Below are 55,665 nucleotides of genomic sequence, written 5' to 3' on the forward strand. Positions count from 1 at the left end.
CCTGGACCAAACACGTTACCGATGAAGCCACCCTCGCTGGCCTGACCGACTCGGCCAAGGCCCAGATGGCCGCCGCTGCCCAATCCAAAGATCTGGATGGCTGGCTGATCACCCTGGAATTTCCCAGCTACTACGCGGTGATGACCTACGCCCACGACCGCGCGCTGCGTGAAGAAGTCTACGCGGCCTACTGCACCCGCGCGTCGGACCAAGGCCCGAACGCCGGTCAGAACGATAACGGCCCGGTGATGGAACAGATCCTCGATTTGCGTCAGGAGCTGGCCAAGCTGTTGGGTTATGCCTCGTTCTCCGAATTGAGCCTGGCCACCAAGATGGCCGAGTCCAGCGACCAGGTGCTGAGCTTTCTGCGCGACCTGGCCAAGCGCAGCAAACCGTTTGCCGCCCAGGACCTGCAACAGCTCAAGGCCTATGCCGCCGAACAAGGTTGCGCCGACCTGCAAAGCTGGGACAGCGGCTTCTACGGCGAAAAACTGCGTGAGCAGCGCTACAGCGTGTCCCAGGAAGCCCTGCGCGCCTACTTCCCCATCGACAAGGTGCTGGGCGGCCTGTTCGCCATTGTGCAGCGCCTGTACGGCATCGAAATCGCCGAGCAAAAGGGCTTCGATACCTGGCACCCGGATGTCCGCCTGTTTGAAATCAAGGAAAACGGCCAGCACGTCGGCCGCTTCTTCTTTGACCTGTACGCCCGCGCCAACAAGCGTGGCGGCGCCTGGATGGACGGCGCCCGCGACCGTCGTCGCAAGGTCGACGGCGTATTGCAAAGCCCGGTGGCCAACCTGGTGTGCAACTTCACCCCGGCCGACAGCGGCAAGCCTGCCCTGCTGACCCACGATGAAGTCACCACCCTGTTCCACGAATTCGGCCATGGCCTGCACCACCTGCTGACCCGCGTTGACCACGCTGGCGTCTCCGGCATCAACGGCGTGGCCTGGGATGCGGTGGAGCTGCCGAGCCAGTTCATGGAGAACTGGTGCTGGGAGCCCGAAGGCCTGGCGCTGATTTCCGGCCATTACGAGACCGGCGAACCGCTGCCTCAGGACCTGCTGGAAAAAATGCTCGCGGCGAAGAACTTCCAGTCCGGCCTGATGATGGTGCGTCAGCTGGAGTTCTCGCTGTTTGACTTTGAACTGCACGCCACCCACGGCGATGGCCGCAGCGTGGCCCAGGTGCTCGAAGGCGTTCGCGATGAAGTCTCGGTGATGCGCCCGCCGGCCTACAACCGCTTCCCCAACAGCTTTGCGCACATCTTTGCCGGGGGTTACGCGGCGGGTTACTACAGCTACAAGTGGGCCGAAGTGTTGTCCGCCGATGCCTTCTCCAAGTTCGAAGAAGAAGGCGTGCTCAATGCCGAAACCGGCCGCGCCTTCCGCGAAGCCATCCTGGCCCGTGGCGGTTCCCAGGCACCGATGGTGCTGTTCGTCGACTTCCGCGGCCGTGCGCCGTCGATTGACGCCCTCTTGCGCCACAGCGGCCTGAGTGAGGAAGCGGCAGCATGAGCGAAGGGCCTGTGATCACCAAAAAGCAATTTATCGCCGGGGCGGTCTGCCCGGCGTGCAGCGAGCCGGACAAGTTGAAGATGTGGACCGAGGACAGCGTGCCGCACCGTGAGTGTGTGGCGTGCGGGTATACCGACACATTGAATGACCAGGGTTTGTCGGTGCCCAAGGAATTGGGCACGCGGGTCAATACTTCGGCGCTCAAAGCCCCGGCCGATCCCAAGGTTCAGGCGGTGCAGTTCTTCCCAAACCCCAAGTTGAAAAAAGACTAAAGCCAATACACAAAACCAAATGTGGGAGGGGGCAAGCCCCCTCCCACATTTTTTTGCCCGTGTTTATTCGACTTAGGTCGCTGAAACGATTCCCTTCATCCTTAGCCTGCTATCATTTGTTACTGTTGATTGCCAAGCCGCTCCCCAGAAGCGGCTGGCAAACCCGTGACCCCATGATGAGGTGCCCCATGTCTGATCAAGATCAAGACAACCCGCGGCGTGACTTTTTGCGCAAATCCTTGACCTTGATCCCCGTGGTCACGGTAGCCAGCACCGGCCTTGGCGGCTCAATGCTGATGGCCACACCCGAGCCGGCCCAGGCCGCTCCCACCCAGCCTGCGGCCAGTGACAAAGCCTACGAGCCCACGTATTTCACCGCCGAAGAATGGGCGTTTATCAACGCCGCCGTCGCCCAACTGATCCCCGCCGATGCCCAAGGGCCTGGCGCCTTGGAAGCCGGTGCACCGGAATACATCGATCGCCAGATGAACACCCCGTACGCCAGTGGCGCGTTGTGGTTCATGCAAGGCCCGTTCAATGCCGACGCGCCGCCGGAGATGGGTTGGCAGTCCAAGCTGGTGCCCAAGGAGATCTACCGCCTGGGCATCGCTGCCACGGATGCTTGGTCAAAAGCCTTCAATGGTAAAACTTTTGCTGCGCAAGACAGCGCTACCCGAGACGATATGTTGCGCAGATTGGAAGCTGGCGGCAGCGAAGTGACTGCGCATTTCGACGCGGTGCCGCCGAAGATTTTCTTCAACCTGTTGCTGCAAAACACCAAGGAAGGCTTCTTCTGCGACCCGATCCACGGGGGCAACAAGGGCATGGTTGGCTGGACCATGATCGGCTTCCCCGGCGCCCGCGCCGACTTTATGGACTGGGTTGAACGCAACGAGCAATACCCCTTCCCGGCCGTTTCCATTCGCGGCGAGAGGGCATAAACGTGGCGACCATCATGAAGAAAGTAGACGCGGTGATCGTAGGTTTCGGCTGGACCGGCGCGATCATGGCCAAGGAGCTGACGGAAGCGGGCTTGAACGTGGTAGCGCTGGAGCGTGGCCCGATGCAGGACACCTACCCGGACGGCAACTATCCCCAGGTCATCGACGAATTGACCTACAGCGTGCGTAAAAAGCTCTTCCAGGACATTTCCAAAGAGACGGTAACCATTCGCCATAGCGTGAATGACGTTGCCCTGCCTAACCGTCAGTTGGGTGCGTTTTTACCGGGCAATGGTGTGGGCGGCGCGGGCCTGCACTGGTCCGGCGTACATTTTCGTGTCGACCCGATCGAGCTGCGCATGCGCAGCCATTACGAAGAGCGCTACGGCAAGCACTTCATTCCCAAGGACATGACCATCCAGGACTTCGGCGTGAGCTATGAAGAACTGGAACCGTTTTTCGACTATGCCGAAAAAGTCTTCGGCACCTCGGGCCAGGCTTGGACCGTGAAAGGTCAACTGGTCGGAGAAGGCCGCGGCGGCAACCCTTATGCGCCGGACCGCTCCAACCCATTCCCATTGGAAGCACAGAAAAACACCGTTTCCGCACAGCTGTTTCAGAAGGCCGCTGCGGATGTTGGCTATAAGCCCTACAACCTGCCATCCGCCAATACCTCGGGGCCCTACACCAACCCCTACGGCGCACAGATGGGCCCGTGCAACTTCTGCGGCTTTTGCAGTGGCTACGTTTGCTACATGTACTCCAAGGCTTCGCCGAATGTGAACATCCTGCCGGCGCTGCGCCAGGTGCCGAACTTTGAGTTGCGGCCCAATTCCCATGTGCTCAAGGTCAACCTCGACAGCACCAAGAGCAAGGCCACCGGTGTGACCTACGTCGATGCCCAAGGCCGTGAGATTGAGCAACCGGCGGACCTGGTGATCCTCGGCGCATTCCAGTTCCACAACGTGCGTTTGATGCTGCTGTCGGGCATCGGCAAGCCCTACGACCCGATCACCAATGAAGGCGTGGTGGGCAGGAACTTCGCCTACCAGAACATGGCCACCATCAAGGCGTTCTTCGACAAGGACACCCACACCAACAACTTCATCGGTGCGGGCGGCAACGGCGTGGCCATGGACGATTTCAACGCCGACAACTTCGACCACGGGCCCCACGGCTTTGTGGGCGGCTCGCCGATGTGGGTCAACCAGGCCGGCAGCCGACCGATTGCCGGTACGTCCAACCCACCGGGCACGCCGGCCTGGGGTAGCGCCTGGAAGCGCGCCACTGCCGATTACTATACCCACCAAGTGTCGATGGATGCCCATGGCGCCCATCAATCCTACCGGGGCAACTACCTCGATCTGGACCCGGTGTACCGTGATGCCTACGGCCTGCCGCTGTTGCGGATGACGTTCGACTGGCAGGAAAACGACATCAAGATGAACCGCTTCATGGTCGAGAAAATGGGTAAGGTCGCCGAGGCGATGAACCCCAAGGCCATTGCCGTGCTCGGCAAAAAGGTCGGTGAGCACTTCAATACCGCGTCGTACCAGACCACCCACCTTAACGGTGGCGCGATCATGGGGACCGACCCGAAAACCAGTGCCTTGAACCGTTACCTGCAGTGCTGGGATGTGCACAACGTGTTTGTTCCAGGCGCGTCCGCTTTCCCACAAGGCCTGGGCTACAACCCTACGGGCCTGGTGGCGGCGCTGACCTACTGGTCGGCCCGCGCGATCCGCGAGCAGTACCTGAAAAACCCCGGCCCACTGGTTCAGGCATAAGGAGCGATGACCATGAAAGCATTTGTTATCGCCTCCCTGGCGTTGTTCAGCAGCTGCTCAGTCAGCGCCGCAGAAACCGACCTGATCAAGCAGGGTGAATACCTGGCGCGTGCCGGGGACTGCGTGGCTTGCCACACCGCCAAGGGCGGTAAACCCTTTGCCGGCGGGCTGCCGATGGAAACGCCGATTGGCGTGATCTATTCCACCAACATCACCCCGGACAAGACGGGCCTGGGCGACTACAGCTTCGAGGACTTCGACAAAGCCGTGCGCCATGGCGTCGCCAAAAACGGTAGTACGCTTTACCCAGCGATGCCCTACCCGTCTTACGCGCGGGTCAGTGAAAACGACATGCAGGCGCTGTACGCGTACTTCATGAAGGGCGTGGAGCCCGTTGCTCAGGAGAACAAGGATAGCGACATCCCGTGGCCCTTGAGCATGCGCTGGCCGTTGGCGGCGTGGCGTTGGATGTTTGCACCAGCGGTTGCGGACCATCAGCCTGTGGCCGATACCGACCCCGTGATCAGCCGTGGCGCCTACCTGGTGGAAGGCCTTGGCCACTGCGGCGCGTGTCATACGCCGCGGGCCCTGACCATGCAGGAAAAGGCCCTGAGTGCCACCGATGGCAATGCGTTTCTGTCCGGCAGTGCACCGTTGGAAGGCTGGATTGCAAAAAGCCTGCGCGGCGACCACAAGGACGGCCTGGGCAGTTGGAGCGAAGAGCAACTGGTGCAGTTCCTCAAGACCGGTCGCAGCGATCGCAGTGCGGTGTTTGGTGGCATGAGCGATGTGGTGGTGCACAGCATGCAATACATGTCGCAGGACGACCTGACCGCTATCGCGCGCTACCTCAAGAGCTTGCCGGCGGTGGACCCGAAGGACGCGCCGCATCAGTACGACAAAAAAGTGGCAGAAGCGTTATGGAAGGGCGATGACCGTCAGCGTGGTGCCTCGGTGTATATCGACAACTGCGCGGCTTGCCACCGCACCGATGGCCATGGTTACACGCGGGTGTTCCCGGCGCTGGCGGGCAACCCGGTGGTGCAGACAGCAGACGCTACGTCGTTGATCAACATCGTGTTGAAGGGCGGCACCTTGCCGGCCACTCACACGGCGCCGTCCACCTTCACCATGCCGGCGTTTGCGTGGCGGCTGTCGGACCAGGAAGTGGCGGATGTGGTGAGTTTCATCCGTGGCAGTTGGGGGAACATGGGGGCTCCTGTGAATGCTGTCGAAGTGTCGAAGTTACGTGAAGACAGTTCGGTGCATAATGGAGACGTGACAGGTAAGTAATAAAGTGACCGGTCTATATCGACGTGTTGATATAGACCGGTTAAAAATAGCGGCGTGGCGTTTAATTCAGTAATTACTCTGCAGGAGTCAGTACTGCGAGCGCCGCTTTAGTCCGTATTCAACGGCCGCACGTCTTGGCAAAAAGATTGGCCATGTTCAAAAAAAGCTGTTTGTCCTCTTCATCTTCGTCGCCATCATTGTCAAGGTCGGTAGGCGAAGACGTCGTGTCGTAGTTGCCATCTTTCTTTGAAGAAGATGCATACATGGCAAAGGAAAGTTCACCATTGCTAAAGCGCTCAAGTAATATTTCCGGGCTGTTATCTTTTTCAAAGTCTTCACACGAAAGACGCAGTTCATCCTGAGACATAATGTACCTATTTGTTTAACTTGAGTGGAGCGAGATCATAGCGGCCGTAGATTGGATGAATCCATTTTTCCTGTGTTAAGAATAATTTCTTAATTCTGATCGAATAATGGTTATATGTTTAAACATTGTTGAGTTGTCGTGTTTTCTGCTTTCACAGGTGCTTGGCGCAATGCCAAGTGCCGAACGGTGCTGGTCGAACAAAGGCTTCTGGAATACTGTATATAAATACAGTCACAGGAGTTCGATCATGACGTGTCCCCTGCCTCCCCGTGGGCGTGGTACCGCCACCAACCTGCATAACCGCTTTGCGCCCACTGTCAGCCTGGCCGAGGATGACGGCTGGTATCAGGAAGTGCCACCGACCCAGGGCACCGAGGTGCGGATCGAAACGGCCAAGAGCATCATCACCCGCAACAACTCGCCGGACCTGCCGTTCGACCGTTCAATCAATCCCTACCGTGGATGTGAGCATGGTTGTATCTACTGCTATGCACGGCCCAGCCATGCCTATTGGGACCTGTCGCCAGGGCTGGATTTCGAAACCAAGCTCATCGCCAAGACCAACGCCGCCGACGTGCTGGAGCAGCAATTGTCGAAGCCGGGCTACGTGTGTGCCCCGATCAACCTGGGCTCCAATACCGACCCGTACCAACCCATAGAGCGTGAATACAGGATCACCCGGCAAACCCTGGAGGTGCTGCTGCGCTACCGGCACCCCGTGACCATCATCACCAAGGGCTCGCTGATCTTGCGCGACCTCGACCTGCTCACGGAACTGGCCCGGCAACGGCTGGTGGCGGTGATGATCAGCCTCACCAGCCTGGACGACGAACTCAAGCGCATCCTGGAGCCACGCACGGCGGCGCCTAAGGCGCGGTTGCGGGCGATACGGGTGATGCGCGAGGCGGGTATCCCGGTGGGCGTGCTGTGCTCGCCGATGATTCCGATGATCAACGACAGCGAGTTGGAGAGCCTGCTTGCAGAGGCTCACGCAGCCGGTGCGCAAAGTGCCGCATACATGATGCTGCGCCTGCCGTTGGAAGTGGCGCCTTTGTTCGAGGAGTGGCTGGGGGCCCATTACCCGCAGCGCGCGGCCCATGTGATGAGCCTGGTTCGTCAGGTGCGCGGCGGCGAGGTGTACGACAGTCGCTTTGGCGTGCGCATGCGGGGTGAGGGCCCCTTTGCCGATTTGCTCGCCCAGCGATTCAGCAAGGCGATCAAGCGCCTGGGGCTGAATCGGCGAGAAGGGTTCGATCTGGATTGCACCGCGTTTTGTCCGCCGGGCAGACAGATGGCATTGTTGTAGACTTATCGGAAAGGCGCACTGTTCTTGTAGGAATAGTCTCACTTTGATATCACTGAAACCCGCGTTCTAGAGCGGTCCATTCAGTTTGAGTTAAGTTTCGGTGGTTACCTTGCTCAGCGAGTGACTGACGAGTCGACAGCCCGATTGGTGGCGTTTTACAACTAATCCACTGGCCTGGCGTCGAACTGACCTGAACACTCCCCTGCATTAATTCAAGAGGATGAATCATGAGTGATAAGGATAAACAGCCGTTGGCTGCGTCGGCTTCAGCCCCTCAGGTGGCGGAAACCGCCGATGCAGCGCTGCAGCATATCGTTGACGGTTTTTTGCATTTCCATCACGACGTCTTCCCTCAGCAGGAAGAACTCTTCAAGAAACTCGCCACGGCCCAGAGCCCGCGCGCGATGTTCATCACCTGTGCCGATTCGCGCATCGTGCCTGAGTTGATCACCCAAAGTTCCCCGGGCGACCTGTTCGTAACCCGTAATGTGGGCAATGTGGTACCGCCCTATGGCCAGATGAACGGTGGCGTTTCCACCGCGATTGAATACGCCGTGCTGGCCCTGGGCGTGCAGCACATCATCGTCTGCGGGCACTCTGATTGCGGCGCCATGCGCGCAGTGCTCAACCCTGACAGTCTGGAGAAGATGCCCACGGTCAAGGCCTGGCTGCGGCACGCCGAGGTCGCCAAGACCATGGTCCACGACAATTGCGACTGCGCCAATGAAGGCGAGAGCATGAAGGTGCTGACTGAAGAAAACGTCATCGCCCAACTGCAACATTTGCGCACCCATCCTTCGGTGGCTTCGCGCATGGCCAATGGTCATTTGTTTATCCACGGTTGGATCTACAACATCGAGACCAGCGAAATCCGCGCCTACGATGCGGATCGGTCCGAGTTCCGACCGTTAGGCGGCGAAGGCCCCATTCCCTCCGCGACGCCTAAAGCGCGCTTCTAAAACACTTCCCTGCCGGGTAAAGCGGTGGCTGCCATGGATGCAGCCAGGCTTTGCCGCGCCCGGCGAATGCCTCGGGAGAGTCATCATGCGTGCTGCTCAATTGAAAGCTGTAATACCTCGGGAGCTGCTCGCCTCGGTGGTGGTGTTTCTGGTTGCCCTGCCCCTGTGCATGGGCATTGCGATCGCGTCTGGCATGCCGCCGGCCAAAGGACTGATTACCGGCATTATCGGTGGCTTGGTAGTGGGTTGGCTGGCGGGGTCGCCCTTGCAGGTCAGTGGCCCTGCCGCAGGTTTGGCGGTGTTGGTGTTCGAGCTGGTGCGTCAGCACGGCATGCTGATGCTAGGGCCGATCCTGCTGCTGGCGGGTTTCCTGCAACTGGTGGCGGGGCGTCTGCGCCTGGGCTGCTGGTTCCGCGTCACTGCGCCAGCAGTGGTGTATGGCATGTTGGCAGGCATCGGCGTGCTGATCGTGTTGTCGCAGATCCATGTGATGCTCGATGGCGTGCCTAAGCCTTCGGGGCTGGATAACCTGGCGGGCTTTCCGGCGGCAGTGGCCCAAGCCATTCCGAGCCTGGGTTGGCAGGCAGGCTTGCTCGGATTATCGACGATGCTGGTGATGTACCTGTGGGACAAATTGCGCCCGCAAGCGCTGCGCTTCGTGCCGGGAGCGTTACTGGGCGTGGGCCTGACCACGGTGGTCAGCTTGCTGTTGGCCTTGCAGGTCAAGCGTGTGGACGTCCCGGAAAACCTGGCCGATGCCATCGATTGGTTGCGCCCCAGCGACCTGCTGAACCTGGCCGATCCCCAGCTATTGATCGCCGCATTCGCGGTGGCCTTTATCGCCAGCGCCGAAACCCTGCTTTCTGCGGCAGCCGTGGACCGCATGCACAGCGGCCAGCGCTCTGATTTCGACAAGGAGCTGTCCGCCCAGGGTGTGGGCAATATGCTCTGCGGCTTGGTGGGCGCGCTGCCGATGACGGGCGTGATCGTGCGCAGTTCGGCCAACGTACAGGCTGGCGCCACCACGCGTCTGTCGGCGATGTTCCATGGCCTGTGGCTGCTGGCATTCGTGCTGTTGCTGTCGAGCGTGCTGCAAAGCATTCCGGTGGCGAGCCTGGCGGGCGTGTTGGTGTACACCGGGATCAAGCTGGTGGATGTGAAAGCGTTCAAGGCGTTGGGGCGCTATGGGCGTATGCCAATGTTTACCTATGCGGCCACTGCGCTGGCGATCATCTTCACGGACCTGCTGACCGGCGTGTTGGTGGGCTTCGGGCTGACGCTGGTCAAGCTGGCGCTCAAGGCTTCACGTTTGAAGGTGAGCCTGGTGGATCTGCCTCAGGACGGCGAGATGGAGTTGCGATTGATCGGCGCGGCGACCTTTTTGAAAGTGCCGGCGCTGACCAAGGTGTTGTCGACGGTGCCAGCGGGTACCACGTTGCATGTACCGCTGAACAACCTGAGTTACATCGACCATTCCTGCCTGGAGCTTCTGGAGGAGTGGGGTCGGGCCAATGCGTCGAAAGGCTCGAAGCTGGTGATTGAAGCGCGAGGGTTGAAGCGTCGGTTGGAAGGTCGGGTGCGTACCACCACTGGAATTGGCTCAGCGCCTGCAACAGGCTGACGAAACCGGATCAGAAATGTGGGAGGGGGCTTGCCCCCGATTGCGGTGTATCAGTGTCAGATGTGCTGACTGACACTGCGCTATCGGGGGCAAGCCCCCTCCCACATTTGCTCTCTAATCGGTCTGGAGAGTCAGGCCGGCTGATCCAGCGCCAACTCCACGCCCAATTGGCGCGACAGGCATGGCCAGCGTTTCCACGCGGCTTCCGTGTCCGGGCTCTTGAGCGTTTCGCGGTAAGCCTCGACCGACTCCAGCGCAAAGCTGTCTTCGTTCAACATTTCGTCCACTGCCAAATGCACCGCTTCATCCAATTGGTTGGCAAATTCTTCGCCAATCAGCTGGTGGGCAATCAAGTTGGCCACGGTGGTGTCCGCCGGAATCAACGGCTGACCAAAGTGCTTGATGTACAGGTCGTTGACCTCTTCCACCAGGCGGTGGGCCAGGTAGGCCTCATCCAGCAGGCCGTCGAGTCCTACATGGCCAGCCAGGATAGCGGGTGGTTGCAGGAAGAAATGCTCGGCTATTTTCAGCACCGGCTTGATCTGGCTTTCGATGCCGGCCTCGCGGGCCACGTCGTTGGCAGCGTCCAGCAGGTCAGGGACCAGGTCGATGTAGGCAGTGACGAAGCGGGTCATGACAATGTTGCGATCACCGTCAGCCAGGGAGATGGCCGAATGCAGGTGCGGCAATTGGGTTTCCAGTTGCTGGGCAAGCTGGCCCGTGCTGGCTTCGTGTTGATGGGCACGGGAAATCTGCTCGCGCAATGCGGCGGTGTTCATGAAGGCTCCAGTGATGCAGGCGTAGGAAAAGGGAGAGGATAAGGTAGCTCGTTTATACGAGGGCCTAAGACGCATTTGTCATAATTATTTCATGGTTATGCGCCCGCGTTATATCGAATTGCCATCGTTCGTCGGATAAACGATTCCGCTCCCGGTTTTATTGGCTCCGCCTGTCTGTTTTTGCTCATTTGTCCCTACACATTGCGGGGTTGCAGACCCTGTCTATACTCGGATTTGTACGCAATTAGCTGATGACGCCAGACTGCATAAGCAGGTGAGGCTAAGCGGTTGTAAGCAGTTTGGAAGCCGCTCCCTTCGACGCAGGTGCAAACCGGCGGGATAACAAGAACGATAAGGGGAACCCGCAATGACGCGACATCCACAAGTTTGGATGGGCCTCCTGTTGTGGTCGGTATTCGGCCAGGCGCACGCCGCCTGGACAACGAATATGGCGCCAGGTGCTACAGAAGTCAGTCACGCCGTGTTTGATCTGCACATGACCATTTTCTGGATCTGTGTGGTGATCGGCATTGTCGTGTTTGGCGCGATGTTCTGGTCGATGATCCTGCACCGCCGCTCTACGGGCCAGGTGGCGGCCAAGTTCCACGAGAGCACCACCGTGGAAATCCTCTGGACCGTAGTGCCCTTGCTGATCCTGATCGCGATGGCCGTTCCGGCAACCAAGACCCTGATCAATATCTACGACAGCAGTGAATCGGATATCGATATCCAGGTCACCGGCTATCAGTGGAAGTGGCACTACAAATACCTGGGGCAGGACGTGGAGTTCTTCAGCAACCTGGCCACGCCCGCCGAACAAATTCATAACCAGGCCACCAAGGGCGAGCATTACCTGCTGGAGGTCGACCAGCCGCTGGTGCTGCCGGTGGGGGCCAAGGTGCGCTTTCTGGTAACGGCTGCCGACGTGATCCACTCCTGGTGGGTGCCGGCCTTTGCGGTCAAGCGCGACGCCATCCCAGGGTTCGTCAACGAAGCGTGGACACGTATCGAGAAGCCCGGCATCTACCGTGGCCAGTGCGCCGAACTGTGCGGCAAGGATCACGGCTTCATGCCGATCGTGGTAGAGGTCAAGTCCAAGGCCGACTACGACACCTGGCTCGGCGAGCGCAAGGAAGAGGCTGCCAAGCTTAAAGAGCTGACCTCCAAAGAGTGGACCCTCGAAGAGCTGGTGGCTCGTGGCGACAAGGTCTACCACACCACCTGCGTCGCCTGTCATCAGGCTGAGGGTCAGGGCCTGCCGCCGATGTTCCCGGCGCTCAAGGGCTCGAAAATCGCCACCGGGCCTGCGGCCGATCACCTGAGCATTGTCTATCACGGCAAGCCAGGTACCGCGATGGCCGCCTTCGGTAAGCAACTCTCGGAAGTGGATATCGCCGCCGTGGTGACCTACGAGCGCAACGCCTGGGGCAACAACAAAGGCGACATGGTCACGCCTAAAGACGTGCTGGCCATCAAGCAGGCGGAAAGCAAATGACCTATTTCAAGGCGTTCAACCTTACCCGCCCCGCCCACTCGCTTGCAGGAGAACGGCCATGAGCACTGTGATCGATGACCATGGTCACGCCGACCATGCCCACGGCCCCGCCAAAGGCCTGATGCGCTGGGTGCTGACTACCAACCACAAAGATATCGGCACGATGTACCTGTGGTTCGCCTTCGCCATGTTCCTGCTGGGCGGCTCGTTCGCCATGGTGATCCGTGCCGAGCTGTTCCAGCCTGGCTTGCAGATCGTGGAGCCGGCGTTCTTCAACCAGATGACCACCATGCACGGTCTGATCATGGTGTTCGGCGCGGTGATGCCCGCGTTTGTCGGCCTGGCCAACTGGATGATCCCGCTGATGATCGGCGCGCCGGACATGGCACTGCCGCGCATGAACAACTTCAGTTTTTGGCTGTTACCCGCGGCGTTCCTGTTGCTGGTGTCCACATTGTTCAGTCCAGGTGGGGGGCCGAACTTCGGTTGGACCTTCTACGCCCCGCTCTCCACCACCTACGCGCCGGAAAGCGTGACCTTCTTCATCTTTGCCATCCACCTGATGGGCATCAGTTCGATCATGGGTGCGATCAACGTCGTCGCCACCATCCTCAACCTGCGCGCGCCCGGCATGACCCTGATGAAAATGCCACTGTTCGTGTGGACCTGGTTGATCACCGCGTTCCTGCTGATCGCGGTAATGCCGGTGCTGGCGGGCTGCGTGACCATGATGCTGATGGACATCCACTTCGGCACCAGCTTCTTCAGTGCAGCCGGCGGCGGTGACCCGGTGCTGTTCCAGCATGTGTTCTGGTTTTTCGGCCACCCCGAGGTGTACATCATGATCCTGCCGGCCTTTGGCGCCGTCAGCTCGATCATCCCCACCTTCTCGCGCAAGCCGCTGTTCGGCTATACCTCGATGGTCTACGCCACGGCGAGCATCGCGTTCCTGTCGTTCATCGTGTGGGCGCACCATATGTTCGTGGTGGGCATCCCGCTGGTGGGCGAGTTGTTCTTCATGTACGCCACGCTGCTGATCGCCGTGCCCACTGGGGTGAAAGTGTTCAACTGGGTCAGCACCATGTGGCAAGGCTCGCTGACCTTCGAGACGCCAATGTTGTTCGCGGTGGCGTTCGTGATTTTGTTCACTATCGGCGGTTTTTCCGGGCTGATGCTGGCGATTGCCCCGGCGGACTTCCAGTACCACGACACCTACTTTGTGGTGGCGCACTTCCATTACGTACTGGTGCCCGGTGCGATCTTTGGCATCTTCGCCTCGGCCTACTACTGGCTGCCGAAATGGACCGGCCACATGTACGACGAAACCCTGGGCAAGCTGCACTTCTGGCTGTCTTTCGTGGGCATGAACATGGCGTTCTTCCCGATGCACTTCGTGGGGCTGGCGGGCATGCCGCGCCGGGTGCCTGACTACAACCTGCAGTTCGCCGACTTCAACATGGTGTCGTCGATTGGCGCCTTCATGTTTGGCGCTACGCAGATCTTCTTCCTGTTTATCGTGATCAAGTGCATTCGTGGCGGCCCGCCGGCACCGGCCAAGCCGTGGGATGGGGCTGAGGGGTTGGAGTGGAGTGTGCCGTCGCCTGCGCCGTATCACACGTTTACTACGCCGCCGGAGGTGAAATGAACACTCTATGGGGCTGTGAACACCGTCAATGTGGGAGCGGGCTTGCTCGCGAAAGCGGTGTATCAGCCGCCACAAGCAGTGCCTGGCAAGCCGCCTTCGCGAGCAAGCCCGCTCCCACATTGACCGAGTTCGCTTTGGGTGAGCGCCATGGCTGACTCCGTGCCCCTCAAGCGCCTCGTCACCCGACTGCTGATACTGGTAGTCGCCATGTTCGCCTTCGGCTTCGCCCTGGTGCCGATCTACGACGTGATGTGCAAGGCCTTCGGCATCAATGGCAAGACCGCCGGGCAGTACGAGGGCTCGCAAGTGGTGGACCCGTCGCGCCAAGTGCGCGTGCAGTTCCTGTCCACCAATGCCATCGATATGGTCTGGGACTTTTATGCCAAGGCCGATGAAGTGGTGGTCAATCCGGGCGCAGTGACCGAGATGCTGTTCGTGGCCTACAACCCCACCGATAAACCCATGACCGCCCAGGCCGTCCCGAGTATTTCTCCCGCCGAAGCGGCGATGTATTTCCACAAGACCGAATGCTTTTGCTTCACCCAACAGGTGCTGCAGCCGGGCCAGCGTATCGAAATGCCCGTACGTTTTATTGTCGACCGCGACATGCCCAAGGATGTGAAGCATTTGACCCTGGCGTACACGCTGTTTGATATCACTGCGCGCCAGCCGCCGGTGGCTGCCCACACGGGCGGCTAGCTACTGTTTGCCCCCTCAATCAGGAGAGCGAATACATGTCGTCTCATGATACGTACTACGTACCAGCGCAAAGCAAATGGCCAATAATTGCCACGTTTGGCCTGTTGATCACCGTGTACGGGTTGGCCGTGTGGTTCAACGACTTGAAGGCGGCACGCCCGGAATCCCACGGTCCGTGGATCTTTTTTGTGGGCGGGCTGTTGTTGGCCTACATGCTGTTCGGCTGGTTTGGCGCGGTGATCAAGGAAAGCCACGCCGGTTTGTACAGCCCGCAGATGGATCGCTCGTTTCGCTGGGGTATGACCTGGTTCATCTTTTCCGAAGTGATGTTCTTTATTGCCTTCTTCGGTGCGCTGTTTTATGTGCGGCACATGTCGGCGCCCTGGTTGGCGGGCGAAGGCTCAAAAGGCGTTGCGCACATGCTGTGGCCGAACTTCGAATTCGCCTGGCCGTTGCTCAACAACCCCGACCCCAAACTGTACCCGGCGCCGGAAGGCACCATCAGCCCGTGGGGGTTGCCGCTGGTCAACACCATTTTGCTGGTGAGTTCCAGCGTGACCATCACCATCGCCCACCATGCCCTGCGCAAAGGCCATCGCGGCGCGCTGAAGATCTGGTTGGCGATCACGGTGCTGCTGGGCCTGGCGTTTCTCGGGTTTCAGGCCGAGGAATACATCCATGCCTATAAAGAGCTGGGTCTCACGTTGGGCTCAGGCGTGTATGGCGCAACCTTCTTCATGCTGACGGGCTTTCATGGCGCCCACGTGACCATCGGCACAATTATTTTGTTCGTGATGCTGATGCGCATCCTCAAGGGGCATTTCAATGCCGAGCACCAGTTCGGCTTCGAGGCGGCCAGTTGGTATTGGCACTTTGTGGATGTGGTGTGGATTGGGCTGTTCTTCTTCGTTTACGTGCTGTGAGGCGCCTTACCACGGCGCATGAGACACCAGCTGGCCGCTGAAAAAGCCCCAGGTGATCAACGCCAGGGTGATTACGGCCAGCACCACACGCACGGTCAAGGCAGTGACGAGGCGATTGGAGTTGCCCTCGTCCTTGACCAGAAAGAACAAGCCACTGAACAGGCTCACGACGGTCGCGATCAGCATCAGGGCAATAGCGGCTTTGAGCATGATGTAGCTCCAACGGGATGGGCGGGCAATGAAAACAAGTATAGCCAGCACCATGAAACGCTTTCGCCCAGGGCTTGCACCGACACTGGTGGTGTGGGTGCTGCTGCCGTTGATGGTCGGCCTGGGCTTCTGGCAACTGTCTCGTGGCCATGAAAAGCAGCGGTTAGTGGACAGCTACGCCGAACGGCGTGTGGCTGAGCCGGTCAGCGGTGTACAACTCAATGAGCTGGATGACCCGGCCTTTCGCCGTGTGCGTTTGCGCGGGCAGCTCGACGCCGAGCACAGCGTGTTGCTCGACAACCGCATGCGCGACGGCAAGGCGGGAGTGGAGTTGCTGCAACCCTTTCACGACCAGGTCAGCGGCCAGTGGCTGTTGCTCAATCGTGGCTGGCTGCCCTGGCCAGACCGTCGCACCCCGCCCGCCTTCACCACGCCTGGGCAACCCTTGAACCTCGATGCCTGGGTCTACGTCGCCCCTGGTGAAACCTTTCAGTTGCACGCCGACCCGGCGACTGCTCAATGGCCGCGCCTGTTGACCGCGTTGCATCCGGCCGCCCTGTGGGCCGAGCTGGGTCGCACGGGGTTTGCCTACGAACTGCGCGCCGAACCCGGCCCCTTCACATACGACACCACATGGGCGGTAGTCGCCATGGGCCCGGAAAAACACCTGGGGTATGCCGTGCAATGGTTCGCCATGGCGCTGGCGTTGCTGGCGCTTTACCTCTACCTCGGCTGGCACAACACAAAAAAGGAGAAGCCCCATGGGAACGGCCATGAATCCACCCAAGGTGTCTGAGCTGCCAGATCGGCGCAAAGGCCGTTGGCAGTTGATCCTGATCCTGATGATGGTGATCGGCCCGATGGTGCTGGCCACCTTCATGTACAAGTTGCAGTTCTGGGTGCCGGACAGCCGCAGCTACCACGGCCAGATGATCGGCAATGGCCAGACCCGCGCCGATATCGGGGTGCAGGCCGATGAATCGCGCTGGCAACTGCTGGTGACCGCGCCCGCCGCTTGCGCCGCCGACTGCCAGCAACTGGTGTACCTGGCACGCCAGCTGCAAATCGGCCTGGGCCGCGATGCTTCCCGTGCCAGCCACGCCTTGGCCAGTGCGCAACCGGTGAGCAGCGACTACGAGGCCAAGCTCAAGGCCGAATACCCCCAATTGCAACGCTTCGCGCTGGACCTGTCGACCTTCACCCAGAACGCCGCCGCGCCTGGCGAAGCGCAGCTGTGGATCGTCGACCCCCACGGCAACCTGGTGCTGCGCTACGACGCCAAGGTCAAGGGCAAGGACTTGCTCAACGACCTGCGCCACCTGCTGAAACTGTCGAACATCGGATAAGGGCATCGTCATGGCCAAACCTGGATTTCGCCTCGCGTTGTTTGCCACCTTGCTGGCGCTGATCGTCGTGCTGTTGGGCGCCTATACCCGCTTGACCCACGCGGGCCTGGGCTGCCCGGACTGGCCGGGGTGCTACGGCTTTATCGGCGTGCCACAGAGCGAAGCCCAGCTGGCCCATGCCGAACTGCATTTCCCTGACGCGCCGGTGGAGGCCGACAAGGGCTGGGCGGAGATGACCCATCGCTATTTTGCCGGCACCTTGGGCGTGCTGATTGCGTTGCTGGCGGCGCGCTCGTGGCGGCATCGGCGTGATCCGGGCCAGCCGGTGAAGTTGCCCTTGTTTGTGTTGGTGGTGGTGTTCGCCCAGGCCGCGTTCGGCATGTGGACCGTGACGTTGAAGCTGTGGCCGCAAGTGGTCACCGGGCATTTGCTGGGCGGCTTTGCCACCTTGAGCCTGTTGTTTCTGCTGACCTTGCGCTTATCTGGCGTGCTGCCCGCATTGATCGTGCCCAAGCGCCTGCAATATTGGGCCACCGCCGGGTTAGTGCTGGTGATCGGGCAGATTGCGCTGGGGGGCTGGGTCAGCTCCAACTATGCGGCGGTAGCCTGTATCGATTTGCCCACCTGTCATGGGCAGTGGTGGCCGGCCGCAGACTTTGCCAACGGCTTTCACCTGACCCAGCACATCGGCCCCAATTACCTGGGTGGGCAGTTGGACAGCGAGGCGCGTACGGCGATTCACCTGACCCATCGCGTGGGTGCCGTGGTGGTTTCGCTGGTGCTGCTGGGCCTGGCCTGGCAGCTCAAGGGAGTGGGTATGACGCGCCTGGCAGGCTTGCTGTTGATCGCCCTGGCCGCACAAATCTGCCTGGGCTTGAGCAATGTGTATTTCCATCTGCCATTGCCGGTGGCGGTGGCGCATAACGCGGGTGGCGCAGCGTTGTTATTGACGTTGGTGGTGGTCAATTACCACGCCCGCACCAGCCTGGTCCGGGTGCGTAACCAATTGCCGTTCGGCTGGCGCTTCATCCCGCGCAAACACGTATCGGGCCTCATCACCCTTAAAGGAGAGACGCCATGGCGACCTTGATCGGCGCACGGCACGAGCGAGCGATCTGGCGCGACTATCTGGAACTGACCAAGCCGAAAGTGGTGGTGCTGATGCTCATCACGTCGCTGGTAGGGATGTTCCTTGCGACCCGCGCCGGAGTGCCGTGGACGGTGCTGGTGTTCGGCAATTTGGGTATTGCCCTGTGTGCCGGTGGGGCGGCAGCGGTCAACCATGTGGTGGACCGGCGGATCGATGCGGTGATGGCGCGTACGCACAAGCGGCCTTTGGCAGAGGGGCGCGTGTCGCCTGTGGCGGCGTTGGCTTTTGCGTTGTTTTTGGCAATTGCGGGACTCGCCCTGCTGCTGGCATTTACCAACCCCCTGGCGGCGTGGCTTACATTGGCTTCGCTGCTGGGTTATGCGGTGATCTACACCGGCTTTCTCAAGCGTGCGACGCCGCAGAATATCGTCATCGGCGGCTTGGCCGGTGCGGCGCCGCCGTTGCTGGGGTGGGTCGCGGTCACCGGGCATGTCAGCGCCGAGCCTTTACTGTTGGTGCTGATCATCTTCGCCTGGACCCCACCGCACTTCTGGGCGCTGGCCATTCACCGCAAGGAGGAATACGCCAAGGCCGATATCCCTATGCTGCCGGTCACCCATGGCGAGCACTACACCAAGGTGCATATCCTGCTCTACACCTTCGCCCTACTGGCGGTAAGCCTGATGCCTTATGTGATCCATATGAGCGGTCTGCTTTACCTGGCCTGTGCACTGGTATTGGGCGTGCGCTTTCTGCAATGGGCCTGGGTGTTGTACCGTGGCGGTCGGCCGCACGCGGCGATCAACACCTTCAAGTACTCTATCTGGTACTTGTTGTTGCTGTTTATCGCCCTGCTCGTAGACCACTACCTATTGTTGAACCTATGACCCGAACTCAAAAAACCGTCTTCATCCTGGTGGCCATCGTCGCGTTGATCATGGGCCTGACCGTCAACAAAGTGCTCAGTGGCAAAGGCCAGGGCGACCCCACGGCATTGATCGACGCCGGCATCATCCTGCTGCCCCAGAGCCGCCAACTGCCACCGGTCAGCATGACCAACCAGGACGGCCAGCCAGTAGTGGTCAACGAGTTGAAAGGCAAATGGAGCCTGCTGTTTTTCGGCTACACCTTCTGCCCGGACATCTGCCCCACCACCCTCGCCCAACTGCGCCAGATCAAGAGCGAGCTACCCAAGGACGTTGTGGATAAGTTGCAGGTGATCCTGGTCAGCGTCGACCCGCACCGCGACACGCCGACCCAGCTCAAGCAGTACCTGGGCTACTTCGATCCGCAGTTTGTCGGCCTGACCGGTGCGAATGTGGACGAGGTTCAGAAGGTGTCGAATGCGGTGAGCATTCCGTTTATTCCCGCCGATACCAGCAAGCCGAACTACACCGTGGACCACAGCGGCAACCTGGCGGTGATCGGGCCGGATGGGACGCAGCGTGGGTTTATTCGGGCGCCGTTGAATAACCAGAAGCTAGTCGCGCAGTTGCCGGGCCTGTTACAGCGCAAATAACAGACAACACAAAACAAATGTGGGAGGGGGCTTGCCCCCGATTGCTAAAGGTCAGTCACTGCATCTGGTGGCTGACCCACTGCTATCGGGGGCAAGCCCCCTCCCACATTTTGATCTCCAGTGTTTGGGAGATCGGGTTACATCAGAACGCCGGCTTGATCGCGCCTTTGTACTTCTCTTCGATGAACTGCTTCACCTCAGGCGTGTGCAGGGCTGCAACCAGCTTCTTCACCGCGTCCGAATCCTTGTTGTCTTCGCGGGTCACCAGGATGTTCACGTACGGCGAGTCGTTGCCTTCGATCACCAGCGCGTCCTTGGAAGGGTCCAGCTTGGCTTCCAGGGCGTAGTTGGTGTTGATCAGCGCCAGGTCGACCTGGGTCAGTACGCGCGGCAGGGTGGCGGCTTCCAGTTCGCGGAATTTCAGGTTTTTCGGGTTTTCGGTGATGTCCTTGATGGTCGACAGGATGTTGGTCGAGTCCTTCAATTTGATCACGCCGGCTTTGTTCAGCAGCAACAGCGCGCGACCGCCATTGGTGGCGTCGTTCGGGATGACCACATTGGCACCGCTAGGCAGTTCGTCCAGCTTCTTGTACTTGCTGGAATAAGCGCCCAGGGGTTCCAGGTGCACGGCACCGACGCTCACCAGGTGAGTGCCCTTGGCTTTGTTGAACTCATCCAGGTACGGCTGGTGCTGAAAGAAGTTGGCGTCCAGGCGCTTTTCGGCCACCTGTACGTTGGGCTGCACGTAGTCGGTGAAGACCTTGACCTGCAGGTCCACGCCTTCTTTGGCCAGGGCAGGTTTCACGAATTCCAGGATTTCTGCGTGCGGAACCGGCGAGGCGGCGACCGTGAGGGTCTCGGCATGTGCAGAAAACGCTGCAACGGCGGCGAAAGCAACCAGTAGTTTTTTCATCCAACAAGCTCCTTGTTCGGGCATTTGCCGGCTTTTGGCCGGCAATGGCCGTTATTTTCGAGAAAAATGCACCACCAGCTTGTCGCCGACGGTTTGCAGAATTTGCACCAGGATCAACAGCATTACCACGGTGACCACCATGACATCGGTCTGGAAACGCTGATAACCGAAGCGGATAGCCAGGTCACCCAGGCCGCCTGCGCCGACCACACCGGCCATGGCCGTGTAGGACACCAGTGTAATCGCCGTCACCGTAATCGCCGCGAAAATGCCAGGGCGGGCCTCGGGCAGCAGGGCGTTGGTGATGATTTGGCGAGTGGTGGCGCCCATGGACTGGGTGGCTTCGATAATGCCGCGGTCCACTTCACGCAGGGCGGTTTCCACCAAGCGCGCAAAGAACGGCGTAGCGCCCACGACCAGCGGCGGGATTGCACCGGCTACACCCAGCGAAGTGCCGGTGATCAGCACGGTGAACGGAATCATCACGATCAACAGGATGATGAACGGCAGCGAGCGCAGGATGTTCACGATCAACGAAAGCAGCGCGTACAGGCCTTTTTGCTCAAACAGCTGGCGCGGGCTGGTCAGGAACAGCAGCACGCCCAACGGCAGGCCCAGCACCACAGTGAAGAACAGCGAGCCGAACAGCATAGTCATGGTGTCGCCGGTGGCGAGCCAGATTTCCGACCAGTCGATATTGGCGAAGAAACTCAACAGGGCTTCCATTAGCGCAGGACCTCCATGTGGACGTCGGCGGCGGTAAAGCGGGCAAACGCCGCTTCCATGTCGCCACCGGTGACGGCGAGGGTCAGTTGCCCGTAAGGGATGTCTTTGATGCGGTCGATACGACCGGCGAGGATGCTGTAGTCCACACCTGTTTCACGAGCGACGGTACCCAGCAGCGGTGCGTAGGTCGCTTCGCCCTGGAACGTCAGGCGCACGATACGGCCCGGAACGTGAGCGAAGTCATCACGCTGTTCGTTTTCGTCAACTTGCTCGGACTCTTGCACGAAGCGTTTGGTGGTCGGGTGCTTGGGGTGCAGGAATACGTCGGCCACCGAGCCTTGCTCGACGATCACGCCGGCGTCCATCACGGCCACCTGGTCGCAGACTCGGCGGATCACATCCATTTCATGGGTGATCAGCACGATGGTCAGCTTGAGCTCACGGTTGATCTCGGCCAGCAGTTGCAGCACCGAGGCGGTGGTCTGCGGGTCGAGGGCGCTGGTGGCCTCATCACACAGCAAAATCTTGGGCTTGGTCGCCAAGGCGCGGGCGATGCCGACGCGCTGCTTCTGGCCGCCGGACAACTGCGCCGGGTACTTCTTGGCGTGGTCTGACAGGCCGACACGGGCCAGCAGTTCGGCCACGCGCAGGTCGATGTCCTTGCGCGACAATTCACCGGCCAGGGTCAGCGGCAGCGCCACGTTGTCGGCCACGGTCTTGGAGGCCAGCAGGTTGAAGTGCTGGAAGATCATGCCGACCTGCTGGCGGAAACGGCGCAGGCCGTTGGCGTCCAGGGCGGTGACTTCTTCGCCATCCACCGTGATTTTGCCGCCGCTCGGTTCTTCGAGGCGGTTGATCAGGCGCAGCAGGGTGCTTTTGCCCGCACCCGAATGGCCGATAAGGCCAAACACCTGGCCGTTCTCGACGCTCAGGCTGGTGGGGTGCAGGGCGGGGATATCCTTACCGGCGACGCGGTAGGTTTTATGGACGTTATGAAACTCGATCACGTAGCGAACCTTGTGGGGCGCATGGAAAAGGGATCAGCGGTTAGCCGGGCGCGCATTTTAGCCTGTCCGTATAGCGTTTCTTAGCATTTATTTCGTATCCATCCAGCGATTTGGCAATAACGCGATCAAAGGTCATAAAAAAGGAACGGTGCAAACCCCTGTCAGTCACTACTTAAACAACGCCATGTCCCGGGTGCCGTGCCTGGGCCTGAATAAGGAGTTTTGACTGATGAGCACGAAAAAGCCAAAGAGCGAACTCGCCGGAACCGACACCCTGGACCGTAACAACACCAATGCCAAGCTGCAGGCCCTGGAAGCGTTTCGCTCCGACGCCACCGGCCAGGCGCTGCGTACCAACCAAGGGGTAAAGATTGCCGACAACCAGAACAGCTTGAAGGCTGGCGCCCGCGGGCCCTCGCTGCTGGAAGATTTCATCATGCGTGAAAAGATCACGCACTTTGACCATGAGCGGATCCCCGAGCGCATCGTGCATGCGCGGGGTACGGGCGCCCATGGCTATTTTCAGAGCTATGAGAACCATTCGGCGCTTACCAAGGCGGGTTTCCTACGGGACCCTGGGCACAAAACCCCGGTGTTCGTGCGTTTTTCCACCGTACAAGGCCCGCGTGGCTCGGGCGACACAGTGCGCGACGTGCGCGGTTTTGCGGTGAAATTCTTTACCGACGAAGGCAACTTCGATCTGGTGGGCAACAACATGCCAGTGTTTTTCATTCAGGACGCAATCAAGTTTCCTGACTTCGTGCATGCGGTAAAACCTGAGCCCCACAATGAAATTCCTACGGGCGGCTCTGCCCACGATACGTTCTGGGATTTCGTCTCACTGCAGCCAGAGTCGGCCCATATGGTGATCTGGGCCATGTCGGACCGTGCAATTCCTAAAAGCCTGCGCAGCATGCAGGGTTTTGGCGTGCATACCTTCCGCTTTATCAATGCCGAAGGCGTCTCCAACTTCGTCAAATTCCATTGGCGGCCTACGGCGGGTACCTGCTCGCTGGTGTGGGATGAAGCGCAAAAGCTGGCAGGTAAAGATACCGACTACCACCGTCGCGACCTTTGGGAGTCCATCGAAACCGGCGATTACCCTGAGTGGGAGCTGGGCGTGCAGGTGATTCCTGAAGATAAGGAGCACGCGTTCGACTTCGACATTCTTGACCCGACCAAGCTGATTCCTGAGGAGCTGGTGCCAATCACGCCGCTGGGCAAGATGGTGCTGGACCGCAACCCCGATAACTTCTTTGCCGAGGTGGAGCAGGTCGCGTTCTGCCCTGGGCATATCGTACCGGGCATCGACTTCTCCAATGATCCGCTGCTGCAGGGACGTCTGTTTTCTTACACCGATACCCAAATCAGCCGCCTCGGTGGTCCGAATTTTCATGAATTGCCGATCAACCGGCCGGTGGCGCCGTTTCATAATGGCCAGCGCGATGCCATGCACCGCACGGTGATTGATAAAGGCCGTGCCGCCTATGAGCCCAACTCGATCGACGGCGGCTGGCCGAAAGAAACCCCGCCTGCGGCGCAGGACGGGGGCTTCGAGTCTTACTACGAGCGCATCGATGCCCATAAGGTGCGGGAGCGCAGCGAGTCGTTTGGTGATCACTTCTCTCAGGCGCGGTTGTTTTTCCGCAGCATGAGCAAGCACGAGCAGGAGCACATCATCGCGGCCTACAGCTTTGAGTTGGGTAAGGTCGAGCGTGAGTTTATTCGTGCGCGCCAGGTCAATGAGATCCTGGCCAATATTGATCTGGAATTGGCCAAGCGTGTGGCGCAGAACCTGGGCCTGCCGGTGCCTGAAAAAGGCACGGTGGCCGAGCGCAAGACTTCGTTGGCGCGCTCGCCTGCGTTGAGTCAGGCGAACTTGCTGCCGGCGGATATCAAGACGCGCAAAGTGGCGATCCTGGCGGCCAATGGGGTAGACGGCGTGGCAATTGCCGCGCTGAAGAAGGCGTTGGAAGCTGAGGGTGCCCACGCCAAGCTGCTGGGGCCGACCTCTGCGCCGGTTACCACTGCGGATGGCAAGAGCCTGCCGGTGGATGCGTCCATGGAAGGCTTGCCATCGGTGGCGTTTGACGCGGTGTTCGTGCCCGGCGGTAAAGAGTCTGTGAAGGCGTTAAGCGGGGATGGCGTGGCATTGCATTACTTGCTTGAGGCTTACAAGCATTTGAAGGCCATTACCGTGGCCACTGACGCCAAGCCGTTGCTGGATCAGTTGAAGCTGGAGGCGGATACGGGGCTGATCGTGGGGTCGGATGCGAAAGCGTTCAAGGCGTTCTTTGCCGCGATTGGGCAGCATCGGGTTTGGGAGCGTGAGGCGAAGGCCAAGGCGGTTCCGGCTTAAGCTTTTGGTTGTTTGTTAGATGGCTATCGGGGGCAAGCCCCCTCCCACACTTTGAATGTATTCACAGTTCAAAATGTGGGAGGGGGCTTGCCCCCGATGGCTTTATTGCGCCTTGCGCGGAATCAAAACCACCTGCGCCGGAATCTTCTTCAAGATCTGCCGGTGAAGTTTCAGTTCATACCCCGAATCAATGCGTTTGACCCGTTTGGTCAGCAAGGTGGCCAACCACGGGTAGTCCTCGGTGCGCGGCACCTGGATGCTCACATCGCACTGGTAATTGACCACATCGGTCGCAATTGCGTCGAGCTGATGGCGCAGTTCCTGGATATCGGTGAGGTTCAGCGCCACGGTGGTGCTTTCGGCTGCCGGGTCGATGACTTTGGCGACTGGCTTGGACTCCGCTGCTTTCAAGGCTGCTTCGGCCTGATCCAACTCGGCTTTGCGGGCATGGCTGATGGCGCTGTTGACGCCACCGGTCAGCGCCGGTGCCTTGGGCATCAGTGCGCGGGCACGGCTCAAGGCGGTGGCTGCTGCGTTGACATCGCCTTTTTGCAGCACGATCTGGCTGCGCTGCAGGTAGGCTTCGGCCAGCTGGCGCTGGTACGGCTCCAGTGTCGGGTCGTTGGGCGACTGGGCTTGCAGTGCGGCCAATTCATCTTCGGCGGTGGCCAGCTCACTGCTGGCCAGGTTTTGTTCCAGCTGCGCGATGGCCGCAGCACGTGTGTCCGGGGCCGTGGTGGCGGCGGGCGGTGTGCTTTGACAGGCCCCCAGCAGCAGGGCAAATGCGGCAAGGAGCAGATAACGGGAGGTGAACGGCTTCATTCCTGCGACTCTCTATTTGCGCAAAAAGCGAGCAAGTCTACACCCCTCGACGGGGCAGGACAAAACTCAGCAGAAACAGGGCGGCGGCCGTGACCACAATCGATGGCCCTGCTGGCGTGTCCTTGAACCATGACAGCGCCAGGCCCCCGCACACTGCAAACATCCCCAACAGGCTGGCGCCGATCGCCATTTGCTCCGGTGACCGGGCATGGCGCTGGGCGGCGGCGGCAGGAATGATCAGCAGCGACGTGATCAACAATACGCCGACAATCTTCATCGCGACAGCAATCACCACGGCGATCAACAACATCAGGGCCATGCGCAGGGTTGGCACGGGCAGGCCTTCGACGGTTGCCAGCTCTTCATGCACAGTGATTGCCAGCAGCGGGCGCCACAAGGTCACCAGCAGCACCAGCACGAGCGCACTGCCGCCAAGGATCCAGGCCAGGTCAGTGGTGCTGATCGCCAGCAGGTCGCCAAACAGGTAGGCCATCAGGTCGATGCGCACTTCGTGCATGAAGCTGAGCACCACCAGGCCGAGGGACAAGGTGCTTGGCGCCAGAATGCCCAGCAAGGTGTCGGACGCCAGGGGTTGGCGCTGTTGCAGGGTCACCAGGAGCACCGCCAGCAGCAGGCAGCCTACGGTTACGGCGATGGTCGGGCTCACATCCAGCAAGAAGCCCATGGCCACGCCCAACAGCGCTGCGTGGGACAGCGTGTCGCCAAAATAGGCCATGCGTCGCCACACCACGAACGAGCCCAGTGGGCCCGCCACCAGTGCCAAAGCCAAGCCTGCCAGCAGGGCGTACAACAGAAAATCAGCCATGCTTGCAGCTATCTCCATGAACGTGGGTGTGAGGTGCGGTTGGGTCATCAACGACCGCGCCATGCAGGTCATGGGCGTGGTCGTGGTGGTGATGGTAGATCGCCAGGCTCTGTGCGTTCTTACCGAACAGCTCGACAAACGCCGGGTCGCCGCTGACCTGTTCCGGGTGGCCGGAGCAGCATACGTGGCGGTTGAGGCACACCACCTGGTCGGTGGTGCTCATGACCAGGTGCAGGTCGTGGGACACCATCAGCACGCCGCAGCCATGGCGGTCGCGCAGGCGGGTGATCAGGCTGTACAGCTCGGCCTGGCCGGCGACGTCGACGCCTTGTACCGGTTCATCCAGCACCAACAGCTGCGGCTCGCGCAACAGGGCGCGGGCCAGCAATACGCGCTGCATTTCGCCGCCGGAGATGCTTTGCACCGGACTGTCGATCACCTGTTCGGCGCCGACTTCCTTGAGCGCAGCCTGGGCGCGGGCGCGATCCACACCGGGCACCAGGCGCAGGAAGCGCAGTACCGACAGAGGCAGGGTCGGATCGACGTGCAGTTTTTGCGGCATATAGCCCACGCGCAGCTTGGGCTTGCGCCACACGCTGCCGCTGTGGGGCTTGAGCAGGCCGAGCACGGCGCGCACCAAGGTGGTCTTGCCGGCGCCATTGGGGCCGATCAGCGTCACGATCTGCCCCGGTTCCACGCTAAGGGCGATGTTATCCAGCACGGCTTGCCCGGCGAACGTGACCCCAACCTGTTCCAGGCGGATTAACGCGTTGCTCATCAGGCCCCCTGGCAACCGGAGCATAGGCCGACCACTTCGACCGTTTGCCCTTCAACCTTGAAACCCACGTCGGCGGAGCTCTTGATGATCGCGTCGCTGATGCTTTTTTGTTCAAGTTCGATGGCGGCGTGGCATTCGCGGCAGATCAGGAACTGGCCCTGATGCGCATGCTCCGGGTGGTTGCAGCCCACGAACGCGTTGAGGGAGGCGATGCGGTGCACCAGACCGTTTTCCAGCAAGAAGTCCAGTGCGCGGTACACGGTGGGTGGCGCTGCACGACGGCCGTCCTGTTCGCTGAGCACGCCCAGGATGTCGTAGGCGCCCAGCGGCTTGTGGCTCTGCCATACCAGCTCCAGCACACGGCGGCGCAAGGCGGTCAGGCGCAAACCCTTCTGTGCACAGAGGGTATCGGCCTCCGACAGCGCGGTATGCACGCAGTGAGAGTGGTCGTGGGGACGGCTGGCAAGCGGTGTTTTAGGCATGAGCGGCGACAGACATTTGATAGAGACGTTATTATGTTACCCGTTCCTACGCCATTGAGTGGTCATCGTGTCCCGACTTTTTCCCGTTTTTGTCGTATTCATCACCAGTTTGTTCGTTACCGGGGTCGCTCAGGCCGAGGTCAAGGTGCTGACCAGTATCAAGCCGTTGCAGTTGATTGCCGCGGCTGTGCAGGACGGCGTGGGCGTTCCCGAGGTGTTGCTGCCGCCGGGTGCTTCGCCGCATAACTACGCACTGCGCCCATCCGACGTACGGCGCGTGCAGTCGGTGGACCTGCTGTACTGGATTGGTCCGGACATGGAGAGCTTCCTGCCCCGCGTGCTCAAGGGGCGCAGCGTGCCAGCCGCGGCCGTGCAGGACTTGCCAGGCATGAAACTGCGTCGTTTTGCCGAAGATAGCCACTCGCACGCCGACGAAGCCGACGAACACGACCACGATCACCGCCCAGGCAGCCTGGATGCGCACTTGTGGCTGTCGACGGTGAATGCGCGGGTGATTGCCACGCGCATGGCAACCGACCTCAGCGCTGCCGACCCTACCAATGCGGCGCGTTATCAGAGCAACGTGAAAGCGTTCATCGAGCGCCTGGATGCATTGGATGCCCGCTTGAAAACCCGCTTGGCGACCGTGGGCGACAAGCCATATTTCGTTTTCCACGAAGCCTTCGATTATTTCGAAGACGCCTACGGCCTCAAGCACGCCGGTGTATTCAGCGTTGCCGCCGAAGTCCAGCCGGGCGCCCAGCATGTGGCCGCAATGCGCACGCGGTTGCAGGAAGTGGGCAAGACTTGTGTATTCAGTGAGCCGCCGCTGCGTCCGCGCCTGGCTGAGACCCTGGTGGCCGGCCTGCCGGTGAAGCTGGCGGAGTTGGATGCGTTGGGTGGGTACACGCAGGCTACAGCGCAAGGCTATGAGCAGGTGCTGGAGAAACTGGGGAATGACTTGGCTGGGTGCCTGGAATCGCTCTAAAACCCGGTGAAGATCAAATGTGGGAGGGGGCTTGCCCCCGATTGCGGTGGATCAGCCAGCACATGCATTGACTGACACACTGCTATCGGGGGCAAGCCCCCTCCCATATTTTGATCCCGGTTGTCTTTTAAAGCGCGAACGGCAGTTGGATCGTCACCTGCTGGCGTTGCGCCAAGCGGTGCTCAAACTCCGCCGGGTCATGAATCAACACATCCTGCCCGGCAAACGACTCAGCCGCGATCAAGCGTGACAACCAGAACCGCACACAGGCCACGCGCAGTAGGGTCGGCCACAATTCAGCTTCTTTCGCGGTAAACGGTCGCAGCCCCGCATAGGCGCCCAACAAAGCACGGGCGCGTTGGCCGTCGATCACGCCGTCTTCGTCCGAACACCAGTCATTCAGCGCGATGGCCACGTCATACAGCATCGGGCCGGAGCAGGCGTTGTAGAAGTCGATCAGGCCTGTGAGGTGGGTACCTTCGAACATCGCGTTGTCGCGGAACAGGTCGGCATGGAGGTTGGCGCGCGGCAGGGCGAGGATCTGAGCCTTGTGGGCTTGGATTTCATCCAGTGCAGCTTGCAGCAGGCGTTGTGGCGCCTCGTCCAGGTGTGAAATCAGCTGCGCGCCTTCACTGAGCATCCAGTCCAGGCCGCGATCGGTCTTGCGCTCCAGCACCTTGTCGCCCTGGGTCGCCAGGTGCAAATGGCCAAGCAGGTCGCCAACCTGGGCGCAATGCTGCGCGTTGGCGTCCTTGATGTGCTTGCCGGCCAGGCGCGGTTGCAGCAAGGCTGGTTTGCCTTTGAGTTCGCGCAGGGCTACGCCATCGGTGGTGCGCAGGGCGTAAGGCACGGGTAGATCGGCGTCGTGGAGCACGTCGAGCAGTTCGATGAAGAACGGCATCTCGGCGACGGGACCGCGCTCAACCAGGGTCAGGACGAATTCGCCCTGCTCCAGGCTGATAAAGAAGTTGGTGTTTTCGCTACCGGCGGCAATTCCCTGGAAATCAAGCAGGCGGCCGAGGCCGTAAGGGGCGAGGAAGGTTTCCAGCTCGGGCCGAGCCAGGGGGGTGAACACAGACATGGTTAAAACTGCCAGTACGGGCGCCGCGGTGGGCGGCGCCAATTGAAGTTAAGAAATCATTTCCATTCGAAAATCTTCCATGACGGGATCAGCATATCCGGCTGGTCAGAGCGGATGAAGTTCGCATCGGTGCCGTCCGCGCGCACCAGAAAATACGGTGGTGCGCCCTTGGGCGTCACCTTGATCGCGTACAGGAAGCCGTTTTGACGGTATTCCTGGATGGTTTTGTCGCCTTCGGTGCGGATCGTGACCTCAGGGTCACCACCGGGGGCGCTGTCGGCTGCCGTGGCGGCCAGCGGCAGGAGTGCAATCAAGCCGGTCAACAACAAGCGATTCGCTGTACGCATGATAACCTTGTCCCTTTGTCGTCATTGGTCCGGCTATTCTAGCGCCTGACCCGCCGAAAAGGTTGATCCTGCTCATGAGCCAAGCCCCCCTCGTCCTGGTGGACGGTTCTTCATATCTGTACCGCGCCTTCCACGCGCTGCCCCCGCTGACCACCTCCAAAGGCCTGCCCACCGGTGCGGTCAAGGGCGTGTTGAACATGCTCAAAAGCCTGCGCAAGCAATACCCGGACAGCCCGTTTGCCGTCGTATTCGACGCCAAGGGTGGGACCTTTCGCGATGACATGTATGCCGAATACAAGGCCAACCGCCCGAGCATGCCCGATGACATGCGCGTGCAAATCGAGCCGCTGCACCAGAGCGTGATCGCCTTGGGCTTCCCGTTGCTGTGCGTTGAAGGCGTCGAGGCCGATGACGTGATCGGCACCCTGGCCCGCAGCAGCGCAGCAGCCAACCGCCCGGTGGTGATCTCCACCGGTGACAAGGACATGGCGCAGCTGGTCGATGGGCACATTACCTTGGTCAACACCATGACCGGTAGCGCGATGGACATCGAAGGCGTAAAGGAGAAATTTGGCGTCGCTCCGGAGCAGATCATCGACTACCTTGCGTTGATGGGCGATTCGTCCGACAACATCCCAGGCGTTCCGGGCATTGGTCCAAAGACCGCGTCCGGCTTGCTGGTGGGCGTCAATGGCGGGATCAAAGAGCTTTATGAACAGCTGGATATTGTTCCGACCTTGCCGATTCGAGGCGCCAAGACGCTGCCGGCCAAGCTCGAAGAGCATCGGGAGATGGCGTTCCTGTCCTACCAGTTGGCGACGATCAAGTGTGATGTGCCGCTGGATGTGGGCCTGGATGACCTGCACCTGATCGAGCCGGATCGCGAAAAGTTGCTGGAGCTGTACTCGCTGCTTGAGTTCAAGAGCTGGATCGATGAGGTTCAGCGCGACGCCAAACGTGTTGAGCTCAACGCCGCACCGGTAGCCGAAGCCGTTGCCGAGGTTGCTCCAGCGGCTCCGGTTGAGACGACGTACACCACCATCCTCGATCAGGCCACCTTCGATCTGTGGTTGAAGAAGCTCAACGACGCCAAATTGTTCGCGTTTGACACCGAAACCACCGGTATCGACGCGCATCAGGCGCAGTTGGTCGGTGTGTCCTTCGCCGTAAAGCCCCACGAAGCGGCCTACATTCCGCTGACCCACGCTTATATCGGTGCACCAGAGCAGCTGGACCGTGACTCTGTGTTGCGAGCCCTCAAGCCGCTGCTGGAAGACCCGGCCAAGCTCAAGGTCGGCCAGCACGCCAAGTTCGACATGAACATCCTGGCCAACTGCGCCATCGGTGGTGACCCGGCCCAGGGCATCACCGTGCGCGGCATCGCGTTCGACACCATGCTCGAATCCTACGTGCTCAATTCCACCGCCACCCGGCACGACATGGACAGCCTGGCCAAGAAGTACCTGGACTACGACACCGTCAGTTTCCAGGACATCGCCGGCAAGGGCGCCAAGCAGCTGACCTTCGACCAGATCGCCCTTGAGCAGGCCGGGCCTTATGCCGCTGAAGATGCCGACGTGACGCTGCGTCTGCATCAGGAGCTATTCGCGCAACTGACAGCCATCCCGAGCCTGGCCAGCGTGCTGACGGATATTGAGATGCCGTTGGTGCCGGTGTTGGCGCGTATCGAGCGCCAGGGCGCGCTGGTAGATGCCGATTTGCTCGGCGTTCAAAGCATCGAATTGGGCAACAAGATGGTCGAGCTGGAGCGCCAGGCGTTCGAGATCGCCGGTGAGGAATTCAATTTGGGTTCGCCCAAGCAACTGGGCGCGATCCTCTACGAAAAACTCGGTTTGCCGGTGTTGAAAAAGACCGGTAAAGGCCAGGCCTCCACCGCTGAAGAAGTGCTGGCCAAGCTGGCCGAAGATGATTACCCGCTGCCCAAGGTGCTGATGCAGTACCGCAGCATGAGCAAACTCAAAAGTACCTACACCGATCGCTTGCCGGAGCAGATCAACCCGCGTACCGGGCGCATCCACACGTCGTATCACCAAGCGGTGGCGGCGACCGGGCGTTTATCCTCCAGTGATCCGAACCTGCAGAACATTCCGGTGCGTACCGCCGAAGGGCGGCGTATTCGCCAGGCGTTTGTCGCGCCCAAGGGCTACAAGCTGCTGGCGGCGGACTATTCGCAGATCGAGCTGCGGATCATGGCGCACCTGTCCAAGGACGAAGGCTTGATGAATGCCTTCCGCCACAATCTGGATGTGCACACGGCCACAGCGGCTGAAGTGTTCAAGGTTGAACTGGGCGAGGTCACCTCGGACCAGCGCCGCAGCGCCAAGGCGATCAACTTTGGCCTGATCTACGGCATGGGCGCTCAAAAGCTGGGCAAGGACATTGGCGTCGACACCAAGACGGCCAAGGCTTATATCGACGTGTATTTTGCCCGCTATCCTGGGGTTCGCGAGTACATGGAGCGCACGCGCGGCCAGGCCGCTGATCAGGGCTATGTCGAGACCATCTTCGGGCGCCGCCTGTACCTGCCGGACATCAATTCCAACAAGCCCCAGGAACGTGCGGCCGCAGAACGTACGGCCATCAACGCGCCGATGCAGGGTACGGCTGCGGATATCATCAAGAAAGCCATGGTGCTGGTGGACAATTGGCTGACCGCCTCAGGCCTGGACGCCAAGGTGATCCTGCAGGTGCACGATGAATTGGTGCTGGAGGTGCGTGAGGACTTGGTGGCTGAGGTCAGCGAGAAAATTCGCGAGCACATGAGTGCGGCCGCGCAGCTGGATGTGCCGTTGCTGGTGGAAGTGGGCGTGGGTAACAACTGGGACGAAGCGCACTGATTACGGGGCTTTGCTGCCACTCTAGGGTGGTGGCAGAGTGCTTTAGTCCAGAAGTCGCCGTGAGTTATTTCCAATAGTTTTTTGAATCTGCCGGAACTTAACCCGTGAATTGCTACTCAGAGTTACTGAATGGGTGGTGAAGCCCTTCAATGCTCCTATGTTGTGTTAAGTGTTGGCAGATATCTGGACCCCGCCCTAGCGGTCCAGTACTTGAACCCCGAACTTCCCCTCCCCATAAGAAGTCCGGGGTTTTTTTTGCCCGCAGAAAAGTTACTCAGCGAGTTCCGCGCCCTTGTCCGCCAATTCCATCCAACCGGCCAATACAGTGTAGGCCTCTTCCAGGCCCATGCGTTTTGGGGCCGAGAACAGCTGGATGGTAATTGCATCACCCCACCCTTTACGGATTTCGGACTGCACTTTGAGCAGGGTGTTCTTGGCTGCGCCGTAGGTGAGCTTGTCGGCTTTGGTCAGCAGGATATGCATCGGCATGCCGCTGGCGACGGCCCAGTCGAGCATCAGCAGGTCGAAGTCGGTCATTGGATGACGGATGTCCATCATCAGGATCAAGCCCTTCAAACTCTCGCGGCCACCCAGGTAGGCCTCCAGGTGACGCTGCCAGTGCAGCTTCAACGGGATAGGGACTTTCGCGTAACCGTAGCCCGGCAGGTCGACCAGACGCCGATCATCGTCTAGCTTGAAGAAATTGAGCAGCTGCGTGCGGCCCGGGGTTTTTGAGGTGCGCGCCAGGCTGGCGTGGGTCAGGGTGTTCAGGGCGCTGGATTTACCGGCGTTGGAACGGCCGGCAAAGGCGACTTCAAAACCTTCGTCATCGGGGCATTGGTCAACTTTGGCGGCGCTGAGCATAAACGTGGACTGTTGGCACAGGCCAAGGATGGGATTCTTGAGTTGCATGAGATTTCCGATGTGGGCGATGCCGAGAAAGGGTGCGGCAAGCGGTGTCGTTTCCGTTTCAGTAGGGCCAGTATATAATGCCGCAGATTTTGTGTGTGCTTTGTCCCAGCGAAGGATGAGGTTCACGGGAGCGAAAGACCTTTATTGCGCATTAGAACGCAAAACGCTCTCAAACCCTGAAATGGTCGACGTATGACCAGATGGTTGCTCGCTTTTGGTGTGCTGGCTCCGCTTTATGGCGCTCAGGCTACACAGGATCCGGAAGCGGTGTACAACCGAGTTTGCGTGGCTTGCCATGCCGGCCAGTTGCCCAACGCCCCCAAACGGGGTGACCAGGCAGCCTGGGCGCCAAGACTGGCGCAGGGCATGGACACGCTGGTGCTACACGTGACCCAGGGTTTCAAGGCAATGCCGCCGCGTGGTTTGTGCATGGACTGCAGTACTGAGGATTACCAGGCCGTCATTGAGTTGATGGTGAGTAAACCCGGTAGATAACTCTTAAACCCCTTAGCCGTAGTTGGATTAGCTGATGAACAAACTGATCGTGAGTCTGCTGTTGACCTTGGGCATCACAGGCGCTGCCGTCGCTGCAGAGGGCCCCGTCAAAGGTGATGCCACTGCCGGTCAAGCGAAAGCCGCCGTATGTGGTGCCTGTCATGGGCCGGATGGCAATAGCCCGGCGCCGAACTTCCCCAAACTGGCCGGCCAGGGCGAGCGTTACCTGACCAAGCAGATGCACGACATCAAGGACGGCAAGCGCACGGTACTGGAAATGACCGGCCTGCTGACCAACCTCAGCGATCAGGACCTGGCAGACATCGCGGCCTATTTTGCCAGCCAGAAAGGCAGTGTGGGAGCTGCCGATCCGAAATTGGTGGCCCGTGGAGAGAAACTCTTTCGCGGTGGTGACCTGGAAAAAGGCCTGCCCTCCTGCATTGGCTGCCATTCGCCAAATGGCGCCGGTATTGCCGCTGCTGGCTTCCCGCACCTGAGTGGCCAACACGCTACCTACATCGCCAAGCAGTTGACCGATTTCCGCAAGGAAGAGGCCGGGCGAGCCAACGATGGCGACGCGGCAATCATGCGCACCATCGCGCGCAAGCTGAGTGATGAAGACATTGCGGCGGTCTCCAGCTACATCCAAGGCCTGCACTAAGGCACACGCAACGTTAACGCTCGATTAATCCGTCGATGCAAGCATAAAAAGGGTGGCCTGGGCCGCCCTTTTTTGTGGCCGGTGCCGTTACACTAACGAACTCATGCCCGCGCAGACCTGTCACAACAAAGGTCGCGTGAGGCGACTTTATTTGTCCAGGAGTAAAGCATGCGTAATCTGATCCTCAGCGCCGCTCTCGTCACTGCCAGCCTCTTCGGCATGACCGCACAAGCTGCCGACGTGCCGCTTGAAGCCGGTAAAACCTACGTTGAATTGGCCAATCCGGTACCGGTTGCGGTGCCTGGCAAGATCGAAGTCGTGGAGCTGTTCTGGTACGGCTGCCCGCATTGCTACGCCTTTGAGCCGACCATCAACCCTTGGGTTGAAAAACTCCCTTCCGACGTGAACTTCAAGCGCATCCCGGCCATGTTCGGCGGCCCATGGGATGCCCACGGCCAACTGTTCCTGACCCTTGAAGCCATGGGCGTGGAGCACAAGGTCCACAATGCCGTGTTCAATGCGATCCAGAAAGAAGGCAAGCGCCTGACCAAGCCGGACGAAATGGCTGACTTCGTCGCCACCCAAGGCGTGGACAAGGACAAGTTCCTGGCCACCTTCAACTCCTTCGCTATCCAGGGCCAGATCAAGCAGGCCAAGGAACTGGCGCAGAAGTATGGCGTGCAAGGCGTACCGACCATGATCGTCAACGGCAAATACCGTTTCGACCTGGGCACCTCCGGTGGTCCTGAGCAAACCCTCAACGTTGCCGACCAGCTGATCGCCAAAGAGCGCGCAGCCAAGTAAGGGGCCTGTCATGCGCCGCTGGGGTACCGAACGTGTCGTTGGCCTGCATGATCCGCAGGTCAACGAACATCATCTGGAAACCACAGGCCTGCCGGCAGACAGCCGCCTGCGCCTGTTGAGCTTCAATATCCAGGTGGGTATCAGTACCGAGAAGTACCGGCACTACCTCACCCGTGGCTGGCAGCACCTGCTGCCTCACAACGGACGTGCGGGCAACCTGCAGAAGATCGGCGACCTGTTGAATGACTTTGACCTGGTTGCCCTGCAGGAAGCCGACGGCGGCAGCATGCGTTCGGGCTACATCAACCAGGTAGAACATCTGGCACAACTCGGGGCCTTTCCCTACTGGTACCAGCAGCTCAATCGCAACCTCGGGCGCCTGGCGCAGCACAGTAATGGCGTGCTCAGCCGCTTGAAACCCTCTGCCATCGAAGATCACCCGCTGCCGGGCCCCAAGGGCCGGGGGGCGATCCTCGTGCGCTTTGGCGAGGGCCCTGAGGCCCTGGTGGTGGTGATGATGCACCTGGCGCTGGGCGCACGCACCCGTACCCTGCAGCTGGCGTATATTCGCGAGCTGATCGGTTCCTACAAGCACCAGGTCTTGATGGGTGACATGAACACCCATGCCAATGACCTGCTGCAGAATTCCCCGTTGCGTGACCTCGGGCTATTGGCGCCGCAAGCCGAAGCGACGTTTCCCAGTTGGCGTCCGCAACGTTGTCTTGACCATATCCTGCTCAGCCCCACCCTCACGCTCGAAAGCGTACAGGTGCTGGCGCAGCCCATCTCCGATCACCTGCCGGTCGCGGTAGAGATTCGTCTGCCGGGTTCGCTCACGGCTGATGCATTGCCCGCGTTGAGCCCAGGCCCTCGCGGACCCCTTGCATGAGCGACGACGCCCAGCGCTGGAAAGAGAAGTACCTTAAAAGCATCGAGCAACAAGAAAAGCTCGAACGCCGTTGGGCTGCCCGCCTCGACCTGTTGCGTCGGGGGCTGGTACGCAGCACGTTGGCGGCCGAAGGCACCGACCGTGCGGTCGACCAATGCATGAAGGAAATGCGCGACGTTGTCCGTACCGACGACATGGACGCCGCCCTCGCCGCCCTGTTGCCGCGCCTGGAAAAGGCCGTGCTCGATTCCGAGCAGCGCCGCGAAACCCGCGTCGAGCAGATCAGCACAGCCTTGACCTCGTTGGTCGCGCAGTTGCAAAAACTGCCGCTGCCCCGCGAAGTGGCACGCCCGCTGAAAACCTTCGCCAAGCAATTGGACGGACGCGTCAGCCAGGCCCGCGAAATTCCACTGCTGCTCAGCGAATTGAGCAGCCTGCAAGGGCAGGCGCTGGATAAGCTTGAGCCGGACAGCGAAAACCCACGCCCTGGTCCTGGGCTTTTGCAGCGCCTGTTTGGTAGCAAGGATGGCGCGAATGAAGCGTTGGTGCCGGAGCCGGCCCCTGGCCCCGCGCCACAGCCTGCCGCGCCCAAGGCAGCGGCAGAGCCCCAAGAGCCTGAACAGTCCGAAGAGCTCACCCAAGCGCTGCGCGCCTTCGCGCCGCCAGCCCCGGAGCCGGTTGCTGCGCAAGCCGAGCCAGTCGCGCCCGCCGAAGTGGCCAGCGAAGCGGTTGTTCACCAAGCGCCTGAAGCGCGCACCGAGCCCACCGTGTCCGAGGCCGACACACCGGAGCCGGCGCCCGAAAGCGCGCTTGCCGCCTTTATCGAAGCGCCAGCTGTGCTGGTGGATACGCCGGATGAAACGGTGATCGGCAGCCTGTCGCTCCCGCCGGTGCTGGAGGTTGATGAGCCCGATCCCGATGAGCTGCAAGCGGACGGTCCATATTCCCTGCCGGATTCCCCGGAGCCTTCCTACAGCTCCGTGGCCAAGCATATCGAAGACACCCTGCTCGGCCTGTTGGAAGAGCTGTCCTTGCCCGAGCGTCACCGGCCCCAGGCCGAAGCCATGCGCGAGCGCTTGGCCCATGGCCTGAACTGGTACGAGCTGCTGCCGATCCTCGATGATTTGGCGGTGTTGATGTTGGCAATTACTGACAGTGGCCAGCATGAGTTCGAGGCCTACCTCAAGCAACTCAATGAACGCCTTGAAGCCTTCCAGGGGCATTTGCAAGTTGCCAGCGACGGGCATGCCGATAGCCGCTCCGCCGCCCGTGAGTTGGATACGCAGATCCGTGAGCAGGTCGATGGCCTGCAAACCAGTGTTCAGGATGCGGCCGACTTGGACAGCCTCAAGCATGTGCTGGAAAGCCACCTCGAAGGTTTGCTCGGCACGATGGACGAGCACCAGCAACAACGTGACCAGCGCGAGCAGGAAGTGGCTGCGCGTCTGAAAGGGCTGGCCGAGCGGGTGGCCAATATGGAGCAGGAGGCTCAAGGCTATCGCGAGCATCTGGAAGTGCAGCGCCAGAAGGCCCTGATCGATCCACTGACCGGGTTGCCAAACCGTGCGGCCTGGAGCGAGCGCCTCGACCAGGAGGTAAACGCCTGGCAACAACATGGCAACAGCCTTTCCCTGGCGATGCTGGACTTGGATCACTTCAAGCGTATCAACGACGGCTACGGTCACCTGGCGGGTGACAAAGTGCTGAAGATCATCGCCAACGTGCTGCGCAAGCGCCTGCGCGCCACCGACTTCATCGCGCGCTTTGGCGGTGAAGAGTTTGTGTTGCTGATGCCCAACTCCTCGGTGGCCGATGCTGTGGCGGTGGGTAACCAGCTACGCGCAGCGATCGAGGCCTGCCCGTTTCACTTCAAGGGCGAGCCGGTGACGATTACGGTGTCCATGGGTGTGGCGCAATTCCAGCCGGGGGAGCGCAGCGAACTGGCACTCAAGCGTGCGGATGCGGCGTTGTATCGAGCCAAGGCGGCGGGTCGAAATCAGGTGCAGGCGGCGTAAAAGATGTTCCATTTTGTAATTTGACCGTCGGGGCGCAGACGGTACGTTACACTGTTGCATTATCGTCTTCAGCGTAATGTCATCTGCCATGAAATCCCTTTATTTCGCCTCTGTATTTCTCCTGCTGGCGGGCTGCGCCAGCGGCCCTCGGCTGAACACCAGCCACCCCTCGGTGAACCACGACAACCGCGTGCAGTTCGTGGTCGTCCACTACACCTCCACCAACCTGGAACGCTCCCTGGCATTGCTCACCCACGGCCAGGTCAGCAGCCACTATCTGATCGGCGACGATGCCTCGGGCACCATCTACAAGCTGGTGGACGAGAGCCAGCGCGCCTGGCACGCCGGTGAAAGCGAATGGATGGGCCGCACCTGGCTCAACTCCAGTTCCATCGGTATCGAGATCGTCAACCCTGGCTACCGGGATACCCCCACTGGCCGCGTGTGGTACCCGTACACGGAGCCGCAGGTGCAGTCGCTGGTGGTGTTGCTCAAGGACATCAGCAAGCGCAACGGCATCGACCCCAAGAACATCATTGGCCACAGTGATATTGCACCGCTGCGCAAATTGGACCCGGGCCCGCTGTTTCCGTGGAAGCGCCTGGCCGCCGAAGGACTTGGCGTGTGGCCTGACGCCCAGGCCGTCGCGCGTTTCGAGGTGCAGTACGCCAGCGAGCTGCCGAGCATTACCTGGTTTCAGCAAGAGTTGGCGCACCTAGGCTACCAAACGCCCCAGACCGGCGAGTTGGATGTGGCCACGCGACATGTGATCGCGGCCTTCCAGATGCACTTCCGGCCTGCGCTGTATAACGGCGAACCGGATGCGGAGAGCGCCGCGATCCTGCGGGCGTTGAACCGGAGTTAAAGCGGCAACGCCATATAAAACTGAGTACCCTGCCCCGGCCGCGAATACACGCCCATGCGGCCCCCGTGCAGTTGCACGATCTCCTTGCACAGCGCCAGCCCAAGGCCGGCGCCGCCTTTTTTACGACCTACCTGCACGAAGGGCTCGAAGATACGACCCTGCTGCCCGTAGGCGATACCTTCGCCGTTGTCCTCGACGCTAATGATCACCCGCTCGCCGTGGCGGCGCGCCTGCAGGCGAATCTGCCCGCCGTCGGCGGTATGACGCAGCGCATTGCCCAGCAGGTTGTCGAGCACTCGCTCCAACTGCGCCTGGTCGGCATACAGGCGCGGCAGGTCGGACTGGGCTTCCACCAGCAGTTCGATATGTTGCGCATTGGCCGGCTCCGTGAAGCGCGCACGGGCATGCTCCAGTAGATCGTTAACATCGCAGGGGGCCAGGGTGAGTTTCTGCAGGCCGTTCTGGTAGCGCGAAAAGTTGAGCAAGTCGTTGATCAACTGCATCAGGCGCTGCATTTCTTCATTGACCGTGTCCAGCAGGTCCGCTTCACGGGACTCTGCAGGAAATTTCGCCCGCTCCCGGAACAGGCCAAACGCCATGTGCATGCCGGTCACCGGTGTGCGTAGCTCGTGGGAGGCCCGCAGGACAAACTCACTGCGCACCCGCTCGAACGCACGCTGTTCCGTGACGTCATGCAGCACCATCACGGCGCCGAGGATATGCCCTTGGGTATGGCTCACGGGGGTCAGGCTGTAGGTCAGCAGGCGCAGTTCACCTTCGACTTCCACTTCCAGGTCGTCCGGCGCTCGCTCAAGATTGCCGCCCCGCAGCACCAGTTGCAGTTGCTCATCCAATTCCGGGCGCACCAGGGCTTCGCCCAGGCCCTGGCCGAGGCGCTCCTCGTCCCAGCCCAGTTGGCGCTGAGCCACGGGGTTGAGGTGCTCCAGGCGACCCTGGCGGTCAATCATCAGCAGGCCATCATCAATACTGTCGAGCACTGCCTGCAGGCGCTGTTGGCCGGCCAACAGCTCATCAATGTTGGTCGCCTGATGCTGGCGCAAGGCTTCAGCCATGATGCCGAAGCGGCGGGTCAACTGGTTCATTTCCGCTGCGGATGAAATCGGCAGCGTCACTTCGAAATCGCCCTGCCCGATCTTGTCCGCGGCCTTGGCCAGCGCTTCGATGGGGCCGCCAAAACGCCGCGCGATACCGTGGGCGGTCACAAAGCCGATAATCAACACGGCCAACCCCACCAGCCCCAGCAAACCGGCGATCAGTAAAGCGCGCTCGCGGGATTTGTGCTCACTGCTGCTGATATTTTCAAGGGCCAGCTTGTGTTCGGCGATCAGGCCGTTGCGCAGCACATTGAAGGTTTCGGTGAGTTTTTCCTTGCTGCCCGCAGGAGGTGACGGCTGCTGGGACTCGCCGAATGCCTCCAGCAGGTCTTGGTAGGCGCTACGTGCCTGGCTGAACCCCGACCCATTCCCGTCGCGCTGCTCATGGGCGATGCCCTGGTCCAGCAGGTCGAAATACCGTTGCTTGGAGGCTTGCAGCGCGTCCGGGTCGGGGCGCTCCTCCAGCATCATGATCAACTGGTCGCCCAGGCTCTGGCGCAGCTTGAGCCCCAGGTCCAGGGTGACGAAGTTGCTGCGGATCAAGGACTCCTGGGTCTTGGCCATTTGCATGACGCTGACCAGGCCCAGGATCAAACCCAGCAGGGCGACGGTAATCAGCGCTGAGATACTCAGGAACAGCCGAGTTCGCAGCTTCATCGCTAACTTCATAGGGTGCCGCTCACAGGTTGTACTGTTTGCGTTTGCGGTACAGGGTCGACGCATCGATGCCCAGGGTACGTGCCGCCTGGTCCAGGGTATCGGCGGTGGCCAGCACGGCGCCGATGTGGGCCTTTTCCAGCTCGTCCAGGCTCAGCGCCGCGCCAATGCGCGGGGCGTTGTTGGTGGGTTGCTCGGCCATGCCCAGGTGAGTGATTTCGACCTTTTCCTGGGGGCAGATGATGCTCGCCCGCTCGACCACGTTGCGAAGCTCGCGGATATTGCCGGGCCAGCGATAGTTGAGCAGGGCTTCGCGTGCTTCATCACTGAACCCGCGTGCCGGCCGCGCGTACTCCTTGACGAAGCGCGCCAGGAAACGGTCGGCCAGGGTCAGGATGTCTTCGCTGCGCTCGCGCAGTGGTGGCAGGTGCAAGGTGATCACGTTGAGGCGGTAAAGCAGGTCTTCACGGAAGCGACCATCGCGCACCATGTCTTCCAGGTTCAGGTTGGTGGCGGCGAGGATGCGCACGTCAGCACGGCGGGTGACCGGGTCGCCCACACGCTCGTATTCCTTGTCCTGGATAAAACGCAGTAACTTTGGTTGTAACGTGAGAGGAAAATCGCCGATCTCGTCAAGAAACAGCGTGCCACCGTCCGCCTGGTTGACTCGGCCCAGGGTGCTTTCGCTGGCCCCGGTAAAGGCGCCGCGGCTATGGCCGAACAGTTCGCTTTCCATCAGCTCTGCGGTCAGCGACGGGCAGTTGATGGTCACGCAAGATTTCTTCGAGCGCTTGCTCCAGCCATGGATGGCGCGAGCCAGTTCGCCCTTGCCGGTGCCGGACTCGCCGAGGATGAGGATGTTGGCGTCGGTGCCTGCTACTTGGCGTGCGGTTTCCAGTACCACCATCATGGCCGGGCTGTGGGAGTCCAAGCCGTCTTTGGGTTGGCGCACTTCGCCTTCCAGCGCTTCCAGGCGTGCAGAGAGTTGGCGCACTTCCAGTTGCTTGGCGGTGGCCAGGCGCAATTGGTCCGGGCTACACGGTTTTACCAGGTAGTCGGCAGCACCGGCCTGGATCGCATCTACCGCCGTATCCACCGCCGAGTGGGCAGTGACAATCACCACGCGCATCCATGGCGCCTGCACACGCATTTGGGCCAGCACATCCAGGCCGTTGTCTTCGCCCAGGCGCAGGTCCAAAAAGCACAGGTCGAACACCTGGCGCTGCATCAGGGCATCGGCCTGGGCGGCGCTGTTGGCGGTGGCGACGGTGTAGCCTTCGTCTTCCAGGCAATAACGGAACGTGCGCAGGATTGCGGATTCGTCATCCACTAAAAGAATGCGGCCTTGAAGTTCCTTGGCTGATTCCATCTGTCCCGCGCTCCTTAACTATGAATGATGGTGTTTAGTCCCGGAATAATCGGGCAAGTTGCATGGTTTATTCTGATCGATAAAAGGCGACGTCGTGCAGGTATCTGCATGGCTTCCTACAAAGCCCCTGCCTAATGGCGTTTTCATGCCGTCTTGCCACTTCGGCAACACCTCCCTCGCATTCGATCCATTGTTCCGACCGCTGGCCATCGTGCATTTCGCACGGCCCTTTGGGCGCCATCGTGCAGGATGCTGGGCCGCTATCCGATGATTAAATTATAACTTATTGATTTTATTGAGTTTTATTTTGTAAAAAAGCTGGCATGCGCTCTGCAATACCTCTCCTAACGAATAATCAAAATGCGGGAGAACAGCAGCATGACTCGCCAAAGCCTCAGCCAATTGCGTGTATCGCCACTGCGTCTACAGCAAGGCATGTTTGCCAGCCTGGCCTTGATGGTCACGTTGATTGCCGGCCAGCAAGTGCAGCATTGGCAGCAGAGTCAGCAGCAAACCCCGCAGTTCCAGCGTCCGGTGATGACCCAGACCCATTTCAGTTCGATTGGCAGTGCTGCTTCTGCCGAATCAACCGCCCCGCAATTGAGAGTTGCCGACCAGGGTTCAACCTTGGGCGAGCTGCCGGTTCAAGAGCGTTGGGTGTTCTAGGCAAAAAAATGGGCGCTTGAGTTGAGCGTCCTCAAGGCACTACCGCTGTTACCTCTTATAGAAGCGTAAGGAGAATCACCATGTTGAGTTGGGCAATCACATTTCTGATCATCGCCATTGTGGCTGCAGTCCTGGGCTTCGGTGGTATCGCGGGCACCGCTACGGGGATCGCCAAGATTCTGTTTGTCGTCTTCCTGGTGATGTTCATCGCTTCGTTCTTCTTTGGTCGTCGCGGCCGAGGCTGAATATGACCTCCTTGTCGTTTAAAACCGTGGCTGCCGCCCTGCTCTTGGGCGGTAGCGGCTTGGCGATGGCTGCCAATGATGGCCAATCCCGGGCCAACGAATTGCTCAGCGCGGACCCGCAGTACCGCGAAACCTGGCAAGGCGTGGTGAAGAAAGAAGAGCGTCTGCCCGAATGGGTGATAAACCTGTCGGGTACGGCGGAGCAAATGAATGCCGTGCAAGAAGATGGCGACAAGTACTTGGTCGGGCCGCTTTGCGAGACCGCCGATACCTGCCTGAACAAACGCTTGATCGTTGCCTTCAGCCTGGACAAGGACGATGTCTACGCCATGTTGGTAGAAGTGCCGGCCGGTCTTCCGGCGGACAAATCCCCGACACGGCACGCCGACTACCGGTTTATCGGTAAACCGGACGAAGGCATGCAAAAACTGCTGATGGAACAGCTCAAGAAAGATCCGAATTGGTACTAGGTTTCGTCCGGCGACCCCTGTCGCCTACGAGGCCAGCGTCCATAGAAAGAAGCCCCTCGCTTCTTTCTGTTTGCACCCCTCGCCAAGCGGGGTGCATGACCAAGGGGCCGGGTTGCTCTGATCAAATGGGATCGGCGTGACCTACGGGTACAGGGAGTGCCTGCGCAAGGGCCGGGTCAGGCGAAAAGCTGCGACGCAGGTTCACAAGCTCACGGCTTGATGAACTTGCGGCGGGCTTATGGCGCTCATATCCCTCCTCTCATACCGCTCATAGCCGCAAATTTCTTTTTTGCTCGTCCCGAACCATTTCTTGGTGTGTCGGGGTGACCATCTATCGAGAAAATATTGCCTGCGCTATAGGACATTTCTGACACGAAACCTTAAGAATCTCAGGCACTTCTGCCAAGGGTCCAAAGACGTCCTGATTCTCTGAGCGAGCCGGGGTTGGCAGGTTCACGGCATCTTTGCCGGACAAAATGTCGCATTTGAACTGACCGTTTGGACAGTTATTATGAAAAAAACCCATGCCGATTCGGCATAGGGTAGGCGTTTACGGCATTAGACGTCGTCCTCTTGCATCGGAATAGTTGCGCCTTTTTTCGCCTGCCAGTAAGCCATTTCGGCCACGCTGCGGTGACCTTCCATGGAGGCAGATGCACACACTTTTTCGCTCTCGAGCGTTGCAGCTGGCGCATTTGCCATACGTCCACTTGAAGTAAGGTAATGACATGAAGAAGGCAAAGCTAAGCCTCGCCTGGCAGATCCTCATCGGTTTGGTGTTGGGGATCGCAATCGGTGCAGTGCTCAACCATTTCAGTGCTGAAAAGGCCTGGTGGATCAGCAATGTGTTGCAGCCAGCGGGCGATATCTTTATCCGCCTGATCAAGATGATCGTGATCCCGATTGTGATCTCCTCGCTGATCGTCGGCATTGCCGGTGTCGGTGACGCGAAGAAGCTCGGGCGTATCGGCGTCAAAACCATCCTTTACTTCGAAGTGGTCACCACCATCGCCATCGTGGTCGGCCTGTTGCTGGCCAACCTGTTCCATCCGGGTGCTGGCATCGACATGAGTACCCTGGGTACGGTCGATATCTCCAAGTACACCGCCACTGCGGCCGAAGTGCAGCATGAGCATGCGTTTATCCAGACCATCCTCAACCTGATTCCGTCGAACATCTTTGCCGCCGTCGCCCGTGGCGAAATGCTGCCGATCATCTTCTTCTCGGTGCTGTTCGGCCTGGGCCTGTCGAGCCTCAAGCCTGAGTTGCGTGAGCCTTTGGTGAACATGTTCCAGGGCGTGTCCGAGAGCATGTTCAAAGTCACCCACATGATCATGAAGTACGCGCCTATCGGCGTATTCGCCCTGATCGCGGTGACTGTGGCCAACTTCGGCTTCGCCTCCTTGCTGCCGCTGGCCAAGCTGGTGATTCTGGTTTACGTCGCCATCCTGTTCTTTGCCTTTGTTGTCCTGGGTCTGATCGCTCGCCTGTTTGGGTTTTCGGTGATCAAGCTGATGCGCATCTTCAAGGATGAGCTGGTACTGGCCTACTCCACCGCCAGCTCCGAAACCGTGCTGCCGCGTGTGATCGAGAAGATGGAAGCCTACGGCGCGCCGAAAGCCATTTGCAGCTTTGTGGTGCCAACCGGTTACTCGTTCAACCTCGACGGCTCGACCCTGTACCAGAGCATCGCGGCGATCTTTATCGCCCAGCTGTATGGCATCGACCTGTCGGTGGGCCAGCAACTGATGCTGGTGTTGACCCTGATGGTCACCTCCAAAGGCATCGCCGGCGTGCCGGGCGTGTCCTTCGTGGTGCTGCTGGCCACCTTGGGCAGCGTGGGCATCCCGCTGGAAGGCCTGGCGTTTATCGCCGGTGTCGACCGCATCATGGACATGGCGCGTACCGCGCTGAACGTGATCGGCAACGCCTTGGCCGTACTGGTTATTGCGCGTTGGGAAGGCATGTACGACGACGCCAAGGGCGAGCGCTACTGGAACTCCCTGCCGCACTGGCGCACCAAGACTGCACTGCCGGTCGGTGAGACCAGCCGCGGCTAAGGCTGGCGTGAAGTGAACAAACCCCGGGAAATCCGGGGTTTGTCGTTTCTGTCAGCCCCGCTATCATTCGCCCCATCTTTCGGGGGATTTAACTGATGCTCAATGGCCTATGGCTTGGCTTCTTTGTCGTGGCAATGGTGTCAGCACTGGCGCAATGGCTGGTTGGCGGTAATGCCGGGATTTTTGCGGCGATGGTCGAAAGCATTTTCGCCATGGCCAAACTCTCGGTGGAGGTGATGGTACTGCTGTTCGGCACCCTGACCTTGTGGCTGGGCTTTCTGCGCATTGCCGAAAAAGCCGGCATCGTCGATTGGCTGGCCAAGGCCCTCGGCCCACTGTTCCGGCGCTTGATGCCGGAAGTGCCCGCAGGCCACCCCGCCATCGGTTTGATCACCCTCAACTTCGCCGCCAACGGCCTGGGCCTGGACAACGCGGCCACGCCCATCGGCCTGAAGGCGATGAAGGCGTTGCAGGAACTCAACCCCATCCCCAACACCGCCAGTAACGCGCAGATCCTGTTCCTGGTGCTCAACGCGTCCTCCCTGACGCTGTTGCCGGTGACCATCTTCATGTACCGCGCCCAACAAGGCGCCGCCGACCCGACGCTGGTGTTCCTGCCGATCCTGCTGGCCACCAGTGCTTCGACGTTGGTGGGGCTGCTGTCGGTCGCGGTGATGCAGCGCCTGCGCCTGTGGGACCCGGTGGTACTGGCCTACCTGATTCCCGGCGCGCTGGTGCTGGGTGGTTTCATGGCGTTGCTGGCGACTTTGTCGGCCACGGCACTGGCCGGTTTGTCTTCGATCCTCGGCAACCTCACATTGTTTGGCCTGATCATGTTGTTTTTGGTGATCGGTGCCCTGCGTAAGGTGAAGGTGTACGAAGCGTTTGTCGAAGGCGCCAAGGAAGGCTTCGACGTGGCCAAAAACCTGCTGCCGTACTTGGTGGCGATGCTGTGTGCGGTGGGGGTGTTGCGCGCTTCCGGGGCGCTGGATTTTGGCCTTGAAGGCATCCGCCATCTGGTGGCCTGGACCGGCATGGACACGCGTTTTGTCGACGCGTTGCCCACAGCGATGGTCAAGCCGTTCTCCGGCAGCGCCGCGCGGGCGATGCTGATCGAGACCATGCAAACCCAGGGTGTGGACAGCTTCCCGGCGCTGGTGGCGGCGACGATCCAGGGCAGTACCGAGACCACCTTCTATGTGTTGGCGGTGTACTTTGGCTCAGTGGGTATTCAGCGCGCGCGGCATGCTGTGGGCTGTGCGTTGCTGGCGGAGTTTGCCGGTGTGGTGGCGGCTATTGCGGTGTGCTACTGGTTCTTTGGCTGAGGCTTAGACCGTATTCGCGAGCAAGCCCGCTCCCACATTCGGCCGTGTTTCGTCAGGATAAACGCGGTCGAATGTGGGAGCGGGCTTGCTCGCGAAGAGGCCCTCAGCGTTTCACAGCACTGTTGCCCTGCTGCACCACCCACTCCACCACCTGCTTATTCAACTGATCCCCCGCCGCTCCAAACCCGGCCACCACCGCTGGCACCTTGGTGTCACTGACCGGCTGGCGCACTTCAAACCGCCGGCTGGCAATAATGCGCTGATCACTGCCGCGCACCAGCCGCGCATCCAGACGGATCACCACCTCCACGGCGCTGCCCCGGTATTCGCTCTGGAATGCCTGCAACTGCCCGCCCAGCTCATAGTCGGCCTGTAGATTGGTCTCGTCGGTGCTCAACAGCGTCACCCGGCCATCGCGTTGGAAACCATCCATGAAGCGGTTGCGCAACAGCACCGGCGACGGGTCGCTCCAGCGCGAGTTGGCATAGCTGCTGATCAGGTCGCCGTTGGGCACCACGGCAATGCGCGGGCTGTCGAGAAATTCGCTGGTCTGCGGTTTGTTCACCCGCAGCGACCAACTGACCTGCGCACCCTGGGTGGCGGTCTGGGCCGATGCCAGGCGGTAGACATCCGAAGGGTCTGGCTTTGGCAGGATCGAACAGGCGCTGATCATTGCCAGGGCCACAGGGGCGATCATTTGGTAAGCACGCTTCATGGCGTGAACTCCTTGTTCTTGTCGCTGCCCAGCAGGTAACCGCTGGGGTTGGCTTCCAGGCGGCGGGAGATGGCGCGCAGCGAACCTAAGGTCTCGCGCAGTTCGCGCACGGCCGGCGCCAGTTCGTTGAGGCCCTGCATGCCGCTGTTTACCGAGTCCTTGTTGTTGGCCAGCAAGGTGTTGATGGTAGCGGTGCTTTGTTCCAGGGACTTCATGGCCTGCTCGGCGCTGCTGAACGCTTGTTTGCCTTGGTCGTTGAGCAGGCCGTTGGCGTTGCGCATCAGCACCGTGGTTTGCTCAAGGGCACCGCTGGCCTGCTTGCTCACCTGCATCAGTTGCTGCATGACCACCTTGATGTCACCGCGCTGGTCGGCGATGGCGCCGGTGGTTTGTTGCAGGTTGTCGAGGGTGGTGCTCAAGCGTTCGACGTTTTCCCGCGAGAACAGCGCGTTGGCGTTGTGCAGCAGCAGGTTGATGCTGGTCATCAGGTCGTTGCTGTTGTTGAGCAGGCGCGCGATGGGCGACGGTGACGCGATGATCTCTGGCAGGTTGCCGTCCTTGCCCTTGAGTTCAGGGCTTTGCGGCGTGCCACCGCTGAGCTGGATGATCGAGGTGCCGGTGATACCGGTCAGGGCCAGCTTGGCCTGGGTGTCGACCTTGATCGGAGTCTGGCCGGCCAGACGGATGCGCGCCAGGACGCGGCGCGGGTCTTTCGGGTCCAGGCGCAGGCTGATCACGTCGCCCACCTTGATCCCGCTGTACTGCACCGAACTGCCTTGGGACAGGCCGCTGACCGCCTCGTTGAACACCACTTCGTAATCCTGGAAGGCACTGTCGATGCTGGATTTGGCCAACCACAGGCCAAACAACATCGCGCCGACCACCACGATTACGCTGAACAGACCGATCATCACATGATGGGCGCGGGTTTCCATGTCATACCTCGTTGAGCGGTTGAGCGGCATCCAATGCCGCGCGGCCCCGGGGGCCGTGGAAATATTCGTGAATCCAGGCGTCGTCGGTTTCCGAGACGACATCGATGGCATCGGCCACCAGCACTTTCTTCTGTGCCAGCACGGCCACGCGGTCGGTGATGGTGTACAGCGTGTCCAGGTCGTGGGTGACCAGGAATACGCTCAAGCCCAACGCATCGCGCAAGGTCAGGATCAGTTGGTCGAACTGCGCCGCGCCAATCGGATCGAGCCCGGCGGTGGGTTCGTCGAGAAACAGAATGTCTGGGTCCAGGGCCAGGGCGCGGGCCAGGGCGGCGCGCTTGATCATGCCGCCGGACAGCGACGCGGGGTACTTGTCGGCGGCCGACAGCGGCAGCCCGGCCAAGGCCAGTTTCACCGCGGCCAGGTGTTCGGCGTCGCGACGGCTGAGGCCTGCATGTTCGATCAATGGCAACGCGACGTTTTCGGTGACGGTCAGCGACGAAAACAACGCGCCCTTCTGGAACAGCACGCCAAAGCGTCGCTCCACCAGCGAACGCTCATGTTCCGGCAGGCTCGGCAGGTTCTTGCCAAACACCCGCACCTCACCCTCGCTGGGCTGGCGCAGGCCGACAATGCTGCGCAACAGCACCGACTTGCCGCTGCCAGAGCCGCCCACCACCGCCAGGATCTCGCCTTTATATAAATCCAGGTCGAGGTTCTCGTGCACGCTCTGGCTGCCAAAGCGGTTGCACAACCCTCGCACTTCAATCACCGCCTCACTGGGCGCACGGTGTAGACGACTCACCAGCCCATCTCCATAAAGAACAGCGCAGCCACCGCATCCAACACGATCACCACGAAGATCGATTGCACCACACTGGAGGTGGTGTGGGCGCCGACCGACTCAGCACTGCCGCTGACCTTGAAGCCCTCCAGGCAACCAATGGCAGCGATCAGGAAGGCGAAGATCGGTGCTTTCACCATGCCCACCAAGAAGTGCTGCACGCCAATGTCGGATTTGAGCAGCGACAGAAACATCGCCGGCGAAATATCCAGCGCCACGGCACACACCACGCCGCCGCCGACGATGCCCGAGAGCATCGCCAAAAACGTCAGCATGGGCAGTGACACCAGCAGCGCCAGCACGCGGGGCAACACCAGCAACTCCATCGGGTCCAGGCCCAGGGTGCGGATGGCGTCGATTTCTTCGTTGGCCTTCATCGAGCCGATCTGTGCGGTAAAAGCACTGGCGGTGCGGCCGGCGATCAGGATGGCGGTAAGCAATACGCCAAATTCCCGTAGGAAAGAAAACGCCACCAGGTCCACGGTAAAAATCGTCGCGCCGAAACTCTTGAGCACGGTAGCGCCAAGGAAGGCCACCACGGCGCCCACCAGGAAGGTGAGCAATGCGACGATGGGCGCAGCGTCCAGGCCGGTTTGTTCGATATGCGCGACCATCGGCGTGATGCGCCAGCGCTTGGGGCGCAAAATGCCGCGGGCGAAGGTTTCCAGGATCAAGCCGATAAAGCCCAGCAGTTGCTTGCTGTCTTGCCAGACTTTATCCACCGCCCGGCCGATACGCGCCAGCACCTGAATGCCGGTGGCTTCTTCCGGGGCTTTCTCGGGGACGCAAAAGTCGTTGAGGGAGCGGTAGACGGTCTTGAGCAGTGCGCGGTCGGCGGCGGACAAGCTGCAGTCGGTCTGCTCGGCGGATTGCTCGATGCGCGTGGGGCCCAGCAGTTCCACCAGCAGCGACGCGCCGGCGGTGTCCAGCGCGCCGAGGCCATTGAGGTCAATGCGCGCGCCGGCGTCGTATTGGCCGTCGAGCTTGTCCGACAGCTTCTTCAGGTTGGTGTAGTGGGCAAGCGTCCAGTCCCCCGTAATCCTCAGCTGGGGCGGGGAAGTGGACGTATCGAGGTGGGCTGCGCCGGCTGTGGTACGACTGGTCATAAGCTCCGAGCTTGTTTGGCTATCCACAATTCCTACGTAATAGCACGAACCTGCCTACTTTGGGTTGTCCGTTTGTGCTGTGTCGGTGACTTTGAAGCGCAGCACGCCGATGACCTGCCCGTCCTCCGTCAGCACTTGCACTTGCCAGCGGCCCACGGCATCGCCCGGGAAGTTCTGCTTGTGGGTCCAGGCGCGGTAGCCTTCCTTGCGCCCGCCGTGGATATCCAGGGCGATGCGATCGACCTCTTTGCCGTTGAACTTCCACACGTGGTAAATCCGCTCATCCAGCCCGCGGGGCGCGTTGATCGCGGTGTAGGCGTACAACCCCGTACTGCGCAGTTGGGCGGCGTTGACTTCCTTGAGGTCGTCGCCCGGCGTGCGGTCTTGCAGTTGGGTGCTGATGGCCACTTCGGTCATCCACAGGGTGGCCGGCGGTACCCAACTGCGCAGGAACCAACCGGCGCAGCCAATGGCGGCGGTGACCCCCAGCAGCATCGCCCAGCCCTTGATGCTGCGTAGCGGCAGGCTCACTGCCAGGCTTGGGATCGACAGCGCCATGGCCACGCCCAGGGCCAGTTTGTAACTCTCGGCAGTGGTCAGGTGCAGAATGATCGGCAGCGCGGTCAGCAGCGCGGCGAACAGGGTCAGGGTGTGCAGCGCGAGGAACAACGAGCGCTTGGGCGCCAGCCATTTGTAGTACAGCGGGTCAATGATCGATACCAATGCCGCCGCGCCCAGCAGGCCGGTGAATATCGATTGGCCGCTGTTCCAGGCGGTGGTGATGAAAAAGAACGGCAGCACGAAAAACAGACTTTCCTGGTGGATCATCTGGGTCGCGTAACGCAGGAGCGGCTCGGGGATTTCCCGCTTGAACACCTTGGTGAAAAGCTGGGTAAAGCTGTTTTCCAGCATCAGCCAAAGCCAGCTGACCAGCATGATCACCGCAATCCAACTGGCCATGCCTTGCTGGCGGTCCACCAGGATGAAGCTGCACACGCCCGAGATGAAACCGCCGAGTGCAATCACCCCTGGGTAGCGCTTCATCAGTACGAGGATGCGCTGGATTACGTCGGTCAGGCTTTGCATTCGGCGGTTCGCAGTCTTTATAGGAAAAATCCCAGACAGAATAACGTCTTAGCCCGGTGTCCGGTGCCTGATTACGCAATCGGTTTGCGATAAACCCGCACGCCGATCAACACAATCGCGATCAGCCCCAGCAGACCTGCACCGATCCAGCTGAGGGTGTCGTAGCTCAACAAGGGTTTTTCGATGCGCCAGTAGCCCGGCTGCTTGAACACCTCGCGCATGGCTTGGTTGGTCTGCTCCAGGCTCACCGCCTTGATGCGTTTGACCGGGTCGCTGAAGTGGCCGTTGTTGTAGTCGCTGGCCGCGCTCCAGTAGTAATCGGCCAGGGCGCTGTTGCCCTGCACGGCCCAGGCCTGACGGGCGATGGCGGCTTGTTGCAGGCGGGCGAACACCGCCGGGTCTAGACCGTTTTTAAGCAGCTGGGCTTGCAGGTCTTGCAGCACCTGCTCGGCTTCGGGGAGGTTTTCCCGCTCAAGGTCGGCATTGAGGCTTAGGAAACCTACACCGCCGAGCACTTCGCGTTCGCTCCAGGGGCCGTAGGACAACGCGTGCTTGAGGCGCAATTGGCGATACAGCGCCCAGTCGAGGTAGTCCTTGAGCAGGTCGTAGGTTTCATCGTGCTGGTCGTCCAGCACCGGTTCGGGAAACAGCCAGTGCAGCTTGGCGCTGTCGCCGACCCAGCCGTGGATCAGTTCGCGATGGCTGGCGCCAGCGTGCTGGATTTGCGGCAGCGCCGGGTGTTCGGTGGGGTCGATGGGGTCGAGTTGGCCGTAGGTGCGTTCCAGATAAGCTGGTAGTAGCTTGTCGAGTTCGCCGACGACGATCAGGGTCATGTTGTTGGGGGCGTACCAGTGTTTGCGCAGGTCTTCCAATTGGTTGCGGGTCAGTGGGCCGACTTCGGCACGTTCGGCGCATTTGAGTCCCAGTTCGACGGCCAGTTGGTTGCTGGCGGTGTGGCCCAGGTCCTGGCGGTCCAGCAGGCGTTGCAAGTGCGAGTAGTGGCCGCCGTCTTCGCGCTCTACCACCTGCTTGGCGGCGGCGATGTTGGCGTCACTCAGTTCGGTACGGGTGATGATCGCCAGCAGCAGGTCGAGCACCTTGCGCTGGTTTTGCGCCGGGGCCTCGATCACGAAGGTGGTGTCGGCATTGCTGGTGTAGGCGTTCCACTCACCGCCCAGGGCTTGCATGCGGTCTTCGAGGTCGCCTTCACCGCCGCCATCGATGCCGCTGAACAGCAAATGCTCCAGCAGGTGCGGCAGTTCCTTTTGTTCGCAGGGGAAGTCATCCAGGCCAACACCGACCACCAGTCGGATTGCCACATGCCCGCGCTCGGTGCCCGGCTTGAGCAGCAATTGCAGGCCGTTGGGCAGGGTGTAGCCCTCGACTTGCAGGCGATCAAAGGCAAAGGCGTGGGCAGAGCCCATGAGCAGGCAGGCGAATAACAGGCGACGCATAACAAGCTTCCTGGCGAGTGAGGTCAGTGTTAACTGACTTCACGGGCCGTCGTACGTTCAGGGCGAATGCGTGATGTCGGCAATATCTTCGGCCGAGAGCGCGCCGGTGTCGGACGTTTCCAACACTACATACGCACTGCTGCAAAACAACGAGTTGAGGCGTTTCATGTCGGCAATCAGCTCCAGGTGTAGGGAACTGGTCTCCAGGCTCTGTACGATTTTGCGCTGCAATCGGCTGACGTGAGCGTGGGCCAGGCGGCGTTCCTGGGCGCGAAAGCGGCGCTTCTCACGCAGCAATTGGCGGGCGCTTTCCGGGTCGGCACTGAGGAATACCGACAGCCCCAGGCGCAGGTTGGCGATCAACTGGCTGTGCAGGCCGGAGAGTTCTTCCAGGCCGACTTCGGAGAACTGTCGGCGCTGGGAGGTCTTTTGTTGCTGGACCTTGCGCAACATGCGCTCGATCAGGTCGCCGGCGAGCTTCAAGTTGATCGACAGTTCGATGATCTCGGCCCAGCGCCGGCTGTCCTGCTCGCTCAGGTCTTCACGGGGCATTTGCGCCAGGTAGAGTTTGATCGCGCTGTACAGGGCTTCGACGTCGTCGCTGAGGCTGCGCATCTCTTGGGTGATGGCGGTTTGTTTGCCCCGCAGCACCTCTTGCATCGAGGTCAGCATGTTGTCGATCAGGTCGCCCAGGCGCAGGGTTTCCCGCGCGGCGTTGGCCAGGGCCAGGCTTGGCGTGCTGAGGGCGGTCGGGTCCAGGTGGCGCGGCTTGGCCTTGCCGTTGGCTTCCTGTTGTTCTGGCAGCAGCCAGGCGCAAAGGCGGGCCATCGGGCCGATGGTGGGCAACAGGATCAGGCAGCGGCTGACGTTGTAGAGCAGGTGGAAGGTGATGACCATGCCTTGGACGTTGTAGTCCAAGCCGTCCATCCAGCGTACGAGGGGGTCAAGGACCGGGATGATCAGCAGCAGGCCGATCAGCTTGTACAACAGGCTGCCCAAGGCCACCTGGCGACCGGCGGCGTTCTGCATGTTGGTGCTGAGGAAGGCCAGCACGCCGCTGCCGATGTTGGCGCCGATCACCAGGCCGATGGCCACGTGCAAGCCGATCACCCCGGCGCCGGCCAGGGTGGCGGTGAGTAGTACGGCGGCGAGGCTGGAGTAGGAAATCATCGCGAACAGCGCACCGACCAGGGCGTCCAGCAAAATGTCGCCGGTCAGCGAGGCGAAGATGACTTTGACGCCCTGGGCGTGGGTAATTGGCCCTGCGGCTTCCACAATCAATTGCAGCGCCAGAATGATCAGGCCCAGGCCGATGCCCACGCGGCCCATCTGCCCTGCCCGCGTCTGTTTGCGCGACAGGAAGAAAATCACGCCCAGAAAAATCAGCAGCGGCGACAGCCACGACAGGTCAAACGTCAGTACCCGTGCCATCAAGGCTGTACCGACGTCGGCACCGAGCATGGTCGCCAGGGCGGGCATCAGCCCCATCAACCCTTGGCCGACGAACGAAGTCACCAGCATTGCCGTGGCATTGCTGCTCTGCACCATGGCCGTCACCAGGATGCCCGCGACAAACGCCAGCCAGCGCTTGGACATGTTCTGCCCGATCACTTGGCGCAAGTTGGAGCCGTAGACCCGCAGGATGCCGGTACGGACGATGTGCGTGCCCCAGATAAGCAGGGTCACGGCGGAAAGCAGATTGAGCAACGTCAGCATGCTCGGCCCCCCGTGTGGGTGTGCCTCAACTGAGGCGAAGGAAATGTGCCGCGTGCCGGTCTACGTCTTGTATTTAAGCTGTAGTTGGACAATGGCCTGCGCGCCAGCATCGCATAGCTGATTCGGGGATTGAAACAAATGTGTCATGAAATCAACTTTTTGCGGATGCAAAAAAGGGGCTTGTAAAAGCCCCTTTTTGGTCTGGCTCGGGTTTATTGACCCGGAATGTCCTTACGCAGTTTCACTGGATCCTGCTGTTTCTTCTTTTTGGCGATGGCGGTGCGCATCTTGATGTTCACCGCTTC

At 60.4% G+C, this 55,665-nt stretch carries 54 protein-coding genes (1 of these 54 only partly in view); 31 read left to right on the forward strand and 23 right to left on the reverse strand.

Going from position 1 to position 55,665, the window contains the following annotated elements:
* From DYL59_RS22905 to DYL59_RS22925, 5 genes are all read left to right on the forward strand, one after another.
* On the forward strand, positions 1 to 1,517 hold a 1,517-nt coding region (locus DYL59_RS22905), incomplete at its 5' end, for a M3 family metallopeptidase (RefSeq protein ID WP_135291220.1).
* The gene (locus DYL59_RS22910; RefSeq protein WP_017528719.1) at positions 1,514 to 1,789 is read left to right on the forward strand and encodes a YheV family putative zinc ribbon protein; all 276 of its coding nucleotides are present in this window, start codon (positions 1,514 to 1,516) and stop codon (positions 1,787 to 1,789) included. The genes DYL59_RS22905 and DYL59_RS22910, both read left to right, overlap by 4 nt.
* Positions 1,790 to 1,977: 188 nt before the next feature.
* A complete protein-coding gene (locus DYL59_RS22915; RefSeq protein ID WP_135291221.1) occupies positions 1,978 to 2,730 on the forward strand; it encodes a gluconate 2-dehydrogenase subunit 3 family protein in 753 nt (250 codons plus the stop codon).
* Between the two features lie 2 nt (positions 2,731 to 2,732).
* Entirely contained in the window at positions 2,733 to 4,517 is a 1,785-nt protein-coding gene (locus DYL59_RS22920) for a GMC family oxidoreductase (RefSeq protein ID WP_135291222.1), read from the forward strand.
* 12 nt (positions 4,518 to 4,529) lie between these two features.
* Entirely contained in the window at positions 4,530 to 5,810 is a 1,281-nt protein-coding gene (locus DYL59_RS22925; protein WP_135291223.1) for a cytochrome c, read from the forward strand.
* Between the two features lie 118 nt (positions 5,811 to 5,928).
* On the opposite strand, the gene DYL59_RS22930 is transcribed toward DYL59_RS22925, so the two are convergent.
* Positions 5,929 to 6,177 (reverse strand): hypothetical protein, encoded by a 249-nt coding sequence (locus DYL59_RS22930; RefSeq protein ID WP_135291224.1) that lies wholly within the window; start codon positions 6,175 to 6,177, stop codon positions 5,929 to 5,931.
* Between the two features lie 247 nt (positions 6,178 to 6,424).
* Between DYL59_RS22930 and DYL59_RS22935 the strand changes: the two genes are divergently transcribed.
* From DYL59_RS22935 to DYL59_RS22945, 3 genes are all read left to right on the forward strand, one after another.
* On the forward strand, positions 6,425 to 7,483 hold the full coding sequence (locus DYL59_RS22935) for a PA0069 family radical SAM protein (protein ID WP_135291225.1): 1,059 nt from the start codon (positions 6,425 to 6,427) through the stop codon (positions 7,481 to 7,483).
* Positions 7,484 to 7,710: 227 nt separating this feature from the next.
* Positions 7,711 to 8,442 (forward strand): carbonic anhydrase, encoded by a 732-nt coding sequence (locus tag DYL59_RS22940; protein ID WP_135291226.1) that lies wholly within the window; start codon positions 7,711 to 7,713, stop codon positions 8,440 to 8,442.
* A gap of 85 nt (positions 8,443 to 8,527) precedes the next feature.
* Positions 8,528 to 10,063 (forward strand): SulP family inorganic anion transporter, encoded by a 1,536-nt coding sequence (locus DYL59_RS22945; protein WP_135291227.1) that lies wholly within the window; start codon positions 8,528 to 8,530, stop codon positions 10,061 to 10,063.
* A 131-nt stretch (positions 10,064 to 10,194) separates the two neighbouring features.
* On the opposite strand, the gene DYL59_RS22950 is transcribed toward DYL59_RS22945, so the two are convergent.
* Positions 10,195 to 10,842, reverse strand: coding sequence for a hypothetical protein (locus DYL59_RS22950; protein ID WP_135291228.1), 648 nt, complete (start codon positions 10,840 to 10,842; stop codon positions 10,195 to 10,197).
* Between the two features lie 367 nt (positions 10,843 to 11,209).
* Here DYL59_RS22950 and coxB point away from each other — a divergent pair, with 367 nt between their 5' ends.
* The 4 genes from coxB (at position 11,210) to DYL59_RS22970 (ending at position 15,604) form a co-directional block, all read left to right on the forward strand.
* Entirely contained in the window at positions 11,210 to 12,337 is a 1,128-nt protein-coding gene (gene coxB / locus DYL59_RS22955; RefSeq protein ID WP_135291229.1) for a cytochrome c oxidase subunit II, read from the forward strand.
* A gap of 58 nt (positions 12,338 to 12,395) precedes the next feature.
* Complete coding sequence (gene ctaD, locus DYL59_RS22960; protein ID WP_105521415.1) at positions 12,396 to 13,982, forward strand: cytochrome c oxidase subunit I; 1,587 nt, start codon at positions 12,396 to 12,398, stop codon at positions 13,980 to 13,982.
* Between the two features lie 147 nt (positions 13,983 to 14,129).
* Complete coding sequence (locus tag DYL59_RS22965) at positions 14,130 to 14,681, forward strand: cytochrome c oxidase assembly protein (RefSeq protein WP_135291230.1); 552 nt, start codon at positions 14,130 to 14,132, stop codon at positions 14,679 to 14,681.
* 35 nt (positions 14,682 to 14,716) lie between these two features.
* Positions 14,717 to 15,604 carry a cytochrome c oxidase subunit 3 gene (locus tag DYL59_RS22970; protein ID WP_135291231.1) on the forward strand — a complete coding sequence of 296 codons (888 nt, stop codon included), beginning with the start codon at positions 14,717 to 14,719 and terminating at the stop codon, positions 15,602 to 15,604.
* A 6-nt stretch (positions 15,605 to 15,610) separates the two neighbouring features.
* On the opposite strand, the gene DYL59_RS22975 is transcribed toward DYL59_RS22970, so the two are convergent.
* Entirely contained in the window at positions 15,611 to 15,814 is a 204-nt protein-coding gene (locus DYL59_RS22975) for a twin transmembrane helix small protein (RefSeq protein WP_012721507.1), read from the reverse strand.
* 28 nt (positions 15,815 to 15,842) lie between these two features.
* Here DYL59_RS22975 and DYL59_RS22980 point away from each other — a divergent pair, with 28 nt between their 5' ends.
* From DYL59_RS22980 to DYL59_RS23000, 5 genes are read left to right on the forward strand one after another with little or no spacing between them, the layout of a single operon-like run.
* Positions 15,843 to 16,610, forward strand: a complete 768-nt coding sequence (locus DYL59_RS22980; protein ID WP_135291232.1) for an SURF1 family protein — start codon at positions 15,843 to 15,845, stop codon at positions 16,608 to 16,610.
* Complete coding sequence (locus DYL59_RS22985) at positions 16,576 to 17,160, forward strand: hypothetical protein (protein ID WP_135291233.1); 585 nt, start codon at positions 16,576 to 16,578, stop codon at positions 17,158 to 17,160. Before DYL59_RS22980 ends, DYL59_RS22985 begins: the two co-directional genes overlap by 35 nt.
* A 10-nt stretch (positions 17,161 to 17,170) precedes the next feature.
* A complete protein-coding gene (locus DYL59_RS22990) occupies positions 17,171 to 18,250 on the forward strand; it encodes a COX15/CtaA family protein (RefSeq protein ID WP_135291234.1) in 1,080 nt (359 codons plus the stop codon).
* The gene (cyoE, locus tag DYL59_RS22995) at positions 18,238 to 19,137 is read left to right on the forward strand and encodes a heme o synthase (protein WP_135291235.1); all 900 of its coding nucleotides are present in this window, start codon (positions 18,238 to 18,240) and stop codon (positions 19,135 to 19,137) included. The genes DYL59_RS22990 and cyoE overlap by 13 nt, the downstream gene beginning before the upstream one ends.
* On the forward strand, positions 19,134 to 19,769 hold the full coding sequence (locus tag DYL59_RS23000) for an SCO family protein (RefSeq protein WP_135291236.1): 636 nt from the start codon (positions 19,134 to 19,136) through the stop codon (positions 19,767 to 19,769). The genes cyoE and DYL59_RS23000 overlap by 4 nt, the downstream gene beginning before the upstream one ends.
* 142 nt (positions 19,770 to 19,911) lie before the next feature.
* On the opposite strand, the gene DYL59_RS23005 is transcribed toward DYL59_RS23000, so the two are convergent.
* The 3 genes from DYL59_RS23005 to DYL59_RS23015 are packed head-to-tail and all read right to left on the reverse strand — an operon-like array spanning position 19,912 to position 22,415.
* Complete coding sequence (locus DYL59_RS23005; protein ID WP_135291237.1) at positions 19,912 to 20,682, reverse strand: MetQ/NlpA family ABC transporter substrate-binding protein; 771 nt, start codon at positions 20,680 to 20,682, stop codon at positions 19,912 to 19,914.
* A gap of 51 nt (positions 20,683 to 20,733) precedes the next feature.
* Positions 20,734 to 21,408, reverse strand: a complete 675-nt coding sequence (locus DYL59_RS23010; protein WP_135291238.1) for a methionine ABC transporter permease — start codon at positions 21,406 to 21,408, stop codon at positions 20,734 to 20,736.
* A complete protein-coding gene (locus tag DYL59_RS23015) occupies positions 21,408 to 22,415 on the reverse strand; it encodes a methionine ABC transporter ATP-binding protein (RefSeq protein WP_135291239.1) in 1,008 nt (335 codons plus the stop codon). Before DYL59_RS23015 ends, DYL59_RS23010 begins: the two co-directional genes overlap by 1 nt.
* Positions 22,416 to 22,644: 229 nt before the next feature.
* Between DYL59_RS23015 and katE the strand changes: the two genes are divergently transcribed.
* A complete protein-coding gene (gene katE, locus DYL59_RS23020; protein WP_135291240.1) occupies positions 22,645 to 24,774 on the forward strand; it encodes a catalase HPII in 2,130 nt (709 codons plus the stop codon).
* A gap of 102 nt (positions 24,775 to 24,876) precedes the next feature.
* Here the strand turns inward: katE and DYL59_RS23025 are convergent, their stop codons facing one another.
* Genes DYL59_RS23025 through zur form a run of 4 tightly spaced genes read right to left on the reverse strand, consistent with a single transcriptional unit; the run spans position 24,877 to position 27,682 of the window.
* A complete protein-coding gene (locus DYL59_RS23025) occupies positions 24,877 to 25,596 on the reverse strand; it encodes a PA5502 family lipoprotein (RefSeq protein ID WP_135291241.1) in 720 nt (239 codons plus the stop codon).
* A 37-nt stretch (positions 25,597 to 25,633) separates the two neighbouring features.
* On the reverse strand, positions 25,634 to 26,422 hold the full coding sequence (znuB, locus tag DYL59_RS23030) for a zinc ABC transporter permease subunit ZnuB (RefSeq protein ID WP_135291242.1): 789 nt from the start codon (positions 26,420 to 26,422) through the stop codon (positions 25,634 to 25,636).
* The gene (gene znuC / locus DYL59_RS23035; protein WP_135291243.1) at positions 26,415 to 27,200 is read right to left on the reverse strand and encodes a zinc ABC transporter ATP-binding protein ZnuC; all 786 of its coding nucleotides are present in this window, start codon (positions 27,198 to 27,200) and stop codon (positions 26,415 to 26,417) included. The genes znuB and znuC overlap by 8 nt, the downstream gene beginning before the upstream one ends.
* Positions 27,200 to 27,682 (reverse strand): zinc uptake transcriptional repressor Zur, encoded by a 483-nt coding sequence (zur, locus tag DYL59_RS23040; protein WP_017528744.1) that lies wholly within the window; start codon positions 27,680 to 27,682, stop codon positions 27,200 to 27,202. The genes znuC and zur overlap by 1 nt, the downstream gene beginning before the upstream one ends.
* 58 nt (positions 27,683 to 27,740) lie before the next feature.
* Between zur and DYL59_RS23045 the strand changes: the two genes are divergently transcribed.
* Positions 27,741 to 28,670, forward strand: a complete 930-nt coding sequence (locus DYL59_RS23045; RefSeq protein ID WP_135291244.1) for a zinc ABC transporter substrate-binding protein — start codon at positions 27,741 to 27,743, stop codon at positions 28,668 to 28,670.
* Between the two features lie 127 nt (positions 28,671 to 28,797).
* Here DYL59_RS23045 and DYL59_RS23050 read toward each other — a convergent pair whose 3' ends face one another.
* Together DYL59_RS23050 and DYL59_RS23055 are read right to left on the reverse strand one after the other, a co-directional pair.
* Positions 28,798 to 29,751 carry a homoserine kinase gene (locus tag DYL59_RS23050; protein WP_135291245.1) on the reverse strand — a complete coding sequence of 318 codons (954 nt, stop codon included), beginning with the start codon at positions 29,749 to 29,751 and terminating at the stop codon, positions 28,798 to 28,800.
* Positions 29,752 to 29,807: 56 nt separating this feature from the next.
* The gene (locus DYL59_RS23055; RefSeq protein ID WP_017734691.1) at positions 29,808 to 30,098 is read right to left on the reverse strand and encodes a DUF2782 domain-containing protein; all 291 of its coding nucleotides are present in this window, start codon (positions 30,096 to 30,098) and stop codon (positions 29,808 to 29,810) included.
* Between the two features lie 74 nt (positions 30,099 to 30,172).
* Between DYL59_RS23055 and polA the strand changes: the two genes are divergently transcribed.
* The gene (gene polA, locus DYL59_RS23060; RefSeq protein WP_135291246.1) at positions 30,173 to 32,956 is read left to right on the forward strand and encodes a DNA polymerase I; all 2,784 of its coding nucleotides are present in this window, start codon (positions 30,173 to 30,175) and stop codon (positions 32,954 to 32,956) included.
* Between the two features lie 270 nt (positions 32,957 to 33,226).
* Here polA and yihA read toward each other — a convergent pair whose 3' ends face one another.
* Positions 33,227 to 33,868 carry a ribosome biogenesis GTP-binding protein YihA/YsxC gene (yihA, locus tag DYL59_RS23065; RefSeq protein ID WP_010207832.1) on the reverse strand — a complete coding sequence of 214 codons (642 nt, stop codon included), beginning with the start codon at positions 33,866 to 33,868 and terminating at the stop codon, positions 33,227 to 33,229.
* Positions 33,869 to 34,060: 192 nt separating this feature from the next.
* On the opposite strand from yihA, the gene DYL59_RS23070 reads away from it, so the two are divergent.
* The 6 genes from DYL59_RS23070 to DYL59_RS23095 all read left to right on the forward strand — a co-directional run bounded on the left by DYL59_RS23070 (position 34,061) and on the right by DYL59_RS23095 (position 39,597).
* Positions 34,061 to 34,363 carry a c-type cytochrome gene (locus DYL59_RS23070; protein WP_135291247.1) on the forward strand — a complete coding sequence of 101 codons (303 nt, stop codon included), beginning with the start codon at positions 34,061 to 34,063 and terminating at the stop codon, positions 34,361 to 34,363.
* A 34-nt stretch (positions 34,364 to 34,397) separates the two neighbouring features.
* Entirely contained in the window at positions 34,398 to 35,024 is a 627-nt protein-coding gene (locus DYL59_RS23075; protein ID WP_135291248.1) for a c-type cytochrome, read from the forward strand.
* Positions 35,025 to 35,192: 168 nt separating this feature from the next.
* Positions 35,193 to 35,828: a thiol:disulfide interchange protein DsbA gene (dsbA, locus tag DYL59_RS23080; RefSeq protein WP_135291249.1), complete on the forward strand. Its 636-nt coding sequence runs from the start codon at positions 35,193 to 35,195 to the stop codon at positions 35,826 to 35,828.
* 10 nt (positions 35,829 to 35,838) lie between these two features.
* Positions 35,839 to 36,717: an endonuclease/exonuclease/phosphatase family protein gene (locus DYL59_RS23085; RefSeq protein WP_135291250.1), complete on the forward strand. Its 879-nt coding sequence runs from the start codon at positions 35,839 to 35,841 to the stop codon at positions 36,715 to 36,717.
* On the forward strand, positions 36,714 to 38,732 hold the full coding sequence (locus DYL59_RS23090) for a GGDEF domain-containing protein (RefSeq protein WP_135291251.1): 2,019 nt from the start codon (positions 36,714 to 36,716) through the stop codon (positions 38,730 to 38,732). The genes DYL59_RS23085 and DYL59_RS23090 overlap by 4 nt, the downstream gene beginning before the upstream one ends.
* A gap of 88 nt (positions 38,733 to 38,820) precedes the next feature.
* Complete coding sequence (locus DYL59_RS23095; protein ID WP_135291252.1) at positions 38,821 to 39,597, forward strand: N-acetylmuramoyl-L-alanine amidase; 777 nt, start codon at positions 38,821 to 38,823, stop codon at positions 39,595 to 39,597.
* Here the strand turns inward: DYL59_RS23095 and DYL59_RS23100 are convergent.
* Positions 39,594 to 41,381 carry a KinB sensor domain-containing domain gene (locus DYL59_RS23100; protein ID WP_135291253.1) on the reverse strand — a complete coding sequence of 596 codons (1,788 nt, stop codon included), beginning with the start codon at positions 41,379 to 41,381 and terminating at the stop codon, positions 39,594 to 39,596. The genes DYL59_RS23095 and DYL59_RS23100 overlap by 4 nt on opposite strands.
* Before the next feature lie 10 nt (positions 41,382 to 41,391).
* Positions 41,392 to 42,738, reverse strand: a complete 1,347-nt coding sequence (algB, locus tag DYL59_RS23105) for a sigma-54-dependent response regulator transcription factor AlgB (protein ID WP_135291254.1) — start codon at positions 42,736 to 42,738, stop codon at positions 41,392 to 41,394.
* A 378-nt stretch (positions 42,739 to 43,116) separates the two neighbouring features.
* Here algB and DYL59_RS23110 point away from each other — a divergent pair, with 378 nt between their 5' ends.
* The 5 genes from DYL59_RS23110 to DYL59_RS23130 all read left to right on the forward strand — a co-directional run bounded on the left by DYL59_RS23110 (position 43,117) and on the right by DYL59_RS23130 (position 47,504).
* A complete protein-coding gene (locus tag DYL59_RS23110; protein ID WP_135291255.1) occupies positions 43,117 to 43,404 on the forward strand; it encodes a hypothetical protein in 288 nt (95 codons plus the stop codon).
* Between the two features lie 80 nt (positions 43,405 to 43,484).
* On the forward strand, positions 43,485 to 43,649 hold the full coding sequence (locus DYL59_RS23115; protein WP_003170804.1) for a DUF1328 domain-containing protein: 165 nt from the start codon (positions 43,485 to 43,487) through the stop codon (positions 43,647 to 43,649).
* A gap of 2 nt (positions 43,650 to 43,651) precedes the next feature.
* Positions 43,652 to 44,119, forward strand: a complete 468-nt coding sequence (locus DYL59_RS23120) for an inhibitor of vertebrate lysozyme family protein (RefSeq protein ID WP_135291256.1) — start codon at positions 43,652 to 43,654, stop codon at positions 44,117 to 44,119.
* A gap of 728 nt (positions 44,120 to 44,847) precedes the next feature.
* Positions 44,848 to 46,179, forward strand: a complete 1,332-nt coding sequence (gene gltP / locus DYL59_RS23125) for a glutamate/aspartate:proton symporter GltP (RefSeq protein ID WP_135291257.1) — start codon at positions 44,848 to 44,850, stop codon at positions 46,177 to 46,179.
* Between the two features lie 95 nt (positions 46,180 to 46,274).
* On the forward strand, positions 46,275 to 47,504 hold the full coding sequence (locus tag DYL59_RS23130; RefSeq protein WP_048721443.1) for a nucleoside recognition domain-containing protein: 1,230 nt from the start codon (positions 46,275 to 46,277) through the stop codon (positions 47,502 to 47,504).
* Between the two features lie 103 nt (positions 47,505 to 47,607).
* On the opposite strand, the gene DYL59_RS23135 is transcribed toward DYL59_RS23130, so the two are convergent.
* The 8 genes from DYL59_RS23135 to DYL59_RS23170 all read right to left on the reverse strand — a co-directional run.
* Positions 47,608 to 48,219 (reverse strand): ABC-type transport auxiliary lipoprotein family protein, encoded by a 612-nt coding sequence (locus tag DYL59_RS23135; RefSeq protein ID WP_135291258.1) that lies wholly within the window; start codon positions 48,217 to 48,219, stop codon positions 47,608 to 47,610.
* Positions 48,216 to 49,154, reverse strand: a complete 939-nt coding sequence (locus DYL59_RS23140; protein WP_135291259.1) for an MlaD family protein — start codon at positions 49,152 to 49,154, stop codon at positions 48,216 to 48,218. The genes DYL59_RS23135 and DYL59_RS23140 overlap by 4 nt, the downstream gene beginning before the upstream one ends.
* Before the next feature lies 1 nt (position 49,155).
* Positions 49,156 to 49,959, reverse strand: a complete 804-nt coding sequence (locus DYL59_RS23145; protein WP_135291260.1) for an ABC transporter ATP-binding protein — start codon at positions 49,957 to 49,959, stop codon at positions 49,156 to 49,158.
* Positions 49,956 to 51,104, reverse strand: a complete 1,149-nt coding sequence (locus DYL59_RS23150; RefSeq protein WP_135291261.1) for an ABC transporter permease — start codon at positions 51,102 to 51,104, stop codon at positions 49,956 to 49,958. Before DYL59_RS23150 ends, DYL59_RS23145 begins: the two co-directional genes overlap by 4 nt.
* A gap of 54 nt (positions 51,105 to 51,158) precedes the next feature.
* Positions 51,159 to 52,190 carry a DUF5924 family protein gene (locus DYL59_RS23155; RefSeq protein ID WP_135291262.1) on the reverse strand — a complete coding sequence of 344 codons (1,032 nt, stop codon included), beginning with the start codon at positions 52,188 to 52,190 and terminating at the stop codon, positions 51,159 to 51,161.
* 71 nt (positions 52,191 to 52,261) lie between these two features.
* Positions 52,262 to 53,644, reverse strand: coding sequence for a M16 family metallopeptidase (locus DYL59_RS23160; protein ID WP_135291263.1), 1,383 nt, complete (start codon positions 53,642 to 53,644; stop codon positions 52,262 to 52,264).
* Between the two features lie 57 nt (positions 53,645 to 53,701).
* Positions 53,702 to 55,360, reverse strand: a complete 1,659-nt coding sequence (locus DYL59_RS23165; protein ID WP_135291264.1) for a Na/Pi cotransporter family protein — start codon at positions 55,358 to 55,360, stop codon at positions 53,702 to 53,704.
* A gap of 212 nt (positions 55,361 to 55,572) precedes the next feature.
* Positions 55,573 to 55,665 carry the end of a TerC family protein gene (locus tag DYL59_RS23170; protein ID WP_014716354.1) on the reverse strand. Its footprint extends 675 nt past the window's final position, so 93 of the gene's 768 nt are visible here — the last part of the coding sequence; the start codon falls outside the window, past its right edge; its stop codon occupies positions 55,573 to 55,575.

Origin of the sequence: Pseudomonas kairouanensis (assembly GCF_004682055.1) — a bacterium.
Taxonomy (GTDB): domain Bacteria; phylum Pseudomonadota; class Gammaproteobacteria; order Pseudomonadales; family Pseudomonadaceae; genus Aquipseudomonas; species Aquipseudomonas kairouanensis.

Excerpts from the sequence above, each read along its gene's own strand:
- DYL59_RS22910 (WP_017528719.1), top strand. The coding sequence starts at position 1,514 with ATGAGCGAAGGGCCTGTGATCACCAAAAAGCAATTTATCGCCGGGGCG.
- DYL59_RS22915 (WP_135291221.1), top strand. The coding sequence starts at position 1,978 with ATGTCTGATCAAGATCAAGACAACCCGCGGCGTGACTTTTTGCGCAAA.
- DYL59_RS22925 (WP_135291223.1), top strand. The coding sequence starts at position 4,530 with ATGAAAGCATTTGTTATCGCCTCCCTGGCGTTGTTCAGCAGCTGCTCA.
- DYL59_RS22930 (WP_135291224.1), bottom strand. The coding sequence starts at position 6,177 with ATGTCTCAGGATGAACTGCGTCTTTCGTGTGAAGACTTTGAAAAAGAT.
- DYL59_RS22935 (WP_135291225.1), top strand. The coding sequence starts at position 6,425 with ATGACGTGTCCCCTGCCTCCCCGTGGGCGTGGTACCGCCACCAACCTG.
- DYL59_RS22940 (WP_135291226.1), top strand. The coding sequence starts at position 7,711 with ATGAGTGATAAGGATAAACAGCCGTTGGCTGCGTCGGCTTCAGCCCCT.
- DYL59_RS22945 (WP_135291227.1), top strand. The coding sequence starts at position 8,528 with ATGCGTGCTGCTCAATTGAAAGCTGTAATACCTCGGGAGCTGCTCGCC.
- DYL59_RS22950 (WP_135291228.1), bottom strand. The coding sequence starts at position 10,842 with ATGAACACCGCCGCATTGCGCGAGCAGATTTCCCGTGCCCATCAACAC.
- coxB (WP_135291229.1), top strand. The coding sequence starts at position 11,210 with ATGACGCGACATCCACAAGTTTGGATGGGCCTCCTGTTGTGGTCGGTA.
- ctaD (WP_105521415.1), top strand. The coding sequence starts at position 12,396 with ATGAGCACTGTGATCGATGACCATGGTCACGCCGACCATGCCCACGGC.
- DYL59_RS22965 (WP_135291230.1), top strand. The coding sequence starts at position 14,130 with ATGGCTGACTCCGTGCCCCTCAAGCGCCTCGTCACCCGACTGCTGATA.
- DYL59_RS22970 (WP_135291231.1), top strand. The coding sequence starts at position 14,717 with ATGTCGTCTCATGATACGTACTACGTACCAGCGCAAAGCAAATGGCCA.
- DYL59_RS22975 (WP_012721507.1), bottom strand. The coding sequence starts at position 15,814 with ATGCTCAAAGCCGCTATTGCCCTGATGCTGATCGCGACCGTCGTGAGC.
- DYL59_RS22980 (WP_135291232.1), top strand. The coding sequence starts at position 15,843 with ATGAAAACAAGTATAGCCAGCACCATGAAACGCTTTCGCCCAGGGCTT.
- DYL59_RS22985 (WP_135291233.1), top strand. The coding sequence starts at position 16,576 with ATGGGAACGGCCATGAATCCACCCAAGGTGTCTGAGCTGCCAGATCGG.
- DYL59_RS22990 (WP_135291234.1), top strand. The coding sequence starts at position 17,171 with ATGGCCAAACCTGGATTTCGCCTCGCGTTGTTTGCCACCTTGCTGGCG.
- cyoE (WP_135291235.1), top strand. The coding sequence starts at position 18,238 with ATGGCGACCTTGATCGGCGCACGGCACGAGCGAGCGATCTGGCGCGAC.
- DYL59_RS23000 (WP_135291236.1), top strand. The coding sequence starts at position 19,134 with ATGACCCGAACTCAAAAAACCGTCTTCATCCTGGTGGCCATCGTCGCG.
- DYL59_RS23005 (WP_135291237.1), bottom strand. The coding sequence starts at position 20,682 with ATGAAAAAACTACTGGTTGCTTTCGCCGCCGTTGCAGCGTTTTCTGCA.
- DYL59_RS23010 (WP_135291238.1), bottom strand. The coding sequence starts at position 21,408 with ATGGAAGCCCTGTTGAGTTTCTTCGCCAATATCGACTGGTCGGAAATC.
- katE (WP_135291240.1), top strand. The coding sequence starts at position 22,645 with ATGAGCACGAAAAAGCCAAAGAGCGAACTCGCCGGAACCGACACCCTG.
- DYL59_RS23025 (WP_135291241.1), bottom strand. The coding sequence starts at position 25,596 with ATGAAGCCGTTCACCTCCCGTTATCTGCTCCTTGCCGCATTTGCCCTG.
- znuB (WP_135291242.1), bottom strand. The coding sequence starts at position 26,422 with ATGGCTGATTTTCTGTTGTACGCCCTGCTGGCAGGCTTGGCTTTGGCA.
- znuC (WP_135291243.1), bottom strand. The coding sequence starts at position 27,200 with ATGAGCAACGCGTTAATCCGCCTGGAACAGGTTGGGGTCACGTTCGCC.
- zur (WP_017528744.1), bottom strand. The coding sequence starts at position 27,682 with ATGCCTAAAACACCGCTTGCCAGCCGTCCCCACGACCACTCTCACTGC.
- DYL59_RS23050 (WP_135291245.1), bottom strand. The coding sequence starts at position 29,751 with ATGTCTGTGTTCACCCCCCTGGCTCGGCCCGAGCTGGAAACCTTCCTC.
- DYL59_RS23055 (WP_017734691.1), bottom strand. The coding sequence starts at position 30,098 with ATGCGTACAGCGAATCGCTTGTTGTTGACCGGCTTGATTGCACTCCTG.
- polA (WP_135291246.1), top strand. The coding sequence starts at position 30,173 with ATGAGCCAAGCCCCCCTCGTCCTGGTGGACGGTTCTTCATATCTGTAC.
- yihA (WP_010207832.1), bottom strand. The coding sequence starts at position 33,868 with ATGCAACTCAAGAATCCCATCCTTGGCCTGTGCCAACAGTCCACGTTT.
- DYL59_RS23070 (WP_135291247.1), top strand. The coding sequence starts at position 34,061 with ATGACCAGATGGTTGCTCGCTTTTGGTGTGCTGGCTCCGCTTTATGGC.
- DYL59_RS23075 (WP_135291248.1), top strand. The coding sequence starts at position 34,398 with ATGAACAAACTGATCGTGAGTCTGCTGTTGACCTTGGGCATCACAGGC.
- dsbA (WP_135291249.1), top strand. The coding sequence starts at position 35,193 with ATGCGTAATCTGATCCTCAGCGCCGCTCTCGTCACTGCCAGCCTCTTC.
- DYL59_RS23085 (WP_135291250.1), top strand. The coding sequence starts at position 35,839 with ATGCGCCGCTGGGGTACCGAACGTGTCGTTGGCCTGCATGATCCGCAG.
- DYL59_RS23090 (WP_135291251.1), top strand. The coding sequence starts at position 36,714 with ATGAGCGACGACGCCCAGCGCTGGAAAGAGAAGTACCTTAAAAGCATC.
- DYL59_RS23095 (WP_135291252.1), top strand. The coding sequence starts at position 38,821 with ATGAAATCCCTTTATTTCGCCTCTGTATTTCTCCTGCTGGCGGGCTGC.
- DYL59_RS23100 (WP_135291253.1), bottom strand. The coding sequence starts at position 41,381 with ATGAAGTTAGCGATGAAGCTGCGAACTCGGCTGTTCCTGAGTATCTCA.
- algB (WP_135291254.1), bottom strand. The coding sequence starts at position 42,738 with ATGGAATCAGCCAAGGAACTTCAAGGCCGCATTCTTTTAGTGGATGAC.
- DYL59_RS23110 (WP_135291255.1), top strand. The coding sequence starts at position 43,117 with ATGACTCGCCAAAGCCTCAGCCAATTGCGTGTATCGCCACTGCGTCTA.
- DYL59_RS23115 (WP_003170804.1), top strand. The coding sequence starts at position 43,485 with ATGTTGAGTTGGGCAATCACATTTCTGATCATCGCCATTGTGGCTGCA.
- DYL59_RS23120 (WP_135291256.1), top strand. The coding sequence starts at position 43,652 with ATGACCTCCTTGTCGTTTAAAACCGTGGCTGCCGCCCTGCTCTTGGGC.
- gltP (WP_135291257.1), top strand. The coding sequence starts at position 44,848 with ATGAAGAAGGCAAAGCTAAGCCTCGCCTGGCAGATCCTCATCGGTTTG.
- DYL59_RS23130 (WP_048721443.1), top strand. The coding sequence starts at position 46,275 with ATGCTCAATGGCCTATGGCTTGGCTTCTTTGTCGTGGCAATGGTGTCA.
- DYL59_RS23135 (WP_135291258.1), bottom strand. The coding sequence starts at position 48,219 with ATGAAGCGTGCTTACCAAATGATCGCCCCTGTGGCCCTGGCAATGATC.
- DYL59_RS23140 (WP_135291259.1), bottom strand. The coding sequence starts at position 49,154 with ATGGAAACCCGCGCCCATCATGTGATGATCGGTCTGTTCAGCGTAATC.
- DYL59_RS23150 (WP_135291261.1), bottom strand. The coding sequence starts at position 51,104 with ATGACCAGTCGTACCACAGCCGGCGCAGCCCACCTCGATACGTCCACT.
- DYL59_RS23155 (WP_135291262.1), bottom strand. The coding sequence starts at position 52,190 with ATGCAAAGCCTGACCGACGTAATCCAGCGCATCCTCGTACTGATGAAG.
- DYL59_RS23160 (WP_135291263.1), bottom strand. The coding sequence starts at position 53,644 with ATGCGTCGCCTGTTATTCGCCTGCCTGCTCATGGGCTCTGCCCACGCC.
- DYL59_RS23165 (WP_135291264.1), bottom strand. The coding sequence starts at position 55,360 with ATGCTGACGTTGCTCAATCTGCTTTCCGCCGTGACCCTGCTTATCTGG.